This window comes from Nonomuraea sp. NPDC047897, assembly GCF_043204415.1.
Classification (GTDB): Bacteria; Actinomycetota; Actinomycetes; order Streptosporangiales; family Streptosporangiaceae; genus Nonomuraea.
In genome coordinates this window covers 299,436-355,606 of the sequence record NZ_JBIDCC010000002.1, presented here as the reverse complement: position 1 = coordinate 355,606, position 56,171 = coordinate 299,436, and the positions used below count along the sequence as shown (strand labels likewise).

Genomic DNA, 56,171 nt, shown 5'->3' with positions numbered 1-56,171 from the left:
GTGCTCGACGAGCTGGGCCGCAACCTGGGCAAGGAGCACCGGCGGGAGGCGGTGGCGCTGTTCCGCCGGATCGGGGAGACGTACGGGATCACGGTGATCGGGGCGCTGCAGGACGACATGGAGCCGTACGCGATCGACGCGTGCGGCCAGTACGTCAAGCTGCGGCGGTCGTCGGACGCGATGCCGTACAACGAGCCGCCGGTGATCGTCGGCCACGACCGGCACGCGGAGCGGGTGCGGGCACTGGCCGCGTACGTGGAGCGCCCGGCCACCGTGTGACCGCGTCGGTGTGACCCACCACACCCCGGCCCCCCACGCCCGGCCCCTCACGCCGGGTCCAGCCAGGGGAAGTAGGCGCCGGTCAGCATCAGGGCGGTGGCCGTGCCATGGACGTGGAAGTCGTGGAACTCGATCGCCGTGCCGACGAGCGTGGCGGCGCGCACCCTCGTCGGGCGGGCCGCACCCGGGGCGAAGCCGTCCGGACGGCCTGACGCGGCACAGGTCTCCACGGCTTTCCCCCTTGACGGGCTCTCGTTCTGAGTGAGAACGTTACCAACGCATCGTTGAGAACGTTCTCAAATCCTTGAGACGCGAACGGAGACACCGTGACCCTGCTGCCCCTGAAACCGATCGAGTCCGACCTGGCCGACAAGGCGCGCGCGACGATCAGCCAGCGGCCCCAGCTGGAGGAGCTCGTCGCCCAGGCCACCGCCAAGGGCCTGCGCAACGTCTTCTTCGTGGGCGCCGGCGGCTCCCTCATCGCCTCCTACCCCGGCCACTACCTGCTGGAGCGCGAGGACACCTGCCCCGTCTACAAGCTGCAGAGCGACGAGCTCAACACCGGCCGCACCAAGCGGATGGGCGAGGGCTCGCTGGTCTTCCTCGCCTCCTACACCGGCAAGACCAAGGAGACCGTCGCCGCCGCCCAGTACGCCCGCAGCACGGGCGCCACCGTGGCCGTGGTGAGCAAGGAGGGCGGCCCGCTCGCCGACGCGGCGAACGTCGCCTTCACCGGCCAGAGCGACCTGTTCCTGCAGCTCGCCGCGTACGCCGTCATGCGGCACAGCGGCGTCTCGCGCGACTGGGCGCTGCTCGACCAGGCCCTCGACGCCCTGCCCGACGCCCTCGTCTCCGCGGCCGAGGAGCACGAGGAGCGGGCGCGCGTCATCGCCGAGACCCTGAAGGACGAGCCGATCACCTACGTGCTCGGCTCCGGCCCCAGCTTCAACTGGGCCTACGGGCTGGCCATGTGCTTCCTGCAGGAGATGCAGTGGAAGCACGCGGCCGCCTTCAACTCCGGCGAGTTCTTCCAGGGCGCGTTCGAGGTCGTCAACGACGACGTGGCGGTCATCAACCTGCTCGGCGAGGACGCGTCGCGGCCCATGGCCGAGCGGGCCCGGCGCTTCCTCGACACGTACGCGAGCAAGAAGACCTTCCACATCGACACGGCCGACCTGACCCTGCCCGGCATCCCGGCCGAGCTGCGCGGCGAGATGTCACCGCTCGTCATCGCCGTGCTGATGGACCGGCTCGCCCGCCACTACGAGGCGATCCGCGGCCACGACCTGGACCAGCGGCACTACATGTTCAAGGTCGACTACTGATCGGACGGCCGGGCGGCGGTCCTCCCCGCCGCCCGGCCGTTTCCCTGTGCGGAAGGAGGCCGGTTGGCCACCGAACTCGTCATCCTCGACTGCGACGGCGTGCTGGTGGACAGTGAGCGCATCGCGGTGCGGGTGGGCACGGCCGCGCTGCGCCGGCTGGGCTGGCGGCTGGACGAGCGGGAGTTCGCCGCCCGCTTCGTGGGCTGCAGCGAGGAGCACTGGCTGCGCGCCGTCGGCCCCGACATCCCGCCCGGCTGGCACGAACGGCTCGCCGCCGAGCACGCGGCGGCGGTCGAGACCGAGCTGACCCCTGTCCCCGGCATGCCGGAGGCGTTGGCCCGGATCACCCTGCCCACTTGCGTGGCCTCGAACGGCGGCCACGCCAAGATCTCTCGCAGCCTCCGGCTCACCGGCCTGGCGGAGCGGTTCGCGGGCCGGGTGTTCAGCGCCGAGGACGTGGCGCGGGGCAAGCCGGCCCCCGACCTGTTCCTGCACGCCGCCGCGACGCTGGGGGTCTCGCCGGATCGGTGCGTGGTGGTGGAGGACAGCCCCTTCGGGGTGGCGGCGGCGCGGGCGGCCGGGATGCGCTGCCTGGGCTTCACCGGCGGCCTCACCCCGGCGGCGCGGTTGTCGGAGGCGACGGCCCTTTTCAACGACCCGGACGACCTGCCGGGGCTGCTGGCCGCCCTCACCTGACCGGCGTCCGAGGCCCGCGGGCCGCGCGTCCGGGCGACGGGCGGCCCGCGCGCTGCCCCGGATCACCGGGTCGTCGCGCCGCGGCACCTCCTCCGGCCCGCACGGCCAACCCACACGGCCCACCCGCACGATCCACCCGCACGACCGGCCCACACGGCCGGCCCACACGGCCGGCCGGCCTCAGGCCGGTCGGCGCGCGCGCTGCCGCACGCCGCCGGGCGTGGTCACAACAGCGACCGCGCCGACTCGCGCTCGATGAATTGGGTCGGCAGGCGGCGATGGGTCACCCGCCGCTCGCTCCCCTGCACCCGGTCGAGGAGCAGCCGCCCGGCCTCGGCCCCCAGCTCGTAGATCGGCTGGGCCACCACGCTCAGCGGCGGCGAGATCGCCTCCGCCCAGTCGGCGTCGTCGAACGACACCAGCGACACGTCCGCCGGGCAGCGCAGTCCGAGGCGCCGCAGCGCCTGCAGCACGCCCAGGGCGAGAAGGCTGTCGAGCGCGAGGATCGCGGTCGGCGGTTCGGTCAGGGCGAGCAGCCGCGCGGTCGCCTCGGCCGCGTCCTCCCGGCGGAAGCCCTCGGCGCTGACCAGTTCGGGCCGGGGTTCGACGCCCGCTTCGAGCAGCGCGTCGCGGTAGCCGGCGGTGCGGGCGCCGACCGTGGTGCCGGCGATCCGTTCGACGCCGCGCAGGCCGGGACGGGCCAGTTTGGCGCGCAGGTGCTCGTCGCCGCCGGTCAGTAAGGCGATGGAGCGGTGTCCCAGCTTGAGCAGGCGTTCGGTGGCGTCCCGGGCGGCGGCGCGGTTGTCGATGCCGACCGTGTCGGCGTCGAGGCCGGGCACGCGCCTGTCGAGCAGCACGACCGGGATGCCGGCGTTCATCACGGCCTGGAGCGCGTCGCGGTCGGCGGCGTCGGTCGGCGCCACGACGAGTCCGTCGACCCGGCGTTCGGTGAGCACGCCGAGGGCCTTGCGTTCGAGCGTCAGGTCCTCGTCGGTGTTGACGAGCAGCACCTCCCAGCCCTTCTCGTGGGCGGCGTCGGCGATGCCGCGCAGGGCGCGCGAGAAGAACGGGTTCTCGATGTCGGGGACGAGCACGCCGAGGGTGTGCGTCAAGCCGGTGATCATGCTGCGGGCCAGGCTGTTGGCCCGGTAGCCGAGCCGTTCGGCCGCGGCCAGGACCGCTTCGCGACTCTTGGCGCTCACCGACCCGTAGCCGCCCAGGGCCCGGCCGGCCGTGGCCGTGGACACCCCGGCCTCCCTGGCGACCACCTCGATCGACGGCATGGCCCGCCGTACGCCGCCGTTGCCGCTCATGCGCACCCCCGGTGCTGTGGACGTGTTGAGGACATCATCTCCCGTGCCCGCGCCGGCGTGCGGCGCGAAAGAGGTGATCAACGGGCCACCGTAGCGGATTCGGCGGCAACTCTTGACATGGGTCCCACAGATTGAGAACGTTCTCACCCAAGTGAGTGAGAACCTTCCCAGTCACAGGAGCCCGTGTGAAACCACGCCTGGTGGCCGTCGGGGACAACGTCGTCGACTGCTATCCCGACCTCGGCGTCATGTACCCCGGCGGGAACGCCCTCAACGTCGCCGTCCACGCCCGCCGGCTCGGTGCCGAATCCGGTTACCTCGGCGCGGTGGGCACCGACGCGGCGGGACGCGTGGTCAGCGGCGCGCTCGCCGCCGAGGACGTGGACACGTCGCTGACACGCACCGTCGAAGGCCCGAACGCCACCGCCACCGTCCGCCTCGTCAACGGCGAACGCCGCTTCACCGGCAGCGACGAGGGCGTCTCCCGCTTCCGGCTGTCCCCCGCCGACCTGGCCAGGATCGCCGAGGCCGACCTCGTCCACACCGGCGAGTGCTCGCTCGTGGAGGACCAGCTCGCCGAGCTGGCGGCGCACGCCAGGCGGCTGTCGTTCGACTTCTCCGAGCGCCCGTGGGGCTACATCGCCGCACACGCCCACCACGCCGGAATCGCCATCGTCTCCGCCCCTTCCGGCTCGCGTGAGCGGGCGGTCGCGCTGGCCCGGCGGGTGCAGGAGCTCGGCCCGTCCACTGTCGCGGTCACCCTAGGCTCGGCCGGAGCCGTCCTCGTCAGCGGCGACGACGCCGCCTGGGCCGCCGCCGAACCGGTGAGCGTGGTCGACACGCTCGGCGCCGGCGACGCGTTCATCGCCCGACTGCTCGTCGGCCTCGTCCGCGAGGAGGACCTGACGGACCTCGTCGCGGCGGCCACCGCCTACGCCTCTCGTGCCTGCACCTCCTACGGCGCATTCGGGCACGAGGCACCCCTGCACAGCAGCACCAAGGAGAAAGCATGACCAAGCCCCGCTGGACCGCGCTCTCCCTCGTCACCGTCCTGGTCGCCGCCGCCGGTTGCGGCGGCGGGTCCGGTACGGCGCCCGCCACCAAGGCCGACCTGTCGGCGCCGAAGGAGAAGGCGGGCACGCTGACGATGGTCACCAAGTTCGCCGACCCCGAGTACGCCCCGTACTTCGAGAAGGTCGTCGCGGCGTACGAGGCGGCCAACCCGAAGGTGGACGTCAAGCTCGAACAGGTCGGCGACCAGCCGTACAAGGACAAGATCCGCGTGCTGAGCGCCTCGCGCGACCTGCCCGACATCTACTTCTCGTGGGCCGGCGACTTCGCGAACAAGTTCGTCCGGGCCGGGCTCGCGGCCGACCTGACCGGCGTCATCGGGCCGGGCACGCCGTGGGGCTCGACGTTCGCCCCGGCCGCGCTCAAGGCGTTCGAGTACGGCGGCAAGAACTACGGCATGCCGATCAACCTCGACGGCAAGTACATGGTCTACAACAAGACCGTCCTGGACAAGGCGGGCGTCACGCCGCCGGCCTCCTTCGAGGAGCTGCTGTCGGCCTGCGACAAGCTGAAGGCGGCAGGCGTCCAGCCGATCGCGTTCGGCAACCAGTACGGCTGGGCGGCCATCCACTACATCACCCAGCTCAACGCCTACGGCGTGCCGGCCAAGACGCTGGAGGCCGACTACAACCCGGCGACCGGCGCCTTCACCGACCCCGGCTACGTCACGGCGCTCAAGCAGTTCAAGGACCTCGTCGCGCGCTGCGGCACCAAGGACGCCAACGGGCTGTCGCACGAGACCGCGCAGGCGCAGTTCCTGGCGGGCAAGGCCGGCATGCACTACGTCGAGACGGTCGAGTTCGACGTGTTCACCAAGGCCAAGCCGGCGATCGAGTGGAGCTTCTTCCGCCTGCCCGCGCCCTCGGCGGCGGCCGGTGACAAGGCCGCGCTGACCGGCGCCCCCGACGGGTTCCTGGTCAACGCCCAGAGCAAGAACGCGGGGTTGGCGGTGGACTTCCTGCAGTTCCTGACCAACAAGGAGAACGCCGCGGCGGTCACCAAGGACATCGGCTGGCTCAGCCCGATCAAGGGCTCGGCCACCGCCGACAACTCCTACCCGCAGCTCACCGACGCCCTGGCCGACATCGACAAGGCCGCGAGCTTCGCGATCTGGCTGGACACCGTGACGCACGCGGAGGTCGCGAGCGCCTACCTGTCCGGCGTCGAGGGGATGCTGTCCGGGTCGAACACGCCCGAGCAGGTGATGGAGCGCGTGCGCGCGGCGGCCGCGAAGGCGAAGAAGGAGGTCGGCTGACACCATGGGCGCCCTGCTCACACGCTGGCGCACGTGGCTGTGGGTGCTGCCCGCCGTCGCCCTGCTGCTGGTGTTCGTCTACTACCCGATCGTGGACAACCTGCGGCTCAGCTTCTTCTCCTGGAACGCCTTCTCGCCCGAGCCGCGCTTCGTCGGCCTGGACAACTACGCCGAGACGTTCGCCGACCCGGTGTTCTGGCGGGCGCTGCTGAACAACACCGCCTACGCCGTCGTCTCCCTGGCCTTCCAGGCGGGCCTGTCGCTGGTCCTGGCCGCGCTGCTGGAGGAACTGGTCGGCAAGCGGATGCGCGGGCTGCTGCGGACGCTGTACTTCATCCCGGCGGCCATGTCGATCACCGTGGTCGGCGTGCTGTTCTCGTTCCTCTACAACCCCCGCTACGGCCTGGTGAACGCCGGCCTCGACGCCGTCGGCCTCGGGCACCTGGGCCGGGCGTGGCTGGGCGAGGAGTCGTCGGCCATCTGGAGCGTCATCGCGATGAGCCAGTGGCAGTCGGTCGGCTACACCGCCGTGCTGTTCGTGGTGGCCATCCAGCGCATCCCGCGGGAGTACTACGAGGCGGCCAGGGTCGACGGGAGCGGGGCGGTGCGCTCGTTCTTCTCCATCACCCTGCCGATGGTGCGCGAGATGACCACCCTGATCGTCATCCTCACGATCTCGGGCTCGTTCCTGGTGTTCAACGAGGTCATGGTGATGACGGCCGGCGGGCCCGACAACTCCAGCCAGGTGCTGGGCACGTGGCTGTACCGCAAGGCCTTCTTCGAGGACGACATGGGTTACGCCGCCAGCGTGGCCACGGTGATCTTCGTCATCACGTTCGCCATCGCGGCCCTGCAACTGGCCGTCTCCCGCCGCAGGAGGTACGACGCATGATCGCCCTCGGATCGTCGACGGAGCGGCCGGCCTCGCACAGAAGCGTCGCCCGCGCCTCCCTGAGCGTGCGGGCCGTGGCCGGCCGGCTGCTGGGGTGGAGCCTGCTCGGGGCGTTCGCCGTGGCCGTGCTGTACCCGGTGCTGTGGATGGTGCTCAGCGGCTTCAAGGACAACCAGGAGATCTTCAACCAGCCGTGGGCGCCGCCCGGCGAGCTGCGCTGGGAGAACTACGCCCGCGCCTGGGACCTGGGCGTGGTCCGCTACTTCACCAACAGCGTGATCGTCACCAGCGCGTCGATCGTGGCCACCACGCTGATCAGCGCGTGGGCCGCGTACGGGCTGTGCCGGCTGCGGCTGCCGTTCGGCAACGCCGTGGCGCTGCTGGTGCTGGGCGGGCTGCTGCTGTCGCCGACGGTGGCGCTGATCCCGCTGTTCCGGCTGCTGACGTCGATCGGGCTGTTCGACACCCACTGGGCGTTGATCGTGCTCTACACGGCCTTCCGCATCCCGTTCACGATCTTCCTGATCCGGGCGTACATGATCGAGCTGCCGCGGTCGGTGGACGAGGCCGCCACCATCGACGGGGCCACGCGGACGCAGATCTTCTGGCGGGTGATCCTGCCGATGAGCCGCCCCATCCTGGTCTCGGCGGCGCTGCTGCAGGCGCTGTTCGCGTGGAACGAGTTCGCGTTCGCGCTGGTGTTCATCAGCGACGAGGCGCTGAAGACGTTGCCGGTCGGGCTGGTGGCCATGCAGAGCCGGCTGCTGACCGACTGGCCGGTGGTGCTGGCCGGCCTGACCATGGCGGCCCTGCCGACGATCCTGCTGTTCCTGGTGGGGCAGCGGCAGTTCCTGCGCGGCCTGACAGAGGGCGTCGGCAAGTAGCCGGAGGCCCGGTGCGGGGTGCCTGCGCCCCACCGCGCACCGGGCCGGCCTCAGGGTCGACCGCCGTCGCCCTCGACCGGGAGCGGAGGCCGCAGCGCCGCCAGGGACAGCACGGCGAGAGCGAGGGCGACCACCGCGGCGATGCCGGCGACGACGGTGAAGGAGCCGACGAACGCCTCCCGCGCCCCGTCGAGCAGCCGGGCGGCCACGGGCGGCGCGAGCTGGGCGGCGGCGCCGACGGCGGTCTCGACGGAGTCATGGACGGCCTCGGTCACGGTGGGCGCGAGGCCCGGCGTGCCCGCAGCGGGATCCGCCGCACGGTACGCCACGGTGCCGACGCTGCCCAGGACGGCCACGCCGAAGGCCAGCCCCAGCTCCGTGCCCGTCTCGGAGACGGCCGACGCCGAACCTGCCCGCTCGGGCGGGGCGGAGCCGACGAGCAGGTCGGTGCCCACGGCCAGCAGCGGCCCCTGGCCGAGGTAGACGACGACGAGACCGGCGACCAGCAGCGGCAGCCCGGAGGTGGTGCCGAGCAGCGCGAGCATCAGGAAGCCGGCCGCCGAGACGGCCAGCGAAGCTGCGATCACGTGGCGCACCGGCAGCCGCCGCGCCAGCGCGGGAGCCGCGGTGGAGGTGACGATCATGGCCACCGCCGAGGGGACCAGCCACAGCCCGGCCGCCAGCGGGGACAGACCCTCCACCTGCTGGAGGTAGCGGGTGGCGAACAGGTACGTGCCGGCGGTGACGGCCAGCGTCCCGAACAAGATCACCAGGGTGACGCTGAAGGCCTTGCGCCGGAAGAGGCTCACGTCCAGCAGGGCGTCGGCGAGCCTCCGCTGCCGCCGCCAGAAGACCGCGCCCGCGGCGGCGCCGAGCCCGACGGCGAGCAGTCCCTGCGGCAGTCCGTCGCCGTGCGAGATCCCCTTGATGCCGTAGACGATCGCCAGCATGGCGGCGATCGACAGCACCACACTCGTCCGATCGACCCGTCCGGCCGTGAGCGCGCGGTGCTCCGGGAGCAGAAGCGGCGCGGCCACCGCCAGCAGCGCCATGACGGGGACCGCGATCAGGAACACCGATCCCCACCAGAACCACTCCAGCAGCGCTCCGCCGACCACCGGCCCCAGGGCGACACCGCCGGACAGGCACGCCGCCCAGATCCCGATGGCGGTCGCCCGCTGGCCGGGCGACCGGAACATGTCACTGATCAGGGCCAGGGTCGACGGCATCAACGTCGCCCCGGCCACGCCCAGCAGTCCACGTGCCACGATCAGCGCCTCGGCGCCGGGCGCGTACGCGGCGACCACAGAGAGGGCGCCGAACGCCACGGCCCCGGCCGTCAGCAACCGGCGGCGGCCGAGGCGGTCGCCCAGCGTCCCCATCGCCACCAGACATCCGGCGATCATGAACCCGTAGACGTCGGTGATCCACAACAGTTGCGCGCCGCTCGGCCGCAGGTCCGCCGCCAGGTGGGGCAGCGCCAGGTAGAGCACCGTCACGTCCATGGACAGCAGCAGGGTCGGCAGGGCGAGGACCATGAGCCCGACCCACTCGCGCGGCCCGGCGGCCGGGAAGGCCGGCGTCGGCCGGCTTGTCTTCAGTGTCATGGCCAGAACGGTAGAGTCTCACATCTATGTGAGAGTCAATCCCTGGAGGGCGACTGCATGCGCATCGGAGAGCTGCACCGACGCACCGGGGTGAGCCATCGGCTCCTGCGCTACTACGAGGAGCAGGGCCTGCTGCGGCCGAGGCGACGAGCCAGCGGCTACCGCGAGTACGACGATTCGGACGTCGTGACCGTCCGGCACATCCGCACCCTCCTCACCGCCGGCCTGAACACCGCCACCATCGCCGACCTGCTGCCCTGCATGGGCAGTGACGGCGACCGGCTCATCGCCGACTGCCCCGAACTCCTCGTCGACCTGCTCCGCGAACGTGATCGGCTCAGAGCCGCCATCCGTGACCTGGAGTCGGCCTGCGACGCCCTCGGCTCCGTCATCGCGACCGCTCCGCCCGAGACCGAGAGAGCGGCCGGCGCCCTGCTGTCCGCCACCGCCTGACGGCAGGGCGCCCGCTCCGGGCGGGCCCCGCCTCCGGCACAGCGCCACGGGCCGCCGCTGCGTGCCTGGTCGCAGCGGTCCCGGAGGGGGCTCGCGGTCACCCCGCAGGGGCGAGCTGCTGAAGCCGGCGGTGCAGGAAGGCACGCTCGGCCGCGTTCCGCGTGCGGGCCACGGCCGCCCATGGTCCCGCCCGTCGCGGCCGACCTGGCGGCAGGAGGCGGTGGCAGCGTCTCAGCCGGTGCCGAGAGTGGCGAGGGTCGAGCCGGTGCGGGTCTTGGTGACCTTGAGCTGGGCCGGAATGCGGGAGCGCAGCTCGGCGACGTGGCTGACGATGCCGACCGCGCGCCCGCCGTCGCGCAGGCTGTCGAGGATGTCGAGCACTCCGTCGAGCGTGTCCTCGTCCAGGGTGCCGAAGCCCTCGTCCACGAACAGCGTGCCGATCTCGGCGCCGCCCGCCTCGGCCGTCACCACGTCGGCCAGGCCGAGGGCCAGGGCGAGCGAGGTGATGAAGCTCTCCCCGCCGGACAGGGTCGCCGGGTCGCGGTCGACGCCGGTCCACCCGTCGCTGACCCGCAGCCCCAGCCCGCCGCCCGACCGCCCTCGCGAGCCCGCCGTCTTGCGCAGGTCGTGCTGGAGCAGGTAGCGGCCGGCCGACATGTGGTCGAGGCGTTCGTTGGCGGCGTCGACCACCTGCCGGAGCCGTTCGCCGAGCACGAACGACGACAGGCTCATGCTCCACTGGTTGTCGCTCGACGTGCCGCTGGCCAGGGCGGCGATGCTCTCGACGAGGCGGTGCCGGTCGGCGGCGGGACGCCAGCGGTCGAGACAGGCGGCCAGCTCGTCGTGCAGCTCGCTCAGCCTCCGCTCCCTGGCCGCCGCCCTGTCGCGCGCCGACGCCAGGGCGGTGTGGTCACGCTCCGCCTCGTCGCGCCGCGCCTGCAACGCCGCCAGGTCGGGCGCCGGCTCGGCCGCGGCGGCCACCAGCTCGGGGTCACGCAGCATGCCGGTCACGGCGGCGTGCTCGGCATCCAACGCGCGCAACAGCTCGGACTTGCTCTCCTGTTCGGCCGGGGTCCTGGCGGCGTCGGCCGCCTCGACGGCGTCCGCGAACCCGGCCTCCAGCGCCGCCTGTCCGGCCGCCTCCTCCGCTCGGGCCAGTTCGTCCTCGGCCACGGCGGCCGACCGGGTGGCCTCCAGCACGTCACGCAGCAGCTCCGCCTCGTCGCCCAGCCGCGACAGGCGGGCGGCCAGCGTGGCGTCGTCGCCCCTGGCTCTGTCTAGCCGGGTGGTCAGCCGCGCGGCGTCGCCGCTCAGCTCCTCCTGGCGGGTACGGCACGCGGCCAGCCGCGCGGTGATCCGCCGGGTGCGCTCCTCCAGCGCCGTCCGCTCCTGGGTGAGCCGCGCCGTCTCGGCCGCGAGTGCGGTTTCGGCCGCGGCGGAGGTCCGCAGCCCGGCGAGCTGCCGTTCGGCCGCCTCCAGCACGGCCGGAGACCGCTCCGGCGGGATCGCCGAGACGTCCGGCTGCCCATGACGGGCAGGGCTGCTCGGCGGGAGGGAGAGGTCGCTGTCGGTCAGCCGGGCGACGAGGCGGGCGCGTTCGCTCAGGAGGTGGGCGCGGTGGACGCGGTGGGCGGCGAAGGTCTCCCCCAGCTCGCGGGCGCGGTCGCGGACGAGGTCGCGTTCGGCTTCGATCCGCTCGACCTCGGCTGCCAGCGTGGGTTCGGTGGCGGCGACGGCCCGCAGGCGGGCCACCTCCTGCCGGGCGCGTTCGACGGCGGCCTCCGCTGCCTTCTCGTCCAGCCCGTCCGTCGCCGCCACCGCGTCGGCGTGGCGGGACTGGAGGGTGGCCAGGGCACGCTCGGCCGCCTCGCGTTCGGCCAGGGCTGCTTCGTGGGCGCTCTCGGCGGCCCGTTCGTCGTCGGGTGACGGGGCGCTGGGGGCGGGCGAGGCGGGGTGGGGGTGTTCGGGGGAGCCGCACACGGCGCACGGCCGGCCGTCGGACAGGTCGCGCGCCAGTTCGGCGGCCATGCCGTCGATGCGGGCCTGGCGGATGTCCAGCCAGCGTTCGCGCAGGCCCTGGGCGCGGTCCACGCAGGCCTGGCGGGTGGCGGCGGCCGTGTCCAGCTCGGCGGCCAGCGCGTCGCGGCGGCGCGCGGCGTCGAGGACGGCGCCCGCGCTGTCGAGCGCGGCTGCCGCCGCCGGGAGCGCCGCAGCCTCCGCCCGGCTGGCGGCCAGGCGTTCCTGGGCCTCGGCGAGCTGGGCGGGCAGCTCGGCCGCAGCGGCGGACAGCTCCGTCTCCCGCTCCACCAGTTCGCCGAGCTCCCGTTCGAGCCGGGTCAGCTCACGGTCCACGCCGATCAGCTCGGCGGCGGCCGCGCGTACGGCTTCGGCGGCGGGGATCCGGGCCGCGTCGAGGCGGGCGCGGGCCAGCTCGGCCTCGGCGTGCTCGACAAGGGCCGGAAGCTCGGCCAGCCGGGCGGTGGCCGCCTCCTCCTGGCCGGCCAGCTCGGTCAGCTCGCCCTCCACGCGGCCCAGGTCCCTGCGGACCACCAGGAGGCGGGCCTCCTCCGTGAGCAGCTCGGACAGGCGGGCGATCTCGGCCTGGCGCTGCCGTTCGAGGGCGGCCAGCCGCTCGGGCTGCACCGTCCCCGCCGGGGACTCCTGGTCGGACGGCTCGGACGCTGACGACCCTGGTGCGGACGGCCCGGACGTTGAAGAGCCCGACTCAGACGGGCCCGGCACAGACGAGCCCGGCACAGACGAGCCCGGCACAGACGGGCCCGGCACGGACGGGCCCGGCACGGACGGGTGGCCGGGGGCTTCCGGCGGGTGGGAGGCGTGGTGGGGGGACGACGGGCCGCGCGTGGACCGGGGTGGCGTGGCGGGAGGCGGGAAGAGGAGCGGGCGGGCGCGGGCCACGGCGTCGGCGGCGAGGGCCCGCGCCTTGGCGGCCGTCTCGGCGCGCTGGCGAGCGGCCGTGACGAGCGGCATGACCCGGTCGGCGCGGGCGGCCTCGTCGAGCACGGCCTGAAGGTCGGCGCGTTCGTCGGCACGCTCGTCGAGGGTGCGGCGCCGCGTCAACGCCTCGGCGTGGCGGCGTCGGCGCTCGGCGAGCGCGGACGCCTGCTCGAAGCGGGAGCGTGCCTGGCGCAGCGCGTCCTCCGCCTCCGCGTGCAGGCTCGTCGTCCGGGTGACGACCGCGCGGGCCGCGTCGAGCAGGGCGCCGGCCCAGCGAAGGGGGTCGGCGCCGGGGGTGATCGGCTCGGCGGTGCCGGCGGCCGTGGACGTGGTGGTCGCGGCTGCGCCGCAGGCCGTCGGCCCGGTGACCGGCGCCGGCGCGGCAGGGGCGGCGTGAGCGGCGGAGGCGGCGGAGGCGGCGGCGGGGGCGGGGGCGGGGGCGGGGGCGGTGAGTGCGGTCAGGAGGTCGTCCCCCGCGGCCTCCTCCACCCGCTGGACGGCGAAGTCGACCTGCTGCCGCAGCTCCGACTGCTCGCGCCACAGCTGCTTGCGGTGCTCGGCCAGCCACGACTCCGTCTGGGTGAACACCTTGACGGTGAACAGCCGCTCCAGCAGCCTGCGGCGGTCGTCGCCGTCGGCGCGCAGGAAGCGGGCGAAGTCGCCCTGCGGCAGCATGGCGACCTGGCAGAACTGGTCGGCGTTCATGCCGAGCAGCCCGCCGACGAGGTCACCCGCCTCGTCGGACCTGGTGGTGAGCGCCTGCCAGCCGTCGCCGGAACGCTCCTCGAGGATGACCTTGGCCTTCTCCTCGGTGTAGCCGGTGCCGCGCAACTTGGGCCGCTGCCAGGCCGGTGAGCGGCGGATGCGCAGGGTGCGGCCGCGGATCGACGCCTCCAGCGTGACGGACGGCCCGGTGGCGGGCGGGGCGTGGTCGCAGCGCAGCGCGCGGGCGCTGTTGCGCTGGCCGGGGACCTGGCCGTAGAGGGCGAAGCAGAGCGCGTCGAGCACGGTCGTCTTGCCCGCGCCCGTGGGCCCGTGCACCAGGAACAGGCCGGCCTCGGCCAGCGCGTCGAAGTCGACGGTCTCGGTGCCGGGGAACGAGCCGAACGCCGTGAGGGTGAGCCGGTGGGGACGCATCTACGCCATCGCCTCCTTGGCGCGGGCTTCCTCGATCGCCTGTCTCAGCAGTCGCTCCTCCTCGGGCGCGGCGGCCTCGCCGCGCACCTCGCGGACGAAGTCGAGCGCCACGTCGGCTTCGGGCCGGCCGCTCAGCCGCACCTGCCGCGCGGCGGGGACGGCTCCGACGGGGGCGAACGACAGGGCGAGGGTGTGCGGGAAGCGGGCGCGCAGCCGGTCCATGGCGGCCTTGGGGCGGACCGGGTCGGTGAGGACGACCTGCAGCCAGTGGTCCTCGTAGCGGGTGTGGGCGGGCGAGGTGAGCAGGTCGTCGATGGCGCCGCGCAGCACACCGACGGGCCGGGGCACCGGTGCCGGCACGAACTCGACCGACTCGACGGCCGAGCCGATCGTCACCAGCCACGACCCCTTGACGTGGCCCGCCTCGGAGAAGCAGTAGGCCAGCGGGGAGCCGGAGTAGCGGACCGTCTCGGCCATCCGCTGGCGGCCGTGCAGGTGGCCGAGCGCGACGTAGCCGACGCCGTCGAACGCCGACAGCGGCACGTGGGCCACGCCGCCGACGCTGATGTCGCGCTCGCTGTCGCTGGCCTGCCCGCCGGTGACGAAGGCGTGGGCGAGGACGACGGACGCGCGGTGGCGGGCCGCGTCGGCGCGGACGAGGGACATGGCGTGGGCGAGCGCGGCGGTGTGGCTGCGCTCGGGCAGCTCCCAGGCCGAGCGGAGCAGCTCGGGCTCCAGGTAGGGGATGCCGTAGAAGGCGACGTCGTCGATGACGACGGGCTCCCAGGCGCGTGACGGGTCGGTGCGCAGGTGGACCCCGGCCGCGTCGAACAGGTCGGCGCCGAACCCGAGCCGCCGCGCCGAGTCGTGGTTGCCGCTGATGATCACCATGCGGGCGCCCGCGGCGGTCACCCGGCGCAGCGCGTCGTTGCACAGCGCGACCGCGTCGACCGGCGGCAGCGCCCGGTCGTAGAGGTCGCCCGCGACCGCGACCACGTCGACGCGCTCGGACCGCACCGTCTCGACCAGGTGGTCGACGAACGCCGCCTGCGCCTCGAGCATGCTCTCGCGGTGGAACGAGCGGCCGAGGTGCCAGTCGGAGGTGTGCAGGATCCGCATGTCGCAGGAAGCTAACAGTTCTCACTGACAAATGCCGTACCGTCCGCAACACCCGTCGGGAGTAGCCTGGGTGATCGGCGGGCAAACCAACGCACATGGGGAGGCCAATGCGCACCGGTCGCGGCACCGTGAGCGTCGCCGCCGGCCTCGTGCTGGTGGTGCTGGCGTCCGTCGGCTACGTGCTCCCGCCGGCGTTCGACCCGCCGCCGTTGCGCGTCGACGCGGTGTTCCGGTCGATCCCCGGGCAGCCTCCGGCCGAGCTGCGCCCGGTGGTCGCGACCGAGCCGATCGGCCTGCAGGACGTCTCGGTCGCGGCCGAGGGGCAGACCCTGGAGGGAACGGTCCGGGCGCCGCTGTCGCCGGGCCGGCGGCCGGCGATGGTGTTCGTGTCAGGATCGGGCAACGGCTCGCGCGAGGAGTTCACGCCGCAGGCGGAGTTCCTGGCGCGGGCCGGGGTGGTGACGCTCGCCTACGACAAGCGGACGGTCGGCTACAACTTCCGCGACCGCGACTTCGGGCTGCTGGCGGACGACGTCCTGCGGATGGTCTCCTACCTGGCGGCGCGGCCCGACGTGGACCCTGAGCGGATCGGCGTGTGGGGCGTCAGCGAGGGCGGCTGGGTGGTGCCGATCGCGGCGGCCAGGAGCACGGCGGTGAAGTTCCTGGTGCTGGTGTCCTCGCCGAACGTCTCACCGCTCAGGCAGGTGGCGTGGGCGCTGAACGAGCAGTTGCTGCGCCTGCGCGCCCCGATCGGGGTGCGCGACCTGCTGACCCGCGCCATGGGCGCGGTCGGGTTCGACTTCCTGCGCCATGACGCGACGCCGGCGCTGCGGCGGGTGACTCAGCCGGTCCTGGCCCTGTACGGCACGACGGACCCGTCCATCCCGTTCGTCGAGTCGACGCAGGCGCTGACCGGGGCGCTGCGCGAGGCCGGCAACGACCGGTACACGATCCGTTTCCTTGGGGACGGCGACCACGCCATGCGGGTGAACGGGGGCCCGTTCACGGCCGGCTATCTGGAGACGCTCACCAACTGGATCAAGGGGTTGCCGGGCACGGGGACGCCGAGCGTGCACCTGGCGGGCGCCACGCCGGTCCAGCGGTTCGAGGCCAGCGACGTGCCGGCGGCCCCGTGGTACGCGGGCGGCACGATGCTGGGGCTGACGATCTGCCTGGCGGCCGTGGGTTACGTCGCGGGCCCGGTCGCGGCCGTGCTGGTACGGCTGCGCGGCGGCCGGCACACGGCGGCGGCCGACATGCGGCTGTGGCCGCCGATCAGGCGACGGCTGGGCCGGATGGCGTGGACGGGGCTGGGGCTGCTGCTGTCGGTGGTGGCGTTCATCACGCTGCTGGTGCTGTTCTCGGTGAACCAGGCGGGGGCGTGGCCCGCGGTGCTGGCCGGCTGGCTGGTGGTGCGGGTGCTGGCGGTGCTGATGCTCGTCCAGGAGGTCACGGCGGTGGCGGCGGTCGTGGCGGCGCTGCGGGAGGGCCTGCGGCCGAGCCGGTGGCAGCACGTGGCGATCGCGGGTGGGCTCGGCGGCACCGGTTTACTGCTGGTCGCGGCGGCGTACTACGGGTTGTTCTCCTTCCCCTGGTGACACCTGCTCCGCTGGTTCCGCTGGTTCCGCTGGTTCCTCCGGTGACGCCTGGTGGCGGTCGACGTAGGCGGCCATCCAGCGGTCGATCTCGGCGAACACCTGCTTGCGGACCGGTTCGGCCGACAGCACCAGGTCGTGGATGCCGTCCGGCACCTTGACGCAGGTGACGTGCGGGCCGAGCGCGGTGGCCCAGCGGGCGATCTGCCGGGGGTCGAGCACGATGTCGGCCGAGGCGGCCTCGGGGACGAAGTCGCGTACCCGCAGGCCCTTGGCGGAGGAGAGGACGAGCACGGGCACGTCCACGGCGAGGCCGGCGTGCAGCCGCCGCTGCGCCCGGCGGATGGCGGCCAGCCACATGGCGTGCACGGAGAACCCGCCGAGCGGCTTGAGTTCGAGGTCGTAGTCCCATTCGCCGTGGTGGGTGCGGTGCAGGGTCTGTCCGTAGACGGTGCTGACGCCGAGCGGCAGGGGCCGGCGGGTGTAGGACAGCGGCGTCTTCAGCAGGTCGGCGGCGAGCCGGAGCGGGGTGGGCACGTTGAGGTCGAAGAACGGGCTGTTGAGCACCAGGCCCTGGACGAGGCCGCGGCCGCGGACCCGGTCGGCCCACAGCGGGGCGATCAGGCCTCCGGTGGAGTGGGCGTTGACGGTCAGCTCGTCGTGGTCGGCGCGGATGAGGCGGACGGCCTCGTCGATCTCGGGGAAGTAGTCGGTGACGCTGCGGATGAGGCCCCTGGTCTGGTGGGGCAGCAGCGACCGGCCGTACTTGCGCAGGTCGAGGGCGTAGAAGTCGATGCCGCGCTCGACGTAGTGGTCGGCGAGGTGGTCCTGGAAGAAGTAGTCGGTGAAGCCGTGCAGGTAGAGGACCGCCCTGCGGGATCCGGCGCTGCGGGATCCGGCGCTGCGAGATCCGGTCCTGCGGGAGACGAGTGTGGCGACGACCTCGCCCTCGAAGTCGGGGGGCAGGCGCAGGACGGTGGTCTCGTACATGCAAGACACGATAAAGGACCATGCGCGACCGCACGGCGGACGGCACGTGGATGGCAAAGGGGCGCGCGCGGGGCCGCCCGGGGCGGTTCAATGTGACGTCGCGGGCGCGCCTACGCGGGGCGCCATGTGATGTTCACTCACCTCTACGACAGAGTTCGGCTGGGTTGCGTAGGCTGCCGCCTCGATTCGGCCTACGGTGTGGTTCGCGGGGAACGGGGATGGCGTGACGCAGGCAAGGAAACCGGTGGGCGCCGGGGCGGTTCTCGGCTGGCTGGCGTTGTCGGCCCTGGCGCCCGGGGCGGCGCATCTGCGCATGGGATGGCGCCGGACCGGTCTCGTGCTGCTGGGCGGCTACCTGGCCGCTCTCGTCGCGCTGCTGGCGGTGGCTTTACTGAACGACGGTCTCCTGGGCGCGCTGACGCGGGACTCGTCGCTGACGGCGATCACCGTCGGTTCGGTCGTGCTGGCGCTGGCCTGGTTCGCGCTGGTGGTGCACTCGTTCGTGGTGCTGCGGCCGGGCGGCCTGTCGCAGGCCGGGCAGGTCCTGACGGGCACCCTCGCCGGGCTGCTCGCGGTGGCGGTGGTGCTGCCGTTCGCGTGGGCGGCGCAGACGGCGTGGATCTCGCGGCAGACGATCAACGACATCTTCGACGCGCCGGCCGCGGCCCCGGGCGCGCCGGAGAGCGTCGTCCCGGAGGACCCGTGGGCGGGCCGCGAGCGGGTCAACATCCTGCTGCTCGGCGGCGACGCCGACGACCACCGCACCGGCGTGCGCACCGACAGCATGAACGTGGCCAGCATCGATGTGGGGACGGGCGCCACGGTGCTGTTCAGCCTGCCGCGCAACCTGGAGGACGTGCGCTTCCGGCCGGGCACGCCGATGGCCCAGGCCTTCCCTGACGGGTTCCGGCTGCCGCGCGACCCGGGCGGCGGGCGCAGCGACCTGCTCAACAGCGTCTGGGAGTACGCCGACGCGCATCCGGAGATCTTCGGCGGCCGGCCGCACCAGGGGCCGAAGGTGCTGATGGACACGATCGGCTACACGCTCGGCCTCAAGATCGACTGGTATGCCCTGGTGAACATGTGGGGTTTCGCCCGGCTGATCGACGCGATCGGCGGGGTGCGGCTGCACGTGGAGCAGGACGTGGTGTTCGGCCGCTACAACGAGGGCCTGGTCAAGGCGGGCACGCGCAAGCTGAAGGGCGCCGACGCGATGTGGTACGCCCGTTCGCGCACGTTCAGCGATGACTTCACCCGGATGCGCCGCCAGCGCTGCGTGATGGGCGCGCTGCTGGAGCAGGCGGACCCCGCGACGGTGCTGAGCCGGTTCCACCGGGTGGCGCTGGCCACCAAGGAGCTGATCAGGACCGACATCCCGCGGGACATGCTGGAGCACCTGGTGCCGCTGGCGCTGAAGGTGAAGAACGCCGAGGTGACGAGCGTGCAGTTCGTGCCGCCGCTGATCAACACCGGCTATCCCGACTGGGAGCGGATCCGCCAGATCACCAAGGAGGCGATCCGCGACTCCGAATCGCCGCCGGCGCGGGCGGCCACGGCCGCTCCCTCTCCCATCCCGGGCGACGCGACCGCCACGGCGACCGCGACCGCGAGCGCGAGCACCACGGCGACCGCGAGCGCCACGACGACCGCGAGCGCCACGGCGACGCCGAGGGCGACTCCCTCCGGCCCGAGGTCGCCGAAGCCGAAGGGCGCCACCCAGGGGCTCAGTGAGGGCTGCGGAGCGGCGTGACGATCCGGCCGACCGGGACGCCGCCGCCGAGCACCTCGACGGTCTCGAACGACTCGGCGCCGGACACGTCGCAGCCCATCCGGCGCAGCACGGCCAGCGCGATGACGGTGGTGGCGCGGGGGCTGCCGTCGATCACCTTGACGGCGGCCGCGTGCCCCGACTCCAGCGCGAGGACGAGCACGCCCTCGGCGCCGCCCTTGACGACGGCGCCGGGCAGGGCCCGCATGACGTCGGTGTTCTGGTGGCCGGTGCCTCCGACGTACTCGGGGTGCGCGCGCATGGCGTCGGCGACCTGGCGTGGCCCGCTGCCGGCGGGGGCGAGCACGAGCGCCTGCACGGCCCGCGCCAGGCCGGTGAGCGACAGCCCGAACAGGGGCGTGCCGCAGCCGTCGACGGCCACGTGCGCGGTCTTCTCCCCGGCGAGTTCCTCGGTGACGTCCCGCACCCGCTGCTGCAGCGGATGCTCGGGCGACAGGTAGGACGGCACGTCCCAGCCGCCCGCGACGCAGGCCGCCAGCATGGCCGCGTGCTTGCCGGAGCAGTTCATCCGCTCCCGTGAGGGGCCGTGGCCCCGCCGGATCAGCGCGTGCGCGGTCGGCTGGTCCTCCGGCCAGGACGGCGGGCAGCCCAGCGCGTCGAAGCCGAGCCCGTAGTCGGCCAGCAGTTCGGCCACCAGCCGGACGTGGAGGTCCTCGCCGGTGTGGCTGCCGGCGGCGATCGCCAGGCGGGGGCCGTCCAGGGCGGCGCCGGCGACGAGGCAGGCGAGCGCCTGCAGCGGCTTGCCCGACGAGCGGGGCAGCACGGGCGCCGCCACCGGGCCGAGCGCCACCTCGGCGCGGCCCGACGGGTCCAGCCCGACGGCGCCGCCGTAGTGGACGCTCTCGGTGAACCCCGAGCGCACGACCTCGGCGAGTACGGCGTGCTCAGGCACGGGCGGAGCTCCTTCCGGAAGGGGACCGGCCGGCGCGCTGGCGGGCCTCCAGCGTGCGGGCCAGTTTGGACAGCGACATGTTGACGACCAGGTAGACGGCCGCGACGACGATGTAGGTCTGGATGAGCAGGCCGTTGTAGTTGGCCAGCACCTTGGAGCTGAAGAGCAGCTCGCCGTAGCTGACGACGTAGCCGAGGGAGGTGTCCTTGAGCAGGCCGACCGACTGGCTGACGATGGAGGGCAGCACCCGGCGGGCGGCCTGGGGCAGCACGATGAGGCGCATGGCGCGCCAGCGGGTCAGGCCGATGGCCAGGCCGGCCTCGGTCTGGCCGCGTTCGATGGACAGGATGCCGGCGCGGAAGATCTCGGCGAAGGCGGCCGCGTTGGACAGGGTGAGCGGCACGGCGAGCTTCCAGAACAGCGGCAGGTCCAGCCCGTAGCGCGGCAGCGCGAACAGCACCACGTACACCAGCAGGAGGGCCGGGATGACCCGGACCACCTCGACGTAGCAGGCGGCGGGCCCGCGCACCCAGCGGCGCGGCGACAGCCGGCCGAGCGCGAGGACCAGCCCGAACGCCATGGACAGCGCGGCCGACACGACGGCGGCCAGGGCGGTGGAGCCGAGGCCGGTCAGCAGGTAGCGCCACATGGGCCAGGTGGCGTAGGGCTGCCACCGGTCGGCGTCGAGCTGGCCGGCCGCGGCGAACTGCCGGACGGCGAGGGCGGCGACGGCGACGACTGCGAGCGTGCCGAGCACGGTGGCGGCGCGGATGCGGCGGCGCGCCCTGGGTCCGGGCTCGTCGAACAGGGCGGTGCTCATCGCAGGATCACCAGTCGCCTTTCCAGCCGTCCGGTCACGAGGCCCACGACGGCGGCGAGCAGCGCGTACGCGATGCCGGCGCCGACGAAGATGGGGATGGGCTGGGCCTCGACGAGGTTGACGTTCTTGGCCGCGGTGGTCAGCTCGACGATGCTGACGGCCCCCGCGAGCGCGGTGTTCATGATGAGCGCGATGGCGATGTTGCCGAGGGGCTGCACCACCGTGCGCAGCGCCTGCGGCAGGATGACGTGCCGCAGCGACTGGGTGAACGTCAGGCCGATGGCCCGGGCCGCCTCGCCCTGCCCCTTGGACACCGAGTTGACGCCCGAGCGCAGCGCCTCCCCGACGTAGGCCGCCTCGTACACGGAGATGACCACGATGGCCGTGGTCAGCGGCTCGGCCTTGACGCCGATCTCGGGCAGGCCGAAGAAGGCCAGCACGAGCAGCACCAGCAGCGGCAGGTTCTGGAACGTCTCGACGTAGGCGGTGCCGATGGCGCGCAGCACCCGTACGGGGCTGACCCGCAGGGCCGTGACGATGACGCCCAGCACCGCCGCGCCGAGGAACGACGCGGCGGTGAGCTGGAGTGTCACGACCAGGCCCTGCCACAGCTCGGGCAGGTGATCGAGGAGGACGGACATCAGGACCCCGGCACGGAGCCGATCTTCGGCGGCTGGGGGGCGTCGCCCTTGACCACCGTGCCGATGGAGTCCTTCCAGATCTGCTGCCAGGTGCCGTCCGCCTGGATCTTGCCGAGCCAGTCGTTGACGAACTTCTTCATCTGGTCGTCCCCGTGCTTGAGCCCGATGCCGTACGGGTCCACGGTGAACGGCTTGGTGACGATCTGGATCGCCGGGTCCTTCTTGGCCGCGGCGATCAGCAGGGTCTCGTCCTGGACGTAGGCGACGCCGCGGTCCTGCTTGAGCGCCTGGAGGCACTCGGGGTCGCTGCCGAAGGTCACGATCTCAGCCTGGGGTGCCAGCTTCTTGATCGCCGGGATGGCCGGGGTGTTGGCTCCCGCGATGACCTTCTTGCCGTTCAGGTCCTCCGGCTTGGCGATGCCGGAGGTGCCCTGCTTGACGGCGATCGTCAAGCCCGAGGTGTAGTACGGGCCGGCGAACGCGACCTGCCTGGCCCGCTCCTCGGTGATCGTGTACGTCTGGAAGACGACGTCCACGGTGCCGTTGGCCAGCAGGGCCTCGCGGGTCTCCGACGCCGAGTTGACGATCTTCACCTTGGGCTCGCCGATGATGTACTTGGCCAGCGCCTTGCCCATCGTCGCGTCGAAGCCCTCGACCTCGCCGGTGGCGGGGTTCTGCTGCGAGAGCAGGGGCGCGTCGAGGGAGCCTCCGACGAGCAGCTCGCCCCGGCTCTTGATCTTCTCCATGGTGGAGCCGGGCAGGATGTCGGAGGCGGAGGCGACGGGGGCCTTGCCGAGCACGTCCCCACCGGTCTTCGACGGGCCGGGGACGGCGGCGTTGTCGGCCTCCCCGCAGGCGGCCAGCCCTAAGAGGGCGACGGCTACGACCGCGATCATCTTCTTCATGCACACCACTTCCTTCGATGTCGAAGACAAAGCGGACCGTAATGGTAGATTTCGCAGGAAGTCAATACGTTGTTGGCCGAAGTAGATTGATGGTATTCATCTGACATGAAGCAGCGACTGCCCGTGCAGGGTGCTCAGGGGGACCTGTTACGGCTCGTCGCCACCGGCAGGGCGAGGTCACGCGCCGACCTGGCCCGCCTGTCGGGGCTGGCCGCCTCCAGCGTGTCCCTGCGGGTGGAGGAGCTGATCGAGGCGGGACTGCTGGCCGAGGAGGGCTCCGGCCCCTCCCGGGGCGGCCGCCGGCCCCGGCGGCTGTCACTGGCGCCGGCGGCCGGGGTGCTGGCCGTCGCCGACCTCGGCGCCCACCACATGCGCCTCGGGCTGCTCGACCTCAGCGGCGCCCCGCTGGTGGTGCAGGAGCGGCCGTGCGAGATCACCGACGGTCCGGAGGTCACGCTCGACCTGATGGCGGCGGCCTACGACCAGCTGCTGGAGGAGCACGTGCCGCCAACCGTGCCGCTGCGCGGCGTCGGCACCGGCATCCCCGGGCCGGTGGACCCGGCGACGCAGCGGGTCGTCACGCCGTCGCGCATGCCGGGCTGGAACGAGTTCCCCGTGGCCGAGCACCTGCGCGCGCGCTACGACCTGCCGATCCTCGTGGAGAACGACGCCAACCTCATGGCCGCCGGCGAGGCCCGCTCGTGGCCCGGCCAGGAGAACCTCATGGTGCTCAAGGTCGGCACCGGCATCGGCTGCGGCGTGATCGTCAACGGTCGCCTGCACCGGGGGCGGGGCGCGGCGGGCGACATCAGCCACGTGCGCGTCCTGTCCGACTCGTCCGTCATCTGCGCCTGCGGCCACCACGACTGCCTTGAGGCCTACGCCAGCGGCGCCGCGCTGGCCACCGCCCTGGCCGAGGCGGGCGTCGGCGTCTCCCGCACCTCCGACATCGTCGGCCTGGTCAACGACGCCGTCCCCGAGGCCACCAGCATGGTGCGCACCGCCGGGCGGCGCATCGGCGAGGTGCTCACGGTGCTGGTCAACTTCTTCAACCCGGACGTGGTGGCGGTCGGCGGCAGCCTGTCGGCGGCCGAGCCGCTCATCACCTCGATCCGGGCCGCGGTGTACGAGCGGTGCCTGCCCCTGGCCACCCGCGACCTGGAGATCGCCCCGGCTCGCGCCGGCCGCGACGCCGCCCTGCTGGGCGCCGGATCCCTCCTCCTCGACGCCGCCCTGTCGCCGTCAGGCTGACGGCCTGCCGAACGTCGCCCGCCACCGGCGCCGTTCGGGCTCGCGCAGCTCCTCGACGCGCCGGGCGACCAGCCCGTGCTCGGCGAACGCGCCGATCTCGGCGGGCGTCAGCGGCCACGGCGGGGCGAACACGGGCCCGCCCTCGTCCCGCGCGGACGCGATCACGATGAGCGTGCCCCCGGGCCGGACGAACCCGGCGACCCGCTCGATCGCCGGGCCGTGCAGATGCTCGGGCAGCGACTGCACCGTCATGACCTCCACGACGAGGTCGAACGCCGCGCCCCACTCGGCCGGAGGGTCGAACAGGTCCGCCACCCGGTAGTCGACCGTCGTACCGGGGAAGCGCCGCTTCGCCAGCCGCACCGCCGACGGGCTGACGTCGAAGGCGACGGTGTCGTAGCCGAGCCGGGCGACGTACTCGGCGTCGTCCCCCAGCCCCGCTCCCACCACCAGGGCTCGGCCGCCCTCTTCGGCTCGCTCCAGCGCCCCCTCGACGAGCAGTGGGTGCGGCGCGTGGGCGTCCCACGGGACGACAGTGTCGCCGGTCGCCGACCCGGCGTACAGGCGCTCGAACCAGCCGGTCGCGTCACCGCCCCGCAGATGCTCCGCCGCCAGCCGCCGCGCGTCCGCGTCGGGGTCGCTGCCCGTCATCGCGCCTCCCAGGTCGAACGGGTACGGCTGGCCACGCTCGATCCGCCCGGCCAGCTCCACCACGTCGACGGTGTCGCCCAGGGGGCCGGTCAGCAGGCGGTGCCGCACCGGGTGGGTGTGGACGTACCCGCGCGCCCGCAGTTCCACATCGAGCAGGGTGACGAGCACGCACACCCCCGGGGTGGGGTGGGCGCACAGGAGAGCGGTGTGCCACCAGTCCAGCTCGGCAGCCCGCCCGTCCCGCGCCAGCCGGACGGCGTCCAGCGCGCACGCCGTCCGCCCGAGCAGGGCGGCCATGGCGGTGAAGAGCGACTCCCACCGGCCCGCTGCGATCTCCCTCCATAGGTGGGGGTCGAACTCCCCCAGCCACAGCGGTTTCGAACGCAGCGGGAAGCCCTTGACGTGCTCCTTCTGCACGACGCGGGCGAGGCTGCGCTCCAACGCGTCGGGGATCCACTGGAAGGCGGCCCCGGTGACGGGGTCCACGGGCTCGCCTGCCTTCCAGCCGAACTCCTCCAGCAGGGCGGTGTCGTGACGGTCCAGCCGCTCGGCGACGAAGCGGTCGACGGCGGGCCTCATCCTGTCGAGCAGCCCGTCATCGGCGATCTTCCAGCGGAAGTGTCGGTAGAGGTCGGCGACGTGTCCGGAGTCGCGGACGGGCAGGACGTACGAGGTCAGATACCGGCCGAAGGCGTGATCGACCATCGTCTCGCGCCGGGTGGCCCGGGCGAGGACGTCGCGGCCCACCCGGTCGGCTGTGGCCGTCCACAGATCTCGGCGCAGCCGGAGGGCGTGCTCGCGCAGCCGGGCCCGATGCTTGTTCGGCCGCCCCGACATCGCCCGCCCGACGTCGATGTCGTTGAGGAGGAGGACGTGGCGTTCGTGCTCCCGCAAGGTGCTGCAGTGAAGCAGCTCCCGCACGATGACCGCGCGCAGCTCGTCGGGACGCAGCCCGACGAGCTGCGGGAGCCCGAGCATCAGTTCGCCGCGGCCCCACCGGCCACGCCAGGCCAGCACCACAGCCCACGCGCGCACCCGGACTGTGGGGGCCCTGTCCCAGCCGGCCAGTTCCACCGCCTCCCGCACCACCGCGCGGAGCCGGGGATGGTCCACCAGGGACAGGCGGCGGTTGCGCCAGCCGAACCTCGGCCACCAGACCACCGCGCACGCGAACAGGCAGACTCCGCAGATCGCCGCCGTCAGCCCGGCGATGATCCGGTCCCCGAACGTCGACGCCAGGTGGACCAGGGCTGCGCCGGCGGCCGTTACGAGCCCAACACCGACGGCGAAGGCGAGCGACTCCGGGAAGAGAGTGCGCGGGCGGGTACGCAGCATGAGCCACAGCAGGCGCCACCTGGTCAGCTCCGTGATCTCGGCCATGCCGATCAAGCTAGGCCCTCAAGATCACCCCGGTGTCACGCCTGGAAGTGGTCCTTCGACATGCGGCGCACCCCGTCCTCGTCGCTTGTGTGGCCGAGTTCCGGCCGGGTCGGGGGCACCGCGATGACGCCCGCGTCGGCGCCGGCGACCACGGCGCGATCAGCGCCCGTCAGCAGTGGCCATGGCCCTGATGTCGGACACATGGTCAAGGCCCCATTCGGCCAGGGCGTGGACGGTGGCGTTGAGCGAGGCGCCGGCCGGAGTCACGGTGTATTCCACCCTGGACGGTACTTCGTCATAGACATCGCGCCGTATGAGGCCGTCCGCCTCCATCGCCCGGAGTTGTTCGAACAGAACCTTCTCGCTGATGCCGGGGATGCGCCTTCTCAATTCGCCGAAGCGCACCGGCCGACCGTGCAGCTCCCAGAGGATCGTCGCCTTCCATTTACCGGAAATGGCCGCCAAGGCGATACCCAGTCCGCATGCCGCAGGATATTTCCGCACCATCGATTCCTCCCTGCTAACCGTGATGTAGGTGCTTACAATTAAGTCAGTACTTGTCGGCCTCATCGAAACTCTCCTAGTGTTCGTCGTGCAGGACGAACCACCGAAGAAGGAGAATGAAGATGAACAAGGTGTTCTGGTTCGACGTGCCGGTGCGCGATATCGACCGGGCCTCGGAGTGGTACAACGACGTATTTGGCTGGGATATTCAGCCCAGGCATCCCGAGGACGGCGCCGACGCACTCAGTTTCCGTATGGCCTACACGAGCCAGACGGGTGAGAGGCACACGCCGCTGAAGCCCGGCTCGGTGAACGGCGGCGTGGTGACGCGCGACATCGGCATCACGCAGCCAACCATTCTCATCGAGGTCGAAAACATCGACGAGAAGGTCGAGCAGTTGGTCAAGGCAGGCGGTGGGATCGTGACCGAGAAGGTTCACCTGCCCCTCGCCGACGGGTATTTCGCGTACGTGACCGACCCTGACGGCAACGTCCTCGGGCTCTACGAGTGGGAGAAGTAGCCCGCCGACCGGCACGAAGCCACTTCAGCGGTTGTCATCGGCAGCACCGCTGTTTCCCCTGCGGGCTGCTGGAGTCAATCGCCGGCACACGGAGCTCCTGCGAAATGCGCCGACCAGAGGCAATGCGGTTCCCAGGGCCTTCGTGTGCTGTCCGGCAAGCCTCCTCCGCTGGAGGACGCCCCCCAGCCGGACCCCATGATCGTCATCGGTGTTCCTTGCCACGACTGTCCCTTCCCTCTCCGTCGCCGGTCACGACGGTCCACCAGCATGGCCCTCGCGCGTCGTCGTCCGACACTGGCAGGACCGCCGACATTCACCAAATTCCTGCCATAGGGTGTACTCGTGAGTGCTGGTTCCGTAGCCCTGGTCGTGATCGACAACGCCATCCCCATGTGGGACATGTACGAGCTGGGCATCGCCTCGGCGGTCTTCGGCGTGGCCCACGACGATCTCGCGAACCCTTGGTACGACCTGCGGTTGTGCGGGATGCGTCCAGGAGTCTCCTCCCCCCGGCCAGGCTTCGTGCTGAACGCGCCGTACGGGTTGGACGAGCTGGAGAAGGTCGACACCGTGATCGTCCCGGCCGTCCCGGAGGAGTACGTGAGGGGCGACCGCGACCTTCCGGCGGAGCTGATCAGCGCGCTTCAGCGGGCCGGAGCCGCGGGGGCCCGCATGGTCTCGCTGTGCAACGGCGCGTTCGGGCTCGCCGCCGCGGGCCTCCTCGACGGCCGCCTCGCCACCGCCCACTGGGAGCACACCCACGTCCTGGCAGAGCGGTTTCCCAAGGTGAAGGTCGATGGCTCGGCGCTGTACGTCGACGACGGTGATGTGCTCACCAGTGCCGGTCTCAGCGGCGGCCTCGACCTGTGCCTGCACATCGTCCGTCGGGACCTCGGCGCGCAGGTGGCCAACCAGCTGGCCCGCCGCCTCGTGGTTCCCGCCCATCGGCCGGGCGGCCAGGCCCAGTTCGTGGAACGCGTCGTCGCCGTGAGCGACGACGGCATCGCGCCCGTGCTGCACTGGGCCCTGGAGAATCTCGACCGTCCGCTCACCGTCGCCGACCTGGCCGCGCGCGCCGGAATGAGCGCGCGCAGTTTTCACCGGCATCTCCAGGCTTCGACCGGCATGAGCCCGATGAAGTGGCTGCTCCATCAGCGTCTCGCCCGCGCGCAGGTCCTCCTGGAGACCACCGACCTGCCCGTCGACCACATCAGCGAGCGCAGCGGGTTGGGCACCGCCAACAATCTCCGCCACCACTTCGCCCTGCATGTGGGAGTCACACCCACCGAGTACCGGCGAGCTTTCCCCGCTTCCAGGCCCGGGACCACACACAGAGCGGCCGCGGGTCAGCGCCCGGGGGTTCAATCAGGACGTCCCGATCACCTTCGGCCGAGAGCGCATCGAGCGGCTCGCGGGTGAGGGCATGCGGCGTCGGCTCGAACGTCACGAGATCACGCTGTGGCGCCAAGGCCCTCGACATCACACCGGTGTCACGCCTGGAAGTGGTCCTTCGACATGCGGCGCACGCGGTCCTCGTCGATCGTGTGGCCGAGGCCCGGCTGGGTCAGGGGGACCGCGATGACGCCGGCGTTGGCGCCGACGATGGGGGTGACGATCTGGTTCTGGCGGGGCGGCTGGGTGACGTCGCACGCCAGCGTGCAGCCCGGCAGGCTGGCCACCGCGACCGTGGCCGCCCGGGCCAGGCCGGCGCCCTGGCCGCCCGCGCACTGGATGTCCCAGCCGGCCGCCGCGGCGCGGTCGTGGGCGCGGCGCGCCTCGGTGAGCGACGGGAACGCGGTGGGGCGCAGCAGCAGCACGCGGGCCGCCCGCAGCGTCAGGTAGTCGTCCAGCTCGGCCGTGGAGCGGGCCTCGACCGCGACGGCGGCGGCGACCTGGTCCTGCAGGGTGGCGTGGGCGTGGACGTCGGAGACGGGGAAGGGCCGTTCGATGACCTCGATGCCGTAGGAGTCGAGGGCCACGAGCTGTCCGCCGTCGGTGTAGGAGCCGCCGCCGTCGACGGCGAGGGTGAGCGCGGGGTACGCCGCGCGGACGGCGCGCACCGGCTCGACGTCCCAGCCGGGGCGGATGTCTAGGGTGACGTGACCGTAGCCGGCGCACACCTGCTGGTTGACCCGGGTGACCAGATGCTCGACCGACTTGTCGGGCTCCAGCCGGACGGTGGCCATCAGCGAGGTGCGGGTGCCGCCGACGGCGTGGGCGAGGGGGACGCCGCGCATCCTCGTCCACAGGTCCCAGCAGGCCATGTCGACGGCCGAGTCGGTGCCGGGGACGGCGTCGGGGTGCTCCCAGTCGACGCCGACGAGCAGGGCGCCGAGCGACTCCTCCAGCCGGGACCAGGTCTTGGGCTGGGGAGCGAGGGCCTCGCCCCACCCCGTCATGCCGGCGTAGTCGGTGAGCTTGACGAGCAGGCTCTCCGAGCGCCTGCCGAATGGCAGGACCACCCGGAAGACCTCCAGCTCACGGACGCGCGGCATCCATCCCCCTTTTATGACGCGGTTCCCTCCATAGTGCCCGCCTTCGCCGACCGCGCAAAACGGGGAGCCACCACGACCGCCAGCACCGCGAGCACGAACGTGCACGCCAGACCGGCCAGGTACGAGCCGCCGGCGGCGGTGAAGACGGCCCCCGACAAGGCCACGGCGACGACGGTGAAGACGGACTCGCCGACCCCCACGGCGGCGGTGTTCTCGCCCTCCTCGCCGGCCTTGGACATCTCCAGCACCAGCACCGACACCGTCGGGTGCAGGGCGCCGATGCCGAGCCCGGCGACGGCCATGGCGAGGTGGGCCACGACGAGCGGCACCGCGTCGACCAGGACGAGCGAGACCAGGGCGATGCCGGCCGCGATCATGATGGCGCCGCCCCGGACGGCCATGACGTGGCTGATCGTGCCGCGCCCCTTGATCCACGATCCGGCGGACCAGCCGAGCGCGCCGACGGTCAGCACGATGCCGGCGCCGACCGAGGACAGGCCGCGTTCCTTCATCAGCATGAGCGGGACGAGCACCTCGGCGGCCATGAGCGAGCCGTACGCCAGGCCGCGCAGCACGGGGGCGCTCGGCAGGCCGGGGGCGGCCCGCAGCGACCCGGCGGGCAGCAGCTTCGGCAGGGCCACGGCGAGCAGCGCGACGCCGGCGGCGAACAGCGGCAGGCCGGCGAGTTCGAGCGCGCTGCCGTACTGGATGAGCGCGGCGGCCACGGCCGTCAGCCCCGCCCAGACGAGCTTGCGGCCGAGGCCGGGGGCGGGTTCGGCGATGCCGCCGCGCAGCGCCTGCCCGGCGATGCCGCGCCACAGCAGCAGCGCGGCCGGGACGACGATGAGGGAGACGCCGAGGAAGACCCACCGCCAGTCGGCGTTCTGCACGACGAAGCCGGTGATGGCGGGTCCCACCATGGACGGCACCACCCACGCGGCCGAGAACAGGGCGAACACCTTGGGGTGCGCCGCCGCCGGGTAGACCCGGGCGACCAGCACGTACAGCGAGACCTGGACCAGCCCGGCGCCGAGCCCCTGGACGAACCGGCCGGCGACGAACACCTCCATGCTCTGGGCGAACCCCGCGAGCAGCAGCCCGGCCACGAAGGTCGCCACGCCGGTGGCGAGCGGCGCCACGGGGCCCTTCACGTCGCCCCAGCGGCCGCCGAGCACCGTGGCGATGACGCTGGCCGCGAGGGTGGCGCTGAAGGCCAGGTAGTACAGGTGCATGCCGTCGAGGTCACGGGCGACCACCGGCATCGCCGTGGCCACCGCCATGGCCTCGAACGCCACCAGCATGACCAGCGCGACCAGCCCGACGCTGATCGCCCGGTATCCGGGGGAGCCCACGCCCGGCGCCGGGGCCCGGTCGGCTGCGACGGCTTCAACAGTGGATGTCATACGGGCGACGCTAGGGCGGCGCCCGGTCGCCGCGCATCGGGCGGACGCCCTAGGCGAATCGGGCGGACGCCCTAGGCAATTCGGCCTAGCGGTCGCGGGACCGGCTCCGGTGGTCGGCCGCGGTCTGCGGCATGCGGGCCGTCAGCCCGGCGATGATCAGGTCGAGGCCGTACCGGAAGCGCGCCTCGCCGCCGTCGGCGATCAGCGCGTCGACGTTGCCGCTGATGTACGGGAAGCGATCGGGGGGCAGCGAGCGGAAGTAGGCGGCGACCTGGCCCACGTAGCGGCGGAAGTACGCCTCCGTGCCGGACACGCCGGCCGCCCGCATCCTGGCGTAGTGCAGGGAGCCCTCGAAGGCGTCGCCGACGACGTAGAGGACGAGGCGGTCGAAGGCCAGTGAGGCCTCCCGGGGCGGCATGCCCGCCTCGATGAGCAGGCCGAGCGCGTACTCGGCGAGCCGGACGGCGTTGGGCCCGGTGGGGATGCCGGCCAGGGCCGCCCGCGCGACATCGGCGTGGCGGCCGAGGACCCGGTGCATCTCCTCGGCGTAGGCGCGCAGGTGCTCCTGCCAGCGGGCCGGGTCGGGCGCGGGCAGCCGGACCTCGCCGAGCACCTGGTCGTAGATGAGCTCCAGCAGCTCCTCCTTGCCCGACACGTGCGCGTACAGGGAGGCGGGGCCGGTGCCGAGCACCTGGGCCACCCGCCGCATGCTCAGCCCGTCGAGCCCTTCGGCGTCGAGGATGGCGAGGCCGGTCTCGACGATCAGCTCCTGGCTGAGCTGGGGCCTGCGCTGCACCCTGCGCCGGGGCGTGCGCCAGGGCGGTGCCGGTACGTCCGCGTCGCTTGCCATGCGAACAATGTACTTGACACGAACACTGTTCGTCAATAGAACTTCGTACGTCTACGAACAGTGTTCGTCTATCGAACGACGTTCAGAAGGAGTGACCGCATGACCACCGTCACCGTCCCGGCGACCACCCGGCAGCCGTACCGCCGGCGCTGGGCCGCACTGGCCGTGATCCTCGCCGCCGAGGTCATGGACCTGCTCGACGCGCTCGTCACCACCATCGCCGCGCCCACCATCCGAGCCGACTTAGGCGGTTCGGCCAGCCTGGTGCAGTGGCTGGGCGCCGGCTACACGCTGGCCATGGCCGTCGGCCTCATCACCGGAGGCCGGCTCGGCGACCTGTACGGCCGCAAACGCATGTTCGTCGTCGGAGCGTTCGGCTTCACCGCCACGTCCCTGCTGTGCGGGCTGGCCGTCAGCCCCGAGATGCTCGTCGGCGGGCGGGTGCTGCAGGGGCTGTTCGGGGCCGTGATGATCCCGCAAGGGCTCGGGCTGATCAAGGAGATGTTCCCGCCGGAGGAGATCGGCAAGGCGTTCGGCCTGTTCGGGCCAGTCATCGCGACGTCGTCGGTCGGCGGGCCGATCCTGGCCGGCTGGCTGGTGGACGCCGACCTGTTCGGCACCGGCTGGCGCATGATCTTCCTGATCAATCTGCCGGTCGGGCTGGCCGCCGCCGTGGCCGCGATGCGGCTGCTGCCGGAGCTGCGGCTGCCGGACGCCACACGGCTCGACCTGGTCGGCGTGCTGCTCGTCTCCGTCGCGGGCGTCCTGCTCCTCTACCCGCTCATCCAGGGGCAGGAGCTCGGCTGGCCGGCCTGGACGTTCGCCTCGATGGCCGCCTCGCTCGCGGTGTTCGCCCTGTTCGGCGCGCACGAGTCACGCCGGGCGCGCTCCGGCGGCGACCCGCTGGTGACGCCCAGCCTGTTCCGCAAGCGGGCGTTCACCGGCGGGCTGGTCGCCGGGCTCGCGTTCTTCTCCGGGCTGATGGGGCTGAGCCTCGTCTTCACCCTCTACACCCAGGTCGGCCTCGGCTACGGCCCCCTCAAGGCCGGCCTCACCGGCCTGCCCCAGGCCGTCGGCGGCGTCATCGGCTTCGGGCTGGCCATGTCGGGGCTGCAGGAACGGCTCGGACGCGGCCTGCTCCAGATCGGCACCGGCGTCATGGCCACCGGCGCCGCAGTGCTCGGCCTGACCATCCACCTCACCGGCCTCCAGGTCGGCCCGTGGCAGCTCGCCCCAGGCCTGGCCCTCGTCGGCATCGGGATGGGCCTGACCATGGCGCCGTTCTTCGACATCGTGCTGGCCGGAGTGGACCCGCACGAGTCAGGCTCCGCGTCCGGCACACTGACCGCGATGCAGCAACTCGGCGCCGCCCTCGGCACCGCCGTGCTGGGCACGCTCTTCTTCGACCTGCTCGCCCGCCGGTGGAGCTTCGGCGCCGCCATGCAGGCGACGGTCTGGGTCGAGATCGGCCTGCTGGCCCTCACCTTCGTCCTGTCGTTCCTGCTGCCGCGCCGCGCCCGGCCCCTCCCCCACTGACGTGGCTCACGTGGCGTGGCGCTCGGCCCAGCGGGCGATGTCGCGCCGCTCGATCGCGGCGGCCATCAGGTCGGGGAACGCGTCCGGCGTGCACGCGAAGGCGGGCACGCCGAGCGCGGCCAGCGCCGCGGCGTTGTCGTGGTCGTACGACGGCGCCCCCTCGTCCGACAGCGCCAGCAGCACGATCACCTGGACGCCGGCCCGGGTCAGCGCCGCCACTCGGCGCAGCAACTCCTCGCGCACCCCGCCCTCGAACAGGTCGCTGATCAGGATGAGGACGGCACCGGCCGGCCGGCTGATCAGACCTTCGGCGTAGGCGACGGCCCGGTTGATGTCCGTGCCGCCGCCGAGCTGGATGCCGAACAGCACCTCCACCGGATCGTGCAGCCGGTCGGTCAGGTCCGCCACGGCCGTGTCGAACGCCACCAGCGACGTGCTCAACGACCTCATCGAGGCCAGCACCGCCCCGAACACCCCCGCATACACCACCGAGGCGGCCATCGAGCCGCTCTGGTCGACGCACAGCACCACCTCGCGCCGCACCGCCCGCTCCCTGCGGGCGTAACCGACCAGCCGCGACGGCACCACGGTCGCCCGGTCGGGCACGTAGTGGCGCAGGTTGGCCCTGATCGTGCGGTCCCAGTCGATGTCGGCCGCCCGTTTCGGCCTTCGCGTCCTGGCCGACCGGTCGAGCGCGCCGGCGACGGCGGCCCGCGTCGGGTGGGCGAGCCTGCGCTCAAGCTCCTCGACCACCAAACGCACCACCGTCCTCGCCGACTCGCGCGCCCGGTCCGGCAGCACCCGGTTGAGCGACAGCAGCGTGCCGACCAGGTGCACGTCGGGCTGCACGGCCTCCAGCATCTCGGGTTCGAGCAGCAGCCTGGTGAGGTCGAGCCGGTCGATCGCGTCGCGCTGCATCACCTGCACGACCGTGGCCGGGAAGCAGTCCCTGATGTCGCCCAGCCACCGCGCCACCCTGGGCGCCGACGCGCCGAGCCCGCCCTCGCGGTCGTAGAGGGCGGCCAGCGCGCCGTCGGCGCGCGCGTCGGCGCCACTCACCCCCACGCCGATCCCGTCGGCCGCCCCGCCCCCCAGCACCAGCCGCCACCTGCGCAGCCGCTCGTCACCGACGTCACCCATCCGCGTGCCCCCCTCCACGGCCGAGGATCGCGAGCACCGTGCCGACGGCTGCCGCGGCCCGCCGCTCGTCCACGTCGTCCCCCTCCGCACGCCGCCCGGTCCGCCCCGCCGCGCGTACGCGCTCGCCGACGGCCCGGCGCTCCGGTGCGGAGAAGCCGCCGAACGTCCGGCGCAGCAACGGCAGCACCTCGGTGAACCGGTCGGCGGGCAGCCCGGTCAGCCAGCCGTCGACCAGGGCGAGCAGCCGGGCATCGTGCACGAGCAACAACCCGCCGCCCGCCAGGAACCCCTCGACCCACGCGGCCGCCCGCGCCGGCGGGTGGCCGGGCGACATCGCCCGCGACATGCGGCCGGCCGCGTCGCCCGACTCGCCCGCGTCGAACAGGATCCGCGTCAGCCGGCCCTCGATCAGCCCGTGCAGGCCCGGCCGGTCGCTCAGGCCGCGCAGCGTCTCGATCCATCTCTCCCTGGCGCCCGGCCCGGCGGGCAGGCCCTCCCCGCACGCGGCCGGAGGATCGTCCAGCAGGGCGACCGCGGCGTGCACGGCGTCCACCCGCGTGAGCAGCGCCGTCGCCCCGTCGTCGTCGAGGCCTGTCACCGCGACGGGCAGCCCGACGCAGATGCGGTCCAGCATCGAACGCACGATCACGGCCAGCCCCCGCTCCGAGGTGCCGCGCACGTCGCCGTAGCGGTGGGCGCGGACCATCGCCGGCAGCGCCGCCATCAGGTGGACGACGTCGGTGTCCACGGCCGCCTTGGCCGACAGCGCCGCCAGCACCTCCGGCAACGCCTCCGGCAGCTCGGCGAGCAGGCACCGCTCGACCAGGGACGTCAGGTCCGCCAGCGTGACCGGTGCGGCGGCGGCCAGGTCGCCGGCCCGCCGCGCGGCCGCGCCCGCCACCGTGACGCCGAGGGCGGCCGCCTCGATGAGCGCGAGGTCGTACTCGGGCCGCCAGCGCAGCGTCCACGTCTCCCTGAACGTGCCCGTGCCGCGCGACTCGCCCGGCGTGCCCCAGGCGACGCCGAGCAGCCGCAGGCGGTGCAGCAGGCGGCTACGTTCGAGGTCGAGCGGTTTGCGCAGGTCGAGGGTCAGCTCACGGTCGAGCGCCTCCGGCCGGAGCCTGAGCCGGCGCTGGTGTTCGCGCAGGTCGCGCTGGAGCGGCACCATGGGCGTGCCGTCGGTCACCCGGCCGAGCCGGTCGCCGACGACCATGCGGCCGTGGATCAGCTCGACCCGCACGTCGTCTCCCTCGCACAACACCGCCCTGACGGCGTCGGTCACCTCGCCGAGCCCCGCCAGCGGCCGTCCGCGCAGCGTCGCCAGGCCGTGCGCGAGCCGGACCGCCTCGATGACGTGCGCGGAGGAGACGGCCAGCCCCTCGTCACGGAGCAGCGCCGCCGCACCGGCCAGCCACCGCTCCACGGGCCGGTCGGCGACGGTGAACAGGTGGTGGTACCAGCCCGGAGCGCCGATGCCGGCGCCGTAGCCGCTCCACCACGCCAGCCGCTCGTACGTCCACGGCACCCAGGTCAGCGCGGCCCGCACCCGGGGCAGGCCGCGCAGCAGCGCGTCGTCGCTCCTGACCGGCGGTGGCGTCCCGGTCAGCGCGGGGACGTGCCAGGCGCCGCAGACGACCGCGATCCGCTCATGCCCCTGCCGGATCGCGGCGCGCAGCGTCCTGCGCATGTACGCCTCGCGCCGCGCCTCCCGCTCGTCGGGCTCGTGGCCCTCACGCACGGCCGCCATGGCCTCGGCGATGACGTCGAACGGCGTGTCGCCCCGGTGCTCGACGACGTCCTCCCACCAGCGTTCGGGATCGTCGTAGCCGCCGGCCGCGGCCAGCGCGCCGATGGGGTCGAGGCGCGCCTCCGACGGCCGCGCCCGTTCGCCCGCCGCCAGCGAGTGGGCCGCCGGCAGGTCGCAGAAGCGCACGGGGACGCCGTGGGCGGTGCCGTACAGGATGGCCTGCCACTCCGGCGAGAACCCGGCGAACGGCCAGAACGCCGCGCTCGACGGGCTGCCCGGCACGTGGGCGAGCAGCGCGACCGGCGGCTCCAGCTCGGGGGCGAGCCCCACGAGCCCGTCGGCCTCCGGCGGGCCCTCCACGAGGATCACGTCGGGACGCAACCGCCGCAGCTCGTCCCGCACGGCCCGCGCCGACCCCGGCCCGTGATGCCGCACCCCGAGCACAGAGACACCACTCACCGCCACCCCACCCCCGACACGACGACACCACTCACGGCCACCCCACCCCCGACACGACGACACCACTCATGGCCGCCCCCTCGGCACGACGCCGCCCGCTCACGGCCACCCCCCACCCCTCGGCACGACGCCGCCCGCTCACGACACCTCGCGGCAGGCGCGGTAGAAGTCGCGCCAGCCGGGACGCTCGCGTACGACCGTCTCCAGGTACTCGCGCCACGCCACCCGGTCGGACACCGGCTCCTGCACCACCGCGCCGACGATCCCGGCGGCCACGTCGGCCGCGCGCAGCACCCCGTCGCCGAAGTGGGCCGCGAGGGCGACGCCGCCGGTGAGCACCGAGATCGCCTCCGCGGTGGACAGGGTGCCGCTGGGCGACTTGAGCTTGGTGCGGCCGTCCTCGGTGACGCCGGCGCGCAGCTCGCGGAAGACCGTCACCACGCGGCGGATCTCCTCCAGTCCGGTGCCGGTGTCGGGCAGTTCGAGGGAACGGCCGAGCTGGGCGACACGCCGCGCGACGATGTCCACCTCCTCCTCCGCGGTCGCGGGCACGGGCAGGACCACCGTGTTGAAGCGGCGGCGCAGCGCGCTGGACAGCTCGTTGACGCCCCGGTCGCGGTCGTTCGCGGTGGCGATCAGGTTGAAGCCGCGTTGCGCCTGCACCTCGCGGCCCAGCTCGGGGATCGGCAAGGTCTTCTCCGACAGCGCGGTGATCAGAGCGTCCTGCACGTCGGACGGCATCCGGGTGAGCTCCTCCACCCGGGCCACGCGCCCTTCGGCCATGGCGCGCATCACCGGTGACGGGGTGAGCGCGTCGAGGGACGGGCCCTCCGCGAGCAGCCGGGCGTAGTTCCAGCCGTAGCGGACGGCCTCCTCGGCGGTGCCGGCCGTGCCCTGCACGAGCAGTGTCGAGTCGCCGCTGATGGCGGCCGCCAGGTGTTCGGACAGCCACGTCTTGGCGGTGCCGGGCACGCCGAGCAGCAGCAGCGCCCGGTCGGTGGCGAGCGTGGCGACGGCCACCTCCACGATGCGGCGGGCGCCCACGTACTTGGGGGTGATGGGCCCGCCGTCGCCGAGGACGTAGGTGGTGACGGCCCACGGCGACAGCCGCCAGCCGGGAGGCCGCCGCCGGTCGTCCTCCTTGGCCAGCAGGGCCAGCTCCTCGGCGTACTGGTCTTCGGCGTGCGGGCGCAGCACGGTCATCGCAGCTCCTCCAACATGTCGGCCCGGAACCGCAGCACGGCGGCGACCCGCTGCACAGCCGGCTCCGGTGAGTAGTGGCCGGCCGCCTCGCCGAGCGCGGGGTCGATGCGTTCGGCGGCCAGCTTGGTCAGCTCGCCGAGGTTCCACGGCTGGGCGCCCGCCACCTTGACGATCTTGGCGAGGACGGCGGTCGCCAGGCCCTCACGCCAGTGCGGCGGCACCCCGCCCAACACCATGATCAGCTGGCTGTCGACGTCGTGCCGGTGCACGAACCCGGCGGCGAGGTCCTGCCGCTCGTCGGGACCGAGCGCCGCGAGCAGGTCGGAGATCGGGTCCCAGGCGAACATCGCCCGCGCCCATTCCGGGTCGCGCTGCAGCACGGCCGCGCGCACCCATCCGGCCTTCACCTCGGCGTCCCATTCGGGGATCCGCATCGCGAGCAGCCGGCCCGGCGGGTGACCCCAGACGGCCAGCGGGGCGCGGGCGATGAGCTGCTGCAGCCACCAGGCGCGCTCACCGGTGCCGCGCGGCGGCTTGGCCCTGACGCCGTCGCGCTCCATCGCCCCGTCGCAGGCGTGCGGGGCCCGCACGGTGATCACCCCGGACCCGACGGTGAAGCACGCGGCGGCGCGTGCGGCCATCCGCCCGGCGAGGCGGGAGCCGGGCAGCCGGGCGAGCAGGTTGGCGGCCTGCTGGCGCACCTCGCGCCGGCGGTCGTCGAGGGCCCGCTCCAGGAACGGCTCGTCGGCCATGGACAGGCCGTCGGCCAGCACCTCCACGAACTCCGCCCGGTCGCCGGGCGTCTCCTCCTCCCAGGTGCTCTCCAGCAGCAGCCTGGCCGTCTCGGGTTCGGACGCCCTGAGCCGGCGCAGGTGAGCCCGCCGGTCGGCGGCGCCGCCCAGCTCCCACGTCTCACCGGTGGGCTCCTCCAGCAGGTAGGCCCAGGCGGGGTTGAGGCCGGCCAGCCACCGGCCCCGCCGCCCGGCGAGCACGCCGAGATGGGCGCGGATCGACCTGTCGCGGGCGCCCCGGTCGAGCAGCTCGGGCAGCGCGTACGGGGGGACCCGGCGGCCGGTCTCCGCAGCCGCGGCCAGCCATTCGGGCAGCAGCCGCTCGTGCTCGCCACCCATGATCCGCGCCAGCCGTTCCGCGGCCTGCCGGCTGACCGCCGCCTGCCTTTCCTCGCCCCCCGCCCCGCACGCCTTCTCGCGCCTTTCCTCACACTCCTTCTCGCGCTCTTCCTCGCGGACCGTCCCGCGCGCCTTCTCGCGCCTTTTCTCGCGCTCCGCCTCGGGTGCCGGCTGCGGCCTGCTGTCATGTGGCGGCCGGTCACCCGGCCCGCCGGCCTCGTGCGGCCCGGCATCCGGCCGGAGGAGGCGGCCGGCGCGCCGCCGCGCGACCTCCACCGCCGCGTCCGCCAGCAACTCTCCCGGGTACGGCCTGCGGTCGGTGCCCACCAGGGCTGTCGAGGCCAGCTCCGCCCAGCTCACACGATCACCGCCGTGCCGTCGTCGTCCCACGTGGTCAGCGGGCGAAGCCCCTGGGGGGTCCACTCGGCGGCCACCGTGACGGACCGCCCCCCGGACACGGCGAGCAGCCGCCACGGGACGCCCGTCCGGGGGTGCAGCGGGAATCCGCCGAGCATCCCACTGGTGGGGACGACATCGGCGAGCACGAGCGGCCAGGAGTCGATCCACGGGTCACCGGCCAGCGCCCTCGCGACCTCGTCCATGGCGTCCTCCGGCGACATCCCCGGCGGAGCCGCCGTGAACACGGGCTGGGCCACTCCCCCGCGGCCGGGCGCGATGTCGTCGGTGACCCCACGGTCGGGCTCGGTGTCGCGGCCTGGCGTGTCGCCGGAGGTGTGGCGGGTCGCGACCAGGGCGCGGAGGGGGGAGGCGCCCGGGTAGAAGGTCAGGCCGGCGTCGATGACGGTGCCCGTGACCAGCGAGTCGTCCAGCGGATGGTCGGGTGGGGCGAACGACAGCACCAGGGCCGCCCGGCCCGTGACGCGGCCGCGCAGCCACACCCGGCGAGCCGTCAGCCGCTCCTGCGTCTCGTCGCGCCGCCCCAGCACGTCCCACCGGTCACGCACCGCCGGGCCTGCGAGCACCTCCTCGCGCGTCACCGGGAAACCCGTGCGGATGAGCACCGTTCGGGCCAGCGGCTCGGGCAGCTCGTCGCGGCGCCGGTAGGCCACGGCGAGCAGGTGGAGCAGCGCGTACTCCGCCAGCAGCCGCTCCGGCCAGTCGTCCTCGGCCCGGACGCGGGCCAGCCGCGAGACCACGCCCGCGACGCCGGGCGCCTGGGCGTCCACAAGCCGCCGGGCCAGGTCTGCCCAGTCACGCTCACCGGCCACCGTCAGGCCCTGGCGCACCTGGTCGGCCAGCCACCGCTCCAGCTCGGCCAGCCCGGCCGCCACCCGCGCATGCCGCGCGGCCATGCCGCCGGACCCGCGACCGGCCTTCACACCTGGTCGAGCCTCGGGCGAAGAGGCGGGCTCGCGCGAAGAGGCGGGCACAGCCACGCGGGCGGGAGCGGGGGCGGGCTCCTGATCGCGGCCCAACCGTTCGATCACTTGAAGCACACTAGCCACGCCGACCGACATTTCGCGCCCGTCCGGCCCTCTCCTTAGACTCCCCCCGTGGAGCTGACGATCTATCCGGACGGCCCGGCGACGGAGGTCGCCGACGAGGGCGAGGCGCTGGCGCTCGCGGGCCGGCTGCCGGGGCAACTGGTCCTCGACGGCACGCGCTTCCTGCGGCGCGACGTCACCGGCGCCCCTGTCGCCTTCGTCGAGCGTCCGCCCGTCGCCCGTGCCCTCGACCTGCTCCCCCACCCGGAGGGCGGCTGGTACAGGGAGACGTGGCGGGCGCCGGCGACGTTCACGCCCGAGGGTTATCCCGGCGAGCGGGCCAGCGCGACCGGCATCTACTTCCTGCTGCAGCCCGGCGAGGAGTCGATCCCGCACCGGGTCCGGTCGGACGAGGTGTGGCTGTGGCACCGCGGCGGGCCGCTGTCGCTCACGGTGGACGGCGCGACGCTGACCTTGGGGCCGATGGTGGAGGCGGGCCAGGTGCCGCAGGCGGTGGTGCCCGGCGGCGCCTGGCAGTCGGCCCGCCCGGCGGGGGCTGAGGCGGTGCTGGTGAGCTGCGTCGTGTCGCCGGGCTTCGACTTCGCCGACTTCACGACCTGACGCGTCGTCGCGTCCATGAGCCGGCTGCCCGCCGGCGGGCGCCCCGCGCCCCGACCGCTCCGGACGTGCCGGAGGACGGCGGCCGGCCGCTGACCGGGACTTGACCTGCCCCGTACCCGTGGCCGACCGTAGGCCCCGCCGGCGCGGGGAACGCCAACGGCATGGGGCGACTGCCCAGCTACCGGCCGATGCTCGCGCAGCTCGGCCCCCTGCCGCCGCCCGCGCAGCACGACCTGTGGAGCGCGGAGATGAAGTGGGACGGGGTGCGCGGCCTGGCGTACGCCGAGGCGGGGGCGCTGCGGCTGATGTCGCGCAACGGCAGGGACGTGACGCTCGCCTACCCGGAGCTGTACCCGATGGCGGCGGCGCTCGGCGGGCGGGACGTGGTGCTCGACGGGGAGATCGTCGCGTTCGACGACGCCGGTCGGCTCAGCTTCGGCGCGCTCGCGCCGCGCATGCACCAGCGCAATCCCGCCAAGGTGGCCGAGCTGGTCAGGGCCGTGCCCGTCACCTACATGATCTTCGATGTGCTGCACGTGGACGACCGCAGCGTCGTGCGGCTGCCCTACGACGAGCGGCGCGAGCTGCTGGAGGGCCTGGTCACGCCGGGGTTCCGGTGGCAGCTTCCGGTGGCGTTCGGTGGCGACCCGCGGGCGGCGCTGGAGGCCAGCCGGGCGCTCGGCCTGGAGGGCGTGGTGGTCAAGCGGCGCGACTCGCCGTACCGGCCGGGCCGGCGCAGCGCGGACTGGACGAAGGTGAAGAACTTCTCCCACCTGGAGGTGGTCGTCGGCGGGTGGAAGCCGGGCGCGGGGCGGCGGTCGGGCCGCATCGGGTCGCTGCTGCTGGGCGGCCACGACAGCGGGGGGCGGCTGGTGTACGTGGGCCATGTCGGCACGGGTTTCACCGACGCCATGCTCACGGCGCTGCGCGAGGAGCTGGCCCCGCTGGAGCGGCCCGGCTCGCCGTTCGCGGTGCCGGTGCCGCGGGAGTTCGCCCGCGACGCGCGCTGGGTGGAGCCCCGCCTGGTCGGGGAGGTGCGGTACGCCGAGGTGACGGGCGACGGGCGGCTGCGTCACCCGTCGTGGCGGGGACTGCGCCCGGACCTGTCGCCCGGCGAGGTGCGGGCCCCCGGCGCGTCCCTCGGCCGGGCCGCGAGCGAGGGCGCCTGAATCGACCCGAGCGGAAGAGCCCCGTCTCGGTTTCGCGGTGGAAGCTACGGGGACCACTGCCCCGAGACAGGGGCGAGGCGGAGTTCTACGATCGACTCGTGCTGCACCCGTTAGGCGAGCGCTTGGCCGATGAACTCGCCTCGCGCGACATCCCGACCGTGATGGGGGCCGCCGGCGGTGTGACGGTGATCTGTTTGTGGCCCCGCCTGATGGCCTTCACCGACGGCTCCCGGATCTGGTGGACCAGCCCGCATCCCAGCGCGCGGGGCCGCCAGCTGTGCACGTACGCGGTGACGGTGGCCGGTGCGGCCGCCCGGCTGGCCGATCACTATGCGGTGGTACGGTCGCGGCCGGCAACGGATGAGGAGCCCGACGGCACCATGACTGCCGTCGTACGGCAGTTCGAGGCCCCTCCGTTGCCGGATGAGCGGCAGATGGCGGATCGCCTCGGCGCGCGCCTCCCGTCCGCCGCTGTCGACAACCCTCCATCGGCGCCGCCCATGGCGCCGCGGGCCGGTTGTTCCCGGTGGCTGTACGGCTTCGTGGCACTGTTGCTCACGATCAGCGCCGCCGCGTCGTACACCGCGTGGGACCGGTACGTCGTCGCAACCGTGCAGCCGCCCCGGCTGACGTCCACAGGCTCCGTGACGGTGTACGTCCCCCCCGGCGTGTGGCGATTCGAGCCGCAATCGGTCGTCGCCCGGATGAACCTGACCGCCGACTACTCCGGCGCACGGCTCTACCTGCAGATACACCCGCGTGCCCGGAGACCCGCGTGCATCCCCTACGTGGTGGAGCTGTATGGCTCCGCGAGCCTGGTGCCTCCCCCGCCTCCGCTCATCGATCGGGGAATCCAGATCGAGGGGAACACCTGGCGCCGTATCCCAGGGGCGATGCTGGTTCGCGGATCCGCCTGTCCTGGACGCATCGCCGACGGACAGAATCCCAGCCTGCTGTATGGAACCGTCGGATGGCCGCTGGCTGGACCGACCGTGATGCGCCAGGGTAGCTGGACCGCCCTGAGCATCCCCCCGCTCCGGGTGTGGAGCGCCGGCGAGAAGGATTTCGCCGACGCGCTCCGGGACTTCGACAGCGGTTCCCCTCATAGCCCCGGGTCGGCTTTCGGCGTCAGTGGTGCCGACTGCACAGTCGATCTGGGGCCGCTGGGGCCGGTGGATCGACTGGAGGCCGCGGCCCCGCCACTCGATGGTCCAGGGCTTCGCTGGCTGACCTGCGAGCGGCCAATGACGGCCCTGCTCGTGTCGATCCCCGTCAAGGCTGACGCCGACCGGGCGCTGTTCTGGGCCGGTCTCCTCGGCGGGTTTGCCGTTTCGTTGCTCCTCTTCATCGCACAGTCGCTCATCGACTCACGACGCGAGTAGGGCGCCGATGGCCACCGCGCAGCAGGTCCTAGGGCCAAAGACGCACCTTGAGACCGAGGCGCGCGGGCGCCGGGGTCCCTAGCGTCGTGGCCATGACCTATCTGGTGACAGGAGCGACCGGGAAAGCCGGTCGGCATGTGGTGGACCACCTGCTGCGGGCGGGGGTGCCGGTCCGCGCGCTGACCCGGGACGCCGGCAGGGCCGACCTGCCCGAGCGGGTGGAGGTCGTCGAGGGTGATCTGACCGATCCGGGCGGCCTCGCGGCGGCGCTGGAGGGCGTCGTCGGCCTGCATCTGCTGACGGCGGCGGGTGACGACTACGCGACGCTGCGGACCGGTCCGGAGCTGGTGGAGCTGGCGCGCCGGGCCGGGGTGCGGCGGGTGACGCTGCTGTGGAACGGGCACGTGGGCCCCGTGGAGGAGGCGTTCGAGGACAGCGGCCTGGAGTGGACCAGGATCGAGGCCGTGGACTTCATGAGCAACACCCTGGCATGGGCCGGGTCCATCCAGGCGGAGGGCATGGTGCGTGAGCCGTTCGCCGACGTGCCCACCGCGGTGGTGGACGAGGCGGACGTGGGCGCGGTGGCGGCGGCCGTCCTGGTGCGCGGCGGGCACGGCGGCCGGTCGTACGCGGTTACGGGGCCGCAGCGGCTCACCGCGCGGCAGCGGCTCGCCGCGATCGCCGAGGCGACCGGTCGGGAGCTGCGCTTCGAGGAGCTGTCGGTGGAGCAGGCCCGCGAGCGCTGGCGGGCGGCCGGGCACAGCGAGGAGGTGATCGAGATCCTGGTCTCCTGGCACGGGGACCCGCCCGCGGCCGCGTCCACGGTCGTGCCGACGGTGCGGGAGATCACCGGTCGCGAGCCGGGCACGTTCGCCGCGTGGGTGGCCCGTCACGCCCACCTCTTCGGGGCGGGTCAGGAGGGCGCGGCCGGGCCGCGGTAAGGCAGGGGCTGGCTGTAGACGACGCTGGTGGTGGTGCTGCCGAACGCCGCGAGCGCGTCGATCACCTGCTCCAGGTGGGACATCGAGGTGGCGGCCACCTTGAGGGTGTAGCAGTCGTCGCCGGTGGTGCGCAGGCATTCGAGGATCTCCGGCCGTTCGTCCAGCAGCCGGTGCAGCGGCTCGTGCCGGTTGCCCGGATACTTCAGGCGCACCACGGCGAGCACCGGCAGCCCGACCTTGTCCAGGTCGACGTCCGCCCGGTAGCCGGTGATGACGCCGAGCGTCTCCAGCCGCCTGACCCGTTCGGTGGTGGCGGACGCGCCGAGGCTGACCCGCCGCCCCAGCTCGGCGAACGGCAGGCGGCCGGCACGCTGCAGCTCGGCGATGATCGCCCAGTCGGTCGCATCGAGAGTCTCGGCCATCCGGCCATCCTGCCGTGGATTCCACGGCGAATCCATGCCTATGCCGGGGAGATGCTCTTCCGGCGGCGCGACGGGCCTGGATAGCCTGAACGGGTGCTTCTAGGCGTCAACGTTCCCAACTTCGGGCCCGGCACCGATCCCGCCACGCTGCGCCGGTGGGCGCGGACCGTCGAAGGGCTCGGCTTCGACCTGCTCATGGTCTCCGACCACGTCGTGGTGACACCGGACGTCGCCGAGCAGTATCCGGCTCCCTTCTACGAGCCGTTCACCACCCTGTCGTGGCTGGCCGGCGTCACCGACCGGGTCCGCATCGGCACGACCGTGCTGCTGGCCCCGTACCGGCATCCGCTGCTCGTCGCCAGGATGGCGGCCAACCTCAGCGACCTCAGCGGCGGGCGGCTGGTGCTGGGTGTGGGCGTCGGCTGGGCGCGGCAGGAGTTCGCGGCGCTGGGCGTGCCGTTCCAGCGGCGTGGGGCGCTGACCGACGAGCTGCTGACGACCCTGCGCGCCGTGTGGGAGGACAGCGCCGACTACCGGGCGGGCGCGGTCCCGCTCTGGGTCGGCGGCAACAGCGACGCCGGCCTGCGCCGCGCGGTGCGGCTGGGCGACGCCTGGCACCCGCTGCGCAACACTCTGCCGTGGCTGAGCGAGGCCGCCGGCCGGATGAAGGCCGTCGCCGCCGAGGAGGGCAGGCCGGTGCCCGGTTTCGCCCCCCGCATCCTGCTGCGGCTGACGTCCTCGCCGGTCACCCGTCCTGACCGGCTCGCCGGGGAGGGCACGATCGACCAGGTCGCGGCCGACCTGGAGGAGCTTGCCCGGCTCGGTGCCGACACGGTCGTGCTCGACCCGTTCTCCGGCGATCCGCGCGAGACCCTGCGCCCGCAGGCGGCCTGGCGGGACCTCGCCGCCGTGGCCGCCCACCTCTCTCTGGAGGCCTCATGACGTCCCGACCGCCTGGAGCCCTCATGACACCGGGCGAGGAGCGTTTCCTGCGCCGCGCCATCGAGCTGGCGGCGGAGGCGCGGGCGGCAGGCGACCCGCCGTTCGGCTCGCTGCTGGTGGGTCCGGACGGCGCCGTGCTGGCCGAGGAGCGCAACACGACGATCTCCGGCGGGGACGTCACCGCCCACCCGGAGCTGAAGCTCGCCCGCTGGGCGGCGCGCGAGCTGGCCCCGGAGGAGGCGGCGGCGGCCACGATGTTCACGAGCTGCCAGCCGTGCGGCATGTGCGCCGGTGCGATCGAGCGCTCCTTCCTCGGCCGCGTCGTCTTCGCGCTGTCGAACGAGCAGCTCACCGCGCTCAAGCCGCCCGCCTCGGGGCCCGGGGTTCGGCTCGACGGGCCGCACCTGCCCGAGGAGGCGCGGGCGGTTGTGGCGGGCTACTACCTCTGACCGAGGAGGCGGGCTACTGCCTCTGACCGAGGAGGCGGTCCTCCAGCCAGGGCCGCAGGACGGTCAGGACGGTCGCGCCCCGCATCGCGCCCATGTGGTCGAGGCCGTCCAGCACCCGCACGTCCCAGCCGAGGGATTCCAGCTCGGCGCGGCGGCGCAGGAACGGGCCCGCGATGTCGACGCGCACGCCGCCCCACTGCTCGCCGTACTCGATGACGTCGGCGGAGCCGGCGAAGCACAGGCGCGGGCAGCGGAGCCCGTCCTGCGCGGCCCGGTCGTCGAAGCCGCGCAGCTCCTGGTAGAGGGTGGCGTACTGGCCGGTCTGCTCGGGGGTCCGCACCGTCTGAACGCTGTCCCAGTCGCGCTCGGCCGCCGCCGCGGCCCAGTCGTGGGTCTCCTGCGAGCTGGGGGCGGGGTTGAGCGCCATCTCGTGGGCGGCGTTGGTGACGGCCAGCATCTCCGCGTACGGGCCGTCGATCGGCGGGAAGCCGCCCATGACCAGGGCGGACAGCCGGTCGGTGCGGATCGCTAGCTGCAGGCCGCTGAGCGCGAGCCATGAGTAGCCGTAGTAGGTGAAGCGGTCGACGCCGGCCGCGTCGGCCACGGCGAGCATGTCGGCGGCGACGTTCGCCGGGGTGAGGGTGGTGGCCTTGGGGAAGGCCTCGACATGGCCCTCGTAGTCGAAGGCGACCACGCGGAAGGCGTCGCTCAGCCCGTCGATGAGGGTGCGGCCGATGGCCGGGTCGGCTCCCCACGCGCGCATCCGGTCGGCCTGCTCCCCTTCGACCGGCGTCGGGTTCAGAGGCAGCAGGACGGCGGGGCCGTCGCCGTGCACCTCGATCTCGATGGTGGCTCCGTCGTGCAGTTTCGCTTCGGGCACGGGATCTCCTTAAGCCGTAAAGAGTTGATGGGACCACAATAGCTTATGCCGTAAGGAGTCAGCGCCTAGCGCTTGGCGTGCTCGCGCTGGAAGGTCGCGTACAACCACCACAGCGACGGCACCAGCAGCAGCGCGCCCACCGCGAGCGAGCCGAGGCTCGCCGCGAGCACGGTGTCGGTGGCCGCCGCGTCGTCCAGCGTCACACCGGGCAGCAGCTCCGGATACTGGCCGACACCCCACCCCCACAGCAGCCCCGCGACGGCCAGCGCGGCGCTCACCCGCACCGCCACGTACGCGCGCATCTGCAGCAGCACCAGCGAGGCGAGCCCCGTCGCGACCGACAGGGCCAGCAGCGGCAGCGCCCGCCCGGCGACCAGTTCGGCGAACAGGCCCGGCGCGTCGGCGCGCAGCACGAGCAACCCCGCGGCCGACAGCACCCCCACGACGACGCCGGTGGCCAGCGCGCGGCGCCTGAACTGCTCGGCGAGGTCGTCCTGACCGGTGCGCTCGGCGTCACGCGTCAGGTAGACGGCAGCCAGGTAGGCGGCCGTGCCGACCGCCAGCGCGCCGGCGATCGCGGAGGTGGGGTTCACCCAGCTCGTGACCAGGTCACCCCGGGCGATCCCGGGCGGCACCCGGCCGGAGGCGAGCGCCCCGGCGACCGCGCCGAGGAAGTAGGGGGTGACGAGCGAGGAGAACGCGAACGCCGCGCCGAACAGCCTGCGCTGCCACAGCTCGGCGGACACCTTACGGAACGCGAACGCCGCGCCCCTGGCGATGATGCCCAGCGCCGCCAGCGTCAGCGGGATGTACAGGGTGGAGGCCACGGCGGCGAACACCGACGGGATGCCCGTCCACATGAGCACGATGACGAAGATCAGCCAGACGTGGTTGGCCTCCCACACCGGGCCGATGGAGTGCTCCACCAGGGCCCGCCGCCGCGCGCCCCGCTCGGCGCCGCCCGCGAGCAGGTCCCACACGCCCGCGCCGAAGTCCGCGCCCCCGAACAGCACGTACGCGGTCAGGCCGACCCACATGACCGCGAGCATGATCTCGGCGAGCGGCATGGTCAGACGACCTTGTAGCCGGAGACGTCCGGCTCCTGCGGGGCGACCGGGACGGGCACGTCCCTGGCCAGGCGGCGCAGCACGTACACCGTGGCCACCGTGAGCACCAGGTAGACGACGCTGACCAGCGCGAACCCGTACACCAGGCCCGGCGCGGGGTTGACCGCCTCAGCGGTGCGCATGACGCCGTACACGATCCACGGCTGGCGTCCCACCTCGGTGACGATCCATCCCGCCTCCAGCGCCAGCACCGCCGCCACCCCCGACAGCGCCGCCGCCCGCAGGAACCAGACCGAGCCGGGCGGTTCGCGCCGCCGCCACCAGGTCACCGCCAGCCACGCCGACAGCGCCAGCAGCGCGAAGCCCACGCCGACCATGACCTGGAACGCCCAGTGGACCACGTTGACCGGCGGCCAGTCGCCGGGCGGCACCTCGTTCAGCCCCCTGACCAGACCGTCCGGGTCCCACTGGGCCAGCAGCGACAGCCCGTACGGGATCTCCAGCGCGTAGCGCAGCTCCCCGTCCACGACGACGCCGCCCAGGTGCAGCGGCACCCCACGCCCCGTCTCGAAGACGCCCTCCATGGCGGCGAGCTTGACCGGCTGGTTGTCGGCGACGAAGTGCGCGGCCCAGTCACCGACGCCGATCTGGACGGGGGTGACGACCGCGGCCACCGTGAGCGGCAGCAGCAGCCCCAGCCGGTGGTAGCGGTCGCGGCGGCCACGCAGCATCGCGACGGCGTACACACTGGCCATCCCGAACCCGGCGACCATGAACGCGGCCAGGATCATGTGCACGGTCTGCGGCGGCGTGGCGGGATTGAACATCGCGGCCCACGGGTCCACGGCGACGATCCTGCCGTCCCGCAGCACGTAGCCGGTGGGCTGCTGCATCCAGGCGTTGGCCGTGACGACGAAGAACGCGCTGGCCACCCCGGCGAGGACGATGGGGATCCCGGACAGCATGTGCTTGACCGGCGGCAGCCGGTCCCAGGCGTACAGGTAGACGCCCAGGAAGATCGCCTCGATGAAGAAGGCGATGCCCTCCAGCGAGAACGGCAGCCCGATCACCTCGCCGAAGGTGCCCATGAGGCCCGGCCACAGCAGCCCCATCTCGAACGACAGGATGGTGCCCGAGACCGCCCCCACCGCGAACAGCACGCCCATCGCCCGCGCCCACCGCCGCGCGAGCAGCCGGTAGTGGTTGTCGCCGCTCCGGTGGCCGCGCCATTCGGCGAGCAGGGTGATGGCGGGCATCCCCACGCCGAAGCAGGCGATCACGATGTGCCAGCCGAGCGACAGCGCCATCTGCATGCGGGCCGCGGCCAGGTCGGCGTCCGCCGCCGTCGTGAGGATGCCCGTGGTGGTCGTGGACATGGTCATGGCTGGGGGGGTGGTCAGTCGTTGCGGTCGCGCCGCTGCCTGTCACGGCGCTCCCGGCGCTGTTCCCCGGCGCGGAAGTGGCGGAACAGTCGTCTGTCGCGTGCCTCGTCGGCGACGCAGTTGACCCGCGCCCGCCTGAACGGGATGCTGGTGCACGGTATGGCGATCGGCGCCGGACGGACGGTCACGTCCAGGGCCGGCTCCCCCGCGGCCGTCGAGGCCCGCGAGACCTCGGCCGGGCCGGCCAGGAGCGCCGCGAGCAGCAGCGAGCCGAGGAGCACGGGGCGCGATGCGTGGGGCATGGAAGCCCCCTCTCTGCCGGTGTTCAGGTGCGTTCCGGCAGTAACCAGTGTTCGGGCGGCACCGGACCCGTGACAAGGAAGCTGACCCAGAGCGGAGCGTTCCGGCCCTCATTCGATGCACGGGGCCCGGCCCGTAGATCACCCACGACGATGAGGAGACATAAAATGTCGGCTCAACAGGGAATATGTCTCCCTGGAGGACGGCCTCGACGAGCGCCCCGGCGTGTGAGGGTCAGTTCTTGCGCGCGATGCCGCCGTACATGAGCCGCTGCCCGACCGTCAGCTGCTCGGGGACGGGCCCGTCCGGCCGCCACAGCGGCAGCGGCACGACGCCCGGCTCCAGCAGCTCGAACCCGTCGAAGAAGGCCGTGATCTCCGCCTCGGTGCGGAAGCGCCCGGTGCCGAGCAGGGCCAGGAACTTCTTCTCGGCGTCGCGCGAGTCCTGGCTGGAGGCGCAGAAGTGGGTGACGAACAGGTAGCTGCCCGCCGGGACGGCGTCCATGTAGGCCTCGACGATGCCGCGCGGGTCCTCGTCGTCGTGCAGGTGGTGCAGGACGCCCACCAGCATGACGGCGACCGGCCGGCCGAGGTCGATGAGCCGCTTGACGGCCGTGTCGCCGAGGATCGCCTGCGGGTCGCGCAGGTCGGAGGTGACGACCGCGGTCCGGTCGTTCTCCGCGAGGAGCGCCCGGCCGTGGGCGAGCACCATGGGGTCGTTGTCGACATAGACGACCTTGCACCCGGGGTCGGCGCGCTGCGCGACCTGGTGGGTGTTCTCCACGGTCGGCAGCCCTGACCCCAGGTCGATGAACTGCCTGACGCCCTGCTCCACCAGGAAGCGCACCCCTCGGCCCAGGATCTGCCGGTTGTAGGCGGCCACGTCGTAGATCTCCGGCACGACCTTCACGATCTCGGCGACGAAGGCCCGGTCGACCTCGAAGTTGTCCTTGCCGTTGAGGACCACGTCGTAGGCCCGCGCGATGCTGGGCCGGCTGCTGTCGACCGCGCTCTTCCACTCGTCCGGCGTCTCGGCCACGGAGATCCTTCCTCGATAGGGCGACATGAGTGATCATAGTTGCGAACGCGGGCAGAGCGGACGTTTTACCCGCTGCTGGGGCGGGTGTTCCCGGCGCGTCTCCTGAGCAGCTCGCTGCCGACGTCCACGTATCCCGCGAACAAGGAGATCACGTCCTCCAGCCGCTCCCGCGCGGGCCCGGGTCCGAGCAACTCCTCCCCGTCACGCAGCGCGGCGATCAGGGTGCGGGCCCGGGCGTGGCTGGCCTCCAGCAGGGTCTCCAGCCCCCCGGTGGCCTCGACGAGGAGCCGCCGGCTGCCCGGCTGCGGCAGGACCCTGGCCAGCCCCCAGGAGTCGAGCTGCCGCACCGCGGTGCTGACGGCGCCCTTGCTGAGGCCCAGGTCGGCGCCGATCGCGTCGAGGGACACCGGCTCCTCGGTCACCAGCAGCAGCCCGTAGACGCGACCGGTCGCGTGCGGCAGGTTCCAGGAGGCCAGCAGGTCGCCGACGGAGGTCACGAAGGCCTGCCGCCTGTCCTGCGCGGACCCGGTCACGCCCGTCCTCCCGCCGAGGCCGGAAGGGTGCGCAGGAACGCGTCGATCGCCGCGTTCACCGGCCCGGGGGCGTCCTGGTTGGCGATGTGGCCCGCGCCGGGGACGACCACCTCCGTGACCCCTTCGGCCGCCGCCCACCGCGGCATGGCCGAGGCGATGTTGCCCGTCCGGTCGCGCTCCCCTCTGATCAGGCACAGCGGAACGGGGGTGCGGTATCCGGGATCGGGGTCGAGCAGGTCGAGCGTGGCCCGCCACACCTCCAGAAACTCCCGTTTCGACAGCCGGGAGAACGCCCGCCGCGCGTCCGCCCGCGCGCTCTCGGTCGTCGCCGAGGCGTCGGCCATCATCGCGGGCAGCCGCCCGGCCGGGACCAGGGAGAGCATCGGCGCGGCCGCCTTCAGCAGCAGGCGGTCGCCGCCTGACAGGAGGCCGGTGTTCCACGCCGAGCCGATGACGATCAGGCCGCGATACCGGGCGGGGTGCCGCCGGACCAGCGCCTGGCTCAGGTTTCCGCCCAGCGACTGCCCGGCAAGGACGGGCCGGTCGAGCCCGAGGTGCCCGATGAGCGCGTCGAGGTCGACGAGCGCCCGCTCGGCGGTGAACGGCCCGCCGGCGGGCCGGGACCGGCCGTGGCCGCGCAGGTCCCACGTGACGACCCGGTGTCCCCGGGCCCGCAGGTGGTCACGCTGGGCGTCGAACATCACGTGGTCGGCTCCGGCGCCGTGCGTGAACACCACGGGCAGGCCGTCGCCGCCGGTGTCGGTGTAGTGGAGGTCGCAGCCGTGCGAGGAGAAGATATTCATCGTTTACTAAATATACCGAATCTGATGAACCACGCGAGTCCGCCGCCTCCGGGGCACCGGGGGGCGGGTTGGGATTCTTGCGGCGAGGTGATTGTCTTGGCGGAGGAACTACGAGGAGGACCCTGGTGACCCGTCAGATCGTCTCCGTTGTGGGTGGCAAGGACGCCGCCGGCATGAGCACCTACCAGTCCACCAACCCCGCCCGCACCAGCGAGGTCGTGGCCGCTGTCGGGCTGGCCGACGCCGACACGTTCGCGGCCGCCTGCCGGACCGCGAAGGAGGCGCAGCGGGAGTGGGCCAAGGTGCCGCCGCCGGTCCGCGGCCGGGTGATCGCGTCCATCGGGCGGCTGGTGGAGGCCAACACCGAGAGCCTGGCGCGGCTGGTCACCGAGGAGATCGGCAAGCCGTACGCCGAGGCGCTCGGCGAGGTGCGGGAGATCGTCGACACGTGCGACTTCTTCCTGGGCGAGGGCCGCCGGCTGTACGGGCAGACGGTGCCCTCGGAGATGCCGGACAAGAACCTGTTCACCTTCCGCAACCCGGTCGGCGTGGCGGCGGTGATCACCGCGGGCAACTTCCCCGTGGCCGTGCCGTCCTGGTACCTCGTGCCGGCCCTGCTGTGCGGCAACGCCGTGGTGTGGAAGCCGGCCGAGTACGCCGCCGCCTCCGCGCACGCCCTCTACCGGCTGTTCGCCGCGGCGGGCCTGCCGGACGGGGTGCTCAACGTGGTGTTCGCCGACGGCGCCGAGACCTTCGGCGGGCTGGAGCGGGCGCTGGAGGAGGGCACCGTGCACAAGGTCGGCTTCACCGGGTCGAGCGAGGTGGGCCGGAAGGTCGGCGAGCTGACCGGGCGGCATCTGCAGTCGGCCTGCCTGGAGCTGGGCGGCAAGAACCCGATGGTGATCATGCCGGACGCCGATCTCGACCTCGCGGTCGAGGGCGCGCTGTTCTCCGGTTTCGGCACGGCCGGGCAGCGCTGCACCAGCCTCGGCACGGTGATCGTGCACGAGAGCGTGCACGACGAGTTCGTGGCGCGGTTCGCGCGAGCCGTGCGCGAGGCCGCGATCGGCGCGCCGGACGGCGAGGTGCTGGCGGGGCCGCTGCTCGACCAGAAGTTCGCCGACCGCTACGAGGAGTACCTGACCTGGATCCAGCCGCACCACGAGGTCGTGCCGGGCGCGACGGGCCGGATCACCGCGGACAACCCGCGCGGCGGCTTCACCGGCGAGGGCGGCCTCTACTACCACCCGGTGGTCGTCGACGGCGTGCGCCCGTCGGACCGGCTGTTCCTGGAGGAGACGTTCGGGCCCATCGTGGGCGTGACGACGTTCCGGACCCTCGACGAGGCCCTCGACCTGGCCAACCTGCCCGGCTACGGCCTGTCCAGCTCGATCTACACCACCGAGGCGACGAACGCCTTCCGCTTCCGCGAGGGCGTCTCGGCCGGGATGGTCAGCGTCAACAACTCCACCTCCGGGGCGGAGGCGCACCTGCCGTTCGGCGGCAACGGCAAGTCGGGCAACGGCAGCCGCCAGTCCGGGATGTGGGTGCTGGACCAGTTCACCCGCTGGCAGGCGATGAACTGGGACCACTCGGGCCGCCTGCAGAAGGCGCAGATGGACGTCGCCGACATCACGCCCGACCTGGGGTTCCGCCTCTAGCGCCGCACCGGCGGCCGGGTCTTTTCCACCCGGGTGCAAGAAAGCCACCCCAGCGGGCCGCGCGGCCACTCCTCCCGGCCGCGCGGCCGGACACGGCGGGCGCCGGCCGTGCGAGGATGACGACGTCCCCGACTACGGAACGCAGTCGTGGTGCGACAGTCCGCAGTAGGTGACAGGTTCCCAGGGATAAGAGGGAACGCGGGCCCCATCGGGGGTGCCCGCGTTCCCTCTGCTGGTCCTCGGTGCCGGTCTCAGACCTGGCCGGCCTTCTCCAGGGCGGCGCAGCAGGTGTTGACCAGCAGGCGGGTGACCACGTACGGGTCGACGTTGGCGTTCGGGCGGCGGTCCTCGATGTAGCCCTTCTTGTCCACCTCGACCTGCCACGGGATGCGCACCGAGGCGCCGCGGTGGGAGACGCCGTAGGTGTACTTGTTCCACGGGGCGGTCTCGTGGTGGCCGGTCAGGCGCAGCTCGATGTCGGCGCCGTACTGGGTGACGTGCTCCATGGGCTTGTCGCCCTCGCCGAGCGCCTCGCAGGCCGTGATGATCGCCTCGTAGCTCTCGCGCATGGCCTTGGTGGAGAAGTTGGTGTGCGCGCCGGCGCCGTTCCAGTCGCCGCGGGCGGGCTTGGGGTCGAGGGTGGCCTCGACGCCGAACTCCTCGGCCGTCCGGTAGAGGAGGTAGCGGGCGACCCACATGTGGTCGGAGACCTCAAGGGGGCCGGCGGGGCCGATCTGGAACTCCCACTGGCCGGGCATGACCTCGGCGTTGATGCCGGAGATCTTCAGGCCGGCGGCGATGCAGCGGTCGAGGTGCACCTCGACGATGTCACGGCCGAAGACGGCCTCGGCGCCCACGCCGCAGTAGTAGTGGCCCTGCGGGGCGGGGAAGCCGCCCTCGGGGAAGCCGAGCGGCCGGCTGCCCTTGAAGAAGGTGTACTCCTGCTCGATGCCGAACCACGACTCCTGGTCGGCGAACTGCTCCGCGATGGGGCGCAGGAGGGCGCGGGTGTTGCTGGCGTGCGGCGTGCCGTCGATCTCCTCGACCTCGCACAGCACCAGCACGTTGGCACCGCCGCGGATGGGGTCCGGGCAGGTGAACACCGGACGCAGCACGCGGTCGGAGGAGTGGCCCTCGGCCTGGTTGGTGCTGGACCCGTCGAATCCCCACACCGGCGGCTCGACGCCATCGGCAAGGACCTTCGTCTTCGAGCGCAGCAGAGCGGTGGGCTCGGTGCCGTCGATCCAGATGTACTCAGCCTTGTAGGTCACGACCGGTCCTTTCGGGTTTCTCTCAGCCACGCCGAGTCTTACGGCTGCCCGTTTCCCGCTTTTTGCCCGAATGTGAACGTCGTGTTAATCGCGTGGCCGGGCGGTGCCGTGCCGGTCGACCATGACCGCCGTGTTCGGCCCGCCCTCACCGCAGCCCGGCCCGTTGGGGAAGCGCCCCGCGGGGGTGACCTCGACGGTGGTGTCGGCGAGCTCCTGCCCCCGGGAGTCACGCAGGGTCAACCGTACCCGTACGGGGCGCTTCGGCAGTCCGGCGACCTGGGCGAACCCCGTCGCACCGCCCGTCGGCCGCATCGTGACCGCGCAGCTCTCCCCCGCGCACGTCTGTCCGCCGGGCCGCGTCACCGGATGGAGCTCCAGCGGGGGGCGGTGGCAGGAGCCGTCCCAGCACACCTCCACCGCGGCCGACGCCACCCGGGCGGCCAGCGGCGGCTCCACCGTCACCCCCACGCCGACGGGCGTGCCGATCGCGGTGCAGACGCGCGGCTCGGCGAGCGCGCAACCGGTCAGGCCGGCGAGGGTGAGGACCGTGAGGAGGCGGCGCATACCCCGTACGACGAAGGCCGGGTCCGGGCGGTTCAGCCGGCGCGCCGACCGGCCGGCTCCGCCTCGACCGGATGGGCTTTACTCGCGTGCCACCATCCGTGATCATGACGGGGCCGGTGGCATCCAACGTTCATGCAACCTGTCATTGGTTCCTCTCAGGAAGTAGGAAGAAAAGAGATGAGGATCCCTCCGATCGGGAGCGCGCCATGACAGAGCCCGCGATGGAGACCGTCGATCCCTTCGGGATGACGGCCGAGCGCCAGTTCGCCGACGTGTGGTCACGTGACGTGCTCTCGACGCGCGAACGCCGCCTCCTGCTGCTCGGACTGCTCGTCGGGCAGGGCCTCGACGACCAGGTGGAGGTGCAGCTCGACGCGGCGCTGCGGACCGGCCAGCTCGGCGAGGGAGAG

At 73.1% G+C, this 56,171-nt stretch carries 52 protein-coding genes (2 of these 52 cut by a window edge); 22 read left to right on the top strand and 30 right to left on the bottom strand.

Annotated elements, in window-relative coordinates:
- Positions 1-279, top strand: partial view of a chromosome partitioning protein ParA gene (locus tag ACGF0J_RS05060; protein WP_393142179.1) — the end only. 2,727 nt of this gene lie to the left of the window's left edge; 279 of the gene's 3,006 nt are visible here — the last part of the coding sequence; its start codon lies off the left edge, out of view; its stop codon occupies positions 277-279.
- A 47-nt stretch (positions 280-326) separates the two neighbouring features.
- Here the strand turns inward: ACGF0J_RS05060 and ACGF0J_RS05055 are convergent, their stop codons facing one another.
- Entirely contained in the window at positions 327-509 is a 183-nt protein-coding gene (locus tag ACGF0J_RS05055; RefSeq protein WP_393142178.1) for a hypothetical protein, read from the bottom strand.
- Positions 510-605: 96 nt separating this feature from the next.
- On the opposite strand from ACGF0J_RS05055, the gene ACGF0J_RS05050 reads away from it, so the two are divergent.
- Together ACGF0J_RS05050 and ACGF0J_RS05045 are read left to right on the top strand one after the other, a co-directional pair.
- The gene (locus ACGF0J_RS05050; RefSeq protein WP_393142177.1) at positions 606-1,604 is read left to right on the top strand and encodes an SIS domain-containing protein; all 999 of its coding nucleotides are present in this window, start codon (positions 606-608) and stop codon (positions 1,602-1,604) included.
- A 63-nt stretch (positions 1,605-1,667) separates the two neighbouring features.
- A complete protein-coding gene (locus ACGF0J_RS05045; RefSeq protein WP_393142176.1) occupies positions 1,668-2,300 on the top strand; it encodes an HAD family hydrolase in 633 nt (210 codons plus the stop codon).
- Positions 2,301-2,524: 224 nt separating this feature from the next.
- On the opposite strand, the gene ACGF0J_RS05040 is transcribed toward ACGF0J_RS05045, so the two are convergent.
- A complete protein-coding gene (locus tag ACGF0J_RS05040; protein ID WP_393142175.1) occupies positions 2,525-3,694 on the bottom strand; it encodes a LacI family DNA-binding transcriptional regulator in 1,170 nt (389 codons plus the stop codon).
- A 104-nt stretch (positions 3,695-3,798) separates the two neighbouring features.
- Between ACGF0J_RS05040 and ACGF0J_RS05035 the strand changes: the two genes are divergently transcribed.
- From ACGF0J_RS05035 to ACGF0J_RS05020, 4 genes are read left to right on the top strand one after another with little or no spacing between them, the layout of a single operon-like run.
- Positions 3,799-4,626, top strand: a complete 828-nt coding sequence (locus ACGF0J_RS05035) for a PfkB family carbohydrate kinase (RefSeq protein ID WP_393142173.1) — start codon at positions 3,799-3,801, stop codon at positions 4,624-4,626.
- Positions 4,623-5,939: an ABC transporter substrate-binding protein gene (locus tag ACGF0J_RS05030; RefSeq protein ID WP_393142171.1), complete on the top strand. Its 1,317-nt coding sequence runs from the start codon at positions 4,623-4,625 to the stop codon at positions 5,937-5,939. Before ACGF0J_RS05035 ends, ACGF0J_RS05030 begins: the two co-directional genes overlap by 4 nt.
- A gap of 4 nt (positions 5,940-5,943) precedes the next feature.
- Positions 5,944-6,831 carry a carbohydrate ABC transporter permease gene (locus ACGF0J_RS05025; protein WP_393142169.1) on the top strand — a complete coding sequence of 296 codons (888 nt, stop codon included), beginning with the start codon at positions 5,944-5,946 and terminating at the stop codon, positions 6,829-6,831.
- Complete coding sequence (locus tag ACGF0J_RS05020) at positions 6,828-7,715, top strand: carbohydrate ABC transporter permease (RefSeq protein ID WP_393142167.1); 888 nt, start codon at positions 6,828-6,830, stop codon at positions 7,713-7,715. Before ACGF0J_RS05025 ends, ACGF0J_RS05020 begins: the two co-directional genes overlap by 4 nt.
- 50 nt (positions 7,716-7,765) lie before the next feature.
- On the opposite strand, the gene ACGF0J_RS05015 is transcribed toward ACGF0J_RS05020, so the two are convergent.
- Positions 7,766-9,322 (bottom strand): MFS transporter, encoded by a 1,557-nt coding sequence (locus tag ACGF0J_RS05015; protein ID WP_393142166.1) that lies wholly within the window; start codon positions 9,320-9,322, stop codon positions 7,766-7,768.
- 57 nt (positions 9,323-9,379) lie between these two features.
- Between ACGF0J_RS05015 and ACGF0J_RS05010 the strand changes: the two genes are divergently transcribed.
- Positions 9,380-9,775, top strand: a complete 396-nt coding sequence (locus tag ACGF0J_RS05010; RefSeq protein ID WP_393142165.1) for a MerR family transcriptional regulator — start codon at positions 9,380-9,382, stop codon at positions 9,773-9,775.
- A gap of 231 nt (positions 9,776-10,006) precedes the next feature.
- Here the strand turns inward: ACGF0J_RS05010 and ACGF0J_RS05005 are convergent, their stop codons facing one another.
- A complete protein-coding gene (locus tag ACGF0J_RS05005) occupies positions 10,007-13,870 on the bottom strand; it encodes an AAA family ATPase (RefSeq protein WP_393142163.1) in 3,864 nt (1,287 codons plus the stop codon).
- On the bottom strand, positions 13,871-14,989 hold the full coding sequence (locus ACGF0J_RS05000) for an exonuclease SbcCD subunit D (protein ID WP_393142162.1): 1,119 nt from the start codon (positions 14,987-14,989) through the stop codon (positions 13,871-13,873). It abuts the gene before it with no gap.
- A 107-nt stretch (positions 14,990-15,096) separates the two neighbouring features.
- Between ACGF0J_RS05000 and ACGF0J_RS04995 the strand changes: the two genes are divergently transcribed.
- A complete protein-coding gene (locus ACGF0J_RS04995; RefSeq protein WP_393142161.1) occupies positions 15,097-16,587 on the top strand; it encodes an alpha/beta hydrolase family protein in 1,491 nt (496 codons plus the stop codon).
- On the opposite strand, the gene ACGF0J_RS04990 is transcribed toward ACGF0J_RS04995, so the two are convergent.
- Entirely contained in the window at positions 16,537-17,574 is a 1,038-nt protein-coding gene (locus ACGF0J_RS04990) for an alpha/beta hydrolase (protein ID WP_393142160.1), read from the bottom strand. The two genes, ACGF0J_RS04995 and ACGF0J_RS04990, sit on opposite strands and share 51 nt — an antisense overlap.
- 223 nt (positions 17,575-17,797) lie before the next feature.
- On the opposite strand from ACGF0J_RS04990, the gene ACGF0J_RS04985 reads away from it, so the two are divergent.
- A complete protein-coding gene (locus ACGF0J_RS04985; protein ID WP_393142158.1) occupies positions 17,798-19,324 on the top strand; it encodes an LCP family protein in 1,527 nt (508 codons plus the stop codon).
- Here ACGF0J_RS04985 and ACGF0J_RS04980 read toward each other — a convergent pair.
- From ACGF0J_RS04980 to ACGF0J_RS04965, 4 genes are read right to left on the bottom strand one after another with little or no spacing between them, the layout of a single operon-like run.
- Entirely contained in the window at positions 19,299-20,255 is a 957-nt protein-coding gene (locus ACGF0J_RS04980; protein WP_393142156.1) for an asparaginase, read from the bottom strand. The two genes, ACGF0J_RS04985 and ACGF0J_RS04980, sit on opposite strands and share 26 nt — an antisense overlap.
- Complete coding sequence (locus ACGF0J_RS04975) at positions 20,248-21,075, bottom strand: amino acid ABC transporter permease (protein WP_393142155.1); 828 nt, start codon at positions 21,073-21,075, stop codon at positions 20,248-20,250. The genes ACGF0J_RS04980 and ACGF0J_RS04975 overlap by 8 nt, the downstream gene beginning before the upstream one ends.
- A complete protein-coding gene (locus ACGF0J_RS04970) occupies positions 21,072-21,716 on the bottom strand; it encodes an amino acid ABC transporter permease (protein ID WP_393142153.1) in 645 nt (214 codons plus the stop codon). The genes ACGF0J_RS04975 and ACGF0J_RS04970 overlap by 4 nt, the downstream gene beginning before the upstream one ends.
- Positions 21,716-22,621, bottom strand: coding sequence for a glutamate ABC transporter substrate-binding protein (locus ACGF0J_RS04965; RefSeq protein ID WP_393142152.1), 906 nt, complete (start codon positions 22,619-22,621; stop codon positions 21,716-21,718). The genes ACGF0J_RS04970 and ACGF0J_RS04965 overlap by 1 nt, the downstream gene beginning before the upstream one ends.
- A gap of 105 nt (positions 22,622-22,726) precedes the next feature.
- Between ACGF0J_RS04965 and ACGF0J_RS04960 the strand changes: the two genes are divergently transcribed.
- Positions 22,727-23,872, top strand: a complete 1,146-nt coding sequence (locus ACGF0J_RS04960; RefSeq protein WP_393142150.1) for an ROK family transcriptional regulator — start codon at positions 22,727-22,729, stop codon at positions 23,870-23,872.
- Here the strand turns inward: ACGF0J_RS04960 and ACGF0J_RS04955 are convergent.
- Both ACGF0J_RS04955 and ACGF0J_RS04950 read right to left on the bottom strand, forming a co-directional pair.
- Complete coding sequence (locus tag ACGF0J_RS04955; protein ID WP_393142149.1) at positions 23,864-25,903, bottom strand: methyltransferase domain-containing protein; 2,040 nt, start codon at positions 25,901-25,903, stop codon at positions 23,864-23,866. The two genes, ACGF0J_RS04960 and ACGF0J_RS04955, sit on opposite strands and share 9 nt — an antisense overlap.
- A 159-nt stretch (positions 25,904-26,062) precedes the next feature.
- The gene (locus ACGF0J_RS04950; RefSeq protein WP_393142148.1) at positions 26,063-26,410 is read right to left on the bottom strand and encodes a winged helix-turn-helix transcriptional regulator; all 348 of its coding nucleotides are present in this window, start codon (positions 26,408-26,410) and stop codon (positions 26,063-26,065) included.
- A 119-nt stretch (positions 26,411-26,529) separates the two neighbouring features.
- Between ACGF0J_RS04950 and ACGF0J_RS04945 the strand changes: the two genes are divergently transcribed.
- Positions 26,530-26,928 carry a VOC family protein gene (locus ACGF0J_RS04945; protein WP_393142147.1) on the top strand — a complete coding sequence of 133 codons (399 nt, stop codon included), beginning with the start codon at positions 26,530-26,532 and terminating at the stop codon, positions 26,926-26,928.
- 342 nt (positions 26,929-27,270) lie between these two features.
- Positions 27,271-28,347 (top strand): GlxA family transcriptional regulator, encoded by a 1,077-nt coding sequence (locus ACGF0J_RS04940; RefSeq protein WP_393142145.1) that lies wholly within the window; start codon positions 27,271-27,273, stop codon positions 28,345-28,347.
- Between the two features lie 71 nt (positions 28,348-28,418).
- Here ACGF0J_RS04940 and ACGF0J_RS04935 read toward each other — a convergent pair whose 3' ends face one another.
- From ACGF0J_RS04935 to ACGF0J_RS04925, 3 genes are all read right to left on the bottom strand, one after another.
- Positions 28,419-29,423, bottom strand: coding sequence for an enolase C-terminal domain-like protein (locus ACGF0J_RS04935; RefSeq protein WP_393142144.1), 1,005 nt, complete (start codon positions 29,421-29,423; stop codon positions 28,419-28,421).
- 11 nt (positions 29,424-29,434) lie between these two features.
- On the bottom strand, positions 29,435-30,826 hold the full coding sequence (locus tag ACGF0J_RS04930) for an MFS transporter (RefSeq protein ID WP_393142143.1): 1,392 nt from the start codon (positions 30,824-30,826) through the stop codon (positions 29,435-29,437).
- 85 nt (positions 30,827-30,911) lie between these two features.
- The gene (locus ACGF0J_RS04925; RefSeq protein ID WP_393142141.1) at positions 30,912-31,676 is read right to left on the bottom strand and encodes a TetR/AcrR family transcriptional regulator C-terminal domain-containing protein; all 765 of its coding nucleotides are present in this window, start codon (positions 31,674-31,676) and stop codon (positions 30,912-30,914) included.
- Between the two features lie 99 nt (positions 31,677-31,775).
- Between ACGF0J_RS04925 and ACGF0J_RS04920 the strand changes: the two genes are divergently transcribed.
- Positions 31,776-33,212, top strand: a complete 1,437-nt coding sequence (locus tag ACGF0J_RS04920; protein ID WP_393142139.1) for an MFS transporter — start codon at positions 31,776-31,778, stop codon at positions 33,210-33,212.
- A 6-nt stretch (positions 33,213-33,218) separates the two neighbouring features.
- Here the strand turns inward: ACGF0J_RS04920 and ACGF0J_RS04915 are convergent, their stop codons facing one another.
- The 5 genes from ACGF0J_RS04915 to ACGF0J_RS04895 all read right to left on the bottom strand — a co-directional run bounded on the left by ACGF0J_RS04915 (position 33,219) and on the right by ACGF0J_RS04895 (position 40,204).
- The gene (locus tag ACGF0J_RS04915; protein WP_393142138.1) at positions 33,219-34,352 is read right to left on the bottom strand and encodes a VWA domain-containing protein; all 1,134 of its coding nucleotides are present in this window, start codon (positions 34,350-34,352) and stop codon (positions 33,219-33,221) included.
- Positions 34,345-36,558, bottom strand: a complete 2,214-nt coding sequence (locus tag ACGF0J_RS04910) for a DUF5682 family protein (protein ID WP_393142137.1) — start codon at positions 36,556-36,558, stop codon at positions 34,345-34,347. Before ACGF0J_RS04910 ends, ACGF0J_RS04915 begins: the two co-directional genes overlap by 8 nt.
- Positions 36,559-36,696: 138 nt before the next feature.
- The gene (locus ACGF0J_RS04905) at positions 36,697-37,761 is read right to left on the bottom strand and encodes an AAA family ATPase (protein WP_393142136.1); all 1,065 of its coding nucleotides are present in this window, start codon (positions 37,759-37,761) and stop codon (positions 36,697-36,699) included.
- Positions 37,758-39,251, bottom strand: a complete 1,494-nt coding sequence (locus ACGF0J_RS04900) for a DUF5691 domain-containing protein (RefSeq protein WP_393142134.1) — start codon at positions 39,249-39,251, stop codon at positions 37,758-37,760. The genes ACGF0J_RS04905 and ACGF0J_RS04900 overlap by 4 nt, the downstream gene beginning before the upstream one ends.
- Positions 39,248-40,204 (bottom strand): hypothetical protein, encoded by a 957-nt coding sequence (locus ACGF0J_RS04895; RefSeq protein ID WP_393142133.1) that lies wholly within the window; start codon positions 40,202-40,204, stop codon positions 39,248-39,250. Before ACGF0J_RS04895 ends, ACGF0J_RS04900 begins: the two co-directional genes overlap by 4 nt.
- 201 nt (positions 40,205-40,405) lie before the next feature.
- On the opposite strand from ACGF0J_RS04895, the gene ACGF0J_RS04890 reads away from it, so the two are divergent.
- The 4 genes from ACGF0J_RS04890 to ACGF0J_RS04875 all read left to right on the top strand — a co-directional run bounded on the left by ACGF0J_RS04890 (position 40,406) and on the right by ACGF0J_RS04875 (position 44,449).
- Complete coding sequence (locus tag ACGF0J_RS04890) at positions 40,406-40,957, top strand: cupin domain-containing protein (RefSeq protein ID WP_393142131.1); 552 nt, start codon at positions 40,406-40,408, stop codon at positions 40,955-40,957.
- Between the two features lie 161 nt (positions 40,958-41,118).
- The gene (gene ligD, locus ACGF0J_RS04885; RefSeq protein WP_393142130.1) at positions 41,119-42,126 is read left to right on the top strand and encodes a non-homologous end-joining DNA ligase; all 1,008 of its coding nucleotides are present in this window, start codon (positions 41,119-41,121) and stop codon (positions 42,124-42,126) included.
- Positions 42,127-42,224: 98 nt separating this feature from the next.
- On the top strand, positions 42,225-43,508 hold the full coding sequence (locus ACGF0J_RS04880) for a hypothetical protein (RefSeq protein ID WP_393142129.1): 1,284 nt from the start codon (positions 42,225-42,227) through the stop codon (positions 43,506-43,508).
- Between the two features lie 92 nt (positions 43,509-43,600).
- Complete coding sequence (locus ACGF0J_RS04875; protein WP_393142128.1) at positions 43,601-44,449, top strand: NAD(P)H-binding protein; 849 nt, start codon at positions 43,601-43,603, stop codon at positions 44,447-44,449.
- Here the strand turns inward: ACGF0J_RS04875 and ACGF0J_RS04870 are convergent.
- The gene (locus ACGF0J_RS04870) at positions 44,422-44,871 is read right to left on the bottom strand and encodes an Lrp/AsnC family transcriptional regulator (RefSeq protein ID WP_393142127.1); all 450 of its coding nucleotides are present in this window, start codon (positions 44,869-44,871) and stop codon (positions 44,422-44,424) included. The genes ACGF0J_RS04875 and ACGF0J_RS04870 overlap by 28 nt on opposite strands.
- A gap of 93 nt (positions 44,872-44,964) precedes the next feature.
- Between ACGF0J_RS04870 and ACGF0J_RS04865 the strand changes: the two genes are divergently transcribed.
- Positions 44,965-45,813, top strand: a complete 849-nt coding sequence (locus ACGF0J_RS04865) for a TIGR03619 family F420-dependent LLM class oxidoreductase (protein WP_393142125.1) — start codon at positions 44,965-44,967, stop codon at positions 45,811-45,813.
- A gap of 23 nt (positions 45,814-45,836) precedes the next feature.
- Positions 45,837-46,262 (top strand): nucleoside deaminase, encoded by a 426-nt coding sequence (locus tag ACGF0J_RS04860; protein WP_393142124.1) that lies wholly within the window; start codon positions 45,837-45,839, stop codon positions 46,260-46,262.
- 13 nt (positions 46,263-46,275) lie between these two features.
- Here the strand turns inward: ACGF0J_RS04860 and ACGF0J_RS04855 are convergent, their stop codons facing one another.
- From ACGF0J_RS04855 to ACGF0J_RS04825, 7 genes are all read right to left on the bottom strand, one after another.
- Positions 46,276-47,142, bottom strand: coding sequence for an alpha/beta fold hydrolase (locus ACGF0J_RS04855; protein WP_393142122.1), 867 nt, complete (start codon positions 47,140-47,142; stop codon positions 46,276-46,278).
- A gap of 65 nt (positions 47,143-47,207) precedes the next feature.
- Positions 47,208-48,209 (bottom strand): cytochrome d ubiquinol oxidase subunit II, encoded by a 1,002-nt coding sequence (locus ACGF0J_RS04850; protein WP_393142121.1) that lies wholly within the window; start codon positions 48,207-48,209, stop codon positions 47,208-47,210.
- A 2-nt stretch (positions 48,210-48,211) separates the two neighbouring features.
- Positions 48,212-49,591: a cytochrome ubiquinol oxidase subunit I gene (locus ACGF0J_RS04845; RefSeq protein ID WP_393142120.1), complete on the bottom strand. Its 1,380-nt coding sequence runs from the start codon at positions 49,589-49,591 to the stop codon at positions 48,212-48,214.
- A gap of 14 nt (positions 49,592-49,605) precedes the next feature.
- Positions 49,606-49,893 (bottom strand): hypothetical protein, encoded by a 288-nt coding sequence (locus tag ACGF0J_RS04840; RefSeq protein WP_393142119.1) that lies wholly within the window; start codon positions 49,891-49,893, stop codon positions 49,606-49,608.
- A gap of 232 nt (positions 49,894-50,125) precedes the next feature.
- On the bottom strand, positions 50,126-50,929 hold the full coding sequence (locus tag ACGF0J_RS04835; RefSeq protein WP_393142118.1) for an SAM-dependent methyltransferase: 804 nt from the start codon (positions 50,927-50,929) through the stop codon (positions 50,126-50,128).
- Positions 50,930-50,994: 65 nt separating this feature from the next.
- Complete coding sequence (locus ACGF0J_RS04830; protein ID WP_393142117.1) at positions 50,995-51,462, bottom strand: GbsR/MarR family transcriptional regulator; 468 nt, start codon at positions 51,460-51,462, stop codon at positions 50,995-50,997.
- Complete coding sequence (locus ACGF0J_RS04825) at positions 51,459-52,265, bottom strand: alpha/beta fold hydrolase (protein ID WP_393142116.1); 807 nt, start codon at positions 52,263-52,265, stop codon at positions 51,459-51,461. Before ACGF0J_RS04825 ends, ACGF0J_RS04830 begins: the two co-directional genes overlap by 4 nt.
- Before the next feature lie 125 nt (positions 52,266-52,390).
- Here ACGF0J_RS04825 and ACGF0J_RS04820 point away from each other — a divergent pair, with 125 nt between their 5' ends.
- Positions 52,391-53,926, top strand: coding sequence for an aldehyde dehydrogenase family protein (locus ACGF0J_RS04820; protein WP_393142115.1), 1,536 nt, complete (start codon positions 52,391-52,393; stop codon positions 53,924-53,926).
- 251 nt (positions 53,927-54,177) lie between these two features.
- Here ACGF0J_RS04820 and glnII read toward each other — a convergent pair whose 3' ends face one another.
- A complete protein-coding gene (gene glnII, locus ACGF0J_RS04815) occupies positions 54,178-55,197 on the bottom strand; it encodes a glutamine synthetase (RefSeq protein ID WP_393142114.1) in 1,020 nt (339 codons plus the stop codon).
- Between the two features lie 84 nt (positions 55,198-55,281).
- Positions 55,282-55,761, bottom strand: a complete 480-nt coding sequence (locus tag ACGF0J_RS04810; protein ID WP_393142113.1) for a hypothetical protein — start codon at positions 55,759-55,761, stop codon at positions 55,282-55,284.
- 206 nt (positions 55,762-55,967) lie between these two features.
- On the opposite strand from ACGF0J_RS04810, the gene ACGF0J_RS04805 reads away from it, so the two are divergent.
- Positions 55,968-56,171, top strand: partial view of a carboxymuconolactone decarboxylase family protein gene (locus ACGF0J_RS04805; protein ID WP_393142112.1) — the 5' portion only. It continues 132 nt past the right edge of the window; the window shows 204 of its 336 coding nt (coding positions 1-204); the start codon lies at positions 55,968-55,970; its stop codon lies off the right edge, out of view.

Excerpts from the sequence above, each read along its gene's own strand:
- ACGF0J_RS05000 (WP_393142162.1), bottom strand. The coding sequence starts at position 14,989 with ATGCGGATCCTGCACACCTCCGACTGGCACCTCGGCCGCTCGTTCCAC.
- ACGF0J_RS04895 (WP_393142133.1), bottom strand. The coding sequence starts at position 40,204 with ATGGCCGCGCGGCATGCGCGGGTGGCGGCCGGGCTGGCCGAGCTGGAG.
- ACGF0J_RS04970 (WP_393142153.1), bottom strand. The coding sequence starts at position 21,716 with ATGTCCGTCCTCCTCGATCACCTGCCCGAGCTGTGGCAGGGCCTGGTC.
- ACGF0J_RS04845 (WP_393142120.1), bottom strand. The coding sequence starts at position 49,591 with ATGACCATGTCCACGACCACCACGGGCATCCTCACGACGGCGGCGGAC.
- ACGF0J_RS04930 (WP_393142143.1), bottom strand. The coding sequence starts at position 30,826 with ATGACATCCACTGTTGAAGCCGTCGCAGCCGACCGGGCCCCGGCGCCG.
- ACGF0J_RS04825 (WP_393142116.1), bottom strand. The coding sequence starts at position 52,265 with ATGAATATCTTCTCCTCGCACGGCTGCGACCTCCACTACACCGACACC.
- ACGF0J_RS04975 (WP_393142155.1), bottom strand. The coding sequence starts at position 21,075 with ATGAGCACCGCCCTGTTCGACGAGCCCGGACCCAGGGCGCGCCGCCGC.
- ACGF0J_RS04935 (WP_393142144.1), bottom strand. The coding sequence starts at position 29,423 with ATGCCGCGCGTCCGTGAGCTGGAGGTCTTCCGGGTGGTCCTGCCATTC.
- ACGF0J_RS04850 (WP_393142121.1), bottom strand. The coding sequence starts at position 48,209 with ATGCCGCTCGCCGAGATCATGCTCGCGGTCATGTGGGTCGGCCTGACC.
- ACGF0J_RS05010 (WP_393142165.1), top strand. The coding sequence starts at position 9,380 with ATGCGCATCGGAGAGCTGCACCGACGCACCGGGGTGAGCCATCGGCTC.
- ACGF0J_RS05030 (WP_393142171.1), top strand. The coding sequence starts at position 4,623 with ATGACCAAGCCCCGCTGGACCGCGCTCTCCCTCGTCACCGTCCTGGTC.
- ACGF0J_RS05025 (WP_393142169.1), top strand. The coding sequence starts at position 5,944 with ATGGGCGCCCTGCTCACACGCTGGCGCACGTGGCTGTGGGTGCTGCCC.
- ACGF0J_RS04915 (WP_393142138.1), bottom strand. The coding sequence starts at position 34,352 with ATGGGTGACGTCGGTGACGAGCGGCTGCGCAGGTGGCGGCTGGTGCTG.
- ACGF0J_RS04905 (WP_393142136.1), bottom strand. The coding sequence starts at position 37,761 with ATGACCGTGCTGCGCCCGCACGCCGAAGACCAGTACGCCGAGGAGCTG.
- ACGF0J_RS04945 (WP_393142147.1), top strand. The coding sequence starts at position 26,530 with ATGAACAAGGTGTTCTGGTTCGACGTGCCGGTGCGCGATATCGACCGG.
- ACGF0J_RS04990 (WP_393142160.1), bottom strand. The coding sequence starts at position 17,574 with ATGTACGAGACCACCGTCCTGCGCCTGCCCCCCGACTTCGAGGGCGAG.
- ACGF0J_RS04860 (WP_393142124.1), top strand. The coding sequence starts at position 45,837 with ATGACACCGGGCGAGGAGCGTTTCCTGCGCCGCGCCATCGAGCTGGCG.
- ACGF0J_RS05005 (WP_393142163.1), bottom strand. The coding sequence starts at position 13,870 with ATGCGTCCCCACCGGCTCACCCTCACGGCGTTCGGCTCGTTCCCCGGC.
- ACGF0J_RS04870 (WP_393142127.1), bottom strand. The coding sequence starts at position 44,871 with ATGGCCGAGACTCTCGATGCGACCGACTGGGCGATCATCGCCGAGCTG.
- ACGF0J_RS05015 (WP_393142166.1), bottom strand. The coding sequence starts at position 9,322 with ATGACACTGAAGACAAGCCGGCCGACGCCGGCCTTCCCGGCCGCCGGG.
- ACGF0J_RS04810 (WP_393142113.1), bottom strand. The coding sequence starts at position 55,761 with ATGCGCCGCCTCCTCACGGTCCTCACCCTCGCCGGCCTGACCGGTTGC.
- ACGF0J_RS04875 (WP_393142128.1), top strand. The coding sequence starts at position 43,601 with ATGACCTATCTGGTGACAGGAGCGACCGGGAAAGCCGGTCGGCATGTG.
- ACGF0J_RS04840 (WP_393142119.1), bottom strand. The coding sequence starts at position 49,893 with ATGCCCCACGCATCGCGCCCCGTGCTCCTCGGCTCGCTGCTGCTCGCG.
- ACGF0J_RS04950 (WP_393142148.1), bottom strand. The coding sequence starts at position 26,410 with ATGGTGCGGAAATATCCTGCGGCATGCGGACTGGGTATCGCCTTGGCG.
- ACGF0J_RS04965 (WP_393142152.1), bottom strand. The coding sequence starts at position 22,621 with ATGAAGAAGATGATCGCGGTCGTAGCCGTCGCCCTCTTAGGGCTGGCC.
- ACGF0J_RS04995 (WP_393142161.1), top strand. The coding sequence starts at position 15,097 with ATGCGCACCGGTCGCGGCACCGTGAGCGTCGCCGCCGGCCTCGTGCTG.
- ACGF0J_RS05020 (WP_393142167.1), top strand. The coding sequence starts at position 6,828 with ATGATCGCCCTCGGATCGTCGACGGAGCGGCCGGCCTCGCACAGAAGC.
- ACGF0J_RS04925 (WP_393142141.1), bottom strand. The coding sequence starts at position 31,676 with ATGGCAAGCGACGCGGACGTACCGGCACCGCCCTGGCGCACGCCCCGG.
- ligD (WP_393142130.1), top strand. The coding sequence starts at position 41,119 with ATGGGGCGACTGCCCAGCTACCGGCCGATGCTCGCGCAGCTCGGCCCC.
- ACGF0J_RS04955 (WP_393142149.1), bottom strand. The coding sequence starts at position 25,903 with ATGGCCGAGATCACGGAGCTGACCAGGTGGCGCCTGCTGTGGCTCATG.
- ACGF0J_RS04920 (WP_393142139.1), top strand. The coding sequence starts at position 31,776 with ATGACCACCGTCACCGTCCCGGCGACCACCCGGCAGCCGTACCGCCGG.
- ACGF0J_RS04960 (WP_393142150.1), top strand. The coding sequence starts at position 22,727 with ATGAAGCAGCGACTGCCCGTGCAGGGTGCTCAGGGGGACCTGTTACGG.